General features: G+C 55.9%; 51 protein-coding genes, 1 tRNA gene and 1 pseudogene (2 of these 53 cut by a window edge). 33 read left to right on the top strand and 20 right to left on the bottom strand.

What is annotated here, in order from left to right; genetic code table 11:
* Window positions 1-121 carry the 5' end (the start) of an oligoribonuclease gene (gene orn, locus MKS11_RS19675; protein ID WP_004206435.1) on the bottom strand. The gene continues 425 nt to the left of window position 1, outside the view, so 121 of the gene's 546 nt are visible here — the first part of the coding sequence; it begins with the start codon at window positions 119-121; the stop codon falls past the left edge of the window.
* A gap of 94 nt (window positions 122-215) precedes the next feature.
* Here orn and rsgA point away from each other — a divergent pair, with 94 nt between their 5' ends.
* From rsgA to mscM, 3 genes are all read left to right on the top strand, one after another.
* Window positions 216-1,277 (top strand): small ribosomal subunit biogenesis GTPase RsgA, encoded by a 1,062-nt coding sequence (gene rsgA, locus MKS11_RS19670; RefSeq protein WP_017900927.1) that lies wholly within the window; start codon window positions 216-218, stop codon window positions 1,275-1,277.
* Window positions 1,278-1,438: 161 nt separating this feature from the next.
* Window positions 1,439-2,401, top strand: coding sequence for an archaetidylserine decarboxylase (gene asd / locus MKS11_RS19665; RefSeq protein ID WP_065878190.1), 963 nt, complete (start codon window positions 1,439-1,441; stop codon window positions 2,399-2,401).
* A 23-nt stretch (window positions 2,402-2,424) separates the two neighbouring features.
* Window positions 2,425-5,754: a miniconductance mechanosensitive channel MscM gene (gene mscM / locus MKS11_RS19660; RefSeq protein ID WP_023319553.1), complete on the top strand. Its 3,330-nt coding sequence runs from the start codon at window positions 2,425-2,427 to the stop codon at window positions 5,752-5,754.
* A gap of 37 nt (window positions 5,755-5,791) precedes the next feature.
* On the opposite strand, the pseudogene MKS11_RS19655 reads toward mscM, so the two are convergent.
* A pseudogene (locus tag MKS11_RS19655) lies at window positions 5,792-5,998 on the bottom strand (glutamate/gamma-aminobutyrate family transporter YjeM); the annotation flags it as partial.
* A 149-nt stretch (window positions 5,999-6,147) separates the two neighbouring features.
* A complete protein-coding gene (gene epmA / locus MKS11_RS19650; protein ID WP_004206428.1) occupies window positions 6,148-7,125 on the bottom strand; it encodes an elongation factor P--(R)-beta-lysine ligase in 978 nt (325 codons plus the stop codon).
* Window positions 7,126-7,399: 274 nt separating this feature from the next.
* Between epmA and frdA the strand changes: the two genes are divergently transcribed.
* From frdA to MKS11_RS19625, 5 genes are all read left to right on the top strand, one after another.
* Window positions 7,400-9,190: a fumarate reductase (quinol) flavoprotein subunit gene (gene frdA / locus MKS11_RS19645; RefSeq protein WP_017900930.1), complete on the top strand. Its 1,791-nt coding sequence runs from the start codon at window positions 7,400-7,402 to the stop codon at window positions 9,188-9,190.
* Complete coding sequence (gene frdB / locus MKS11_RS19640) at window positions 9,183-9,917, top strand: fumarate reductase iron-sulfur protein (RefSeq protein ID WP_004177729.1); 735 nt, start codon at window positions 9,183-9,185, stop codon at window positions 9,915-9,917. Before frdA ends, frdB begins: the two co-directional genes overlap by 8 nt.
* A 10-nt stretch (window positions 9,918-9,927) precedes the next feature.
* Window positions 9,928-10,323 (top strand): fumarate reductase subunit FrdC, encoded by a 396-nt coding sequence (gene frdC / locus MKS11_RS19635; RefSeq protein WP_002885530.1) that lies wholly within the window; start codon window positions 9,928-9,930, stop codon window positions 10,321-10,323.
* Between the two features lie 10 nt (window positions 10,324-10,333).
* The gene (frdD, locus tag MKS11_RS19630) at window positions 10,334-10,693 is read left to right on the top strand and encodes a fumarate reductase subunit FrdD (protein WP_002885526.1); all 360 of its coding nucleotides are present in this window, start codon (window positions 10,334-10,336) and stop codon (window positions 10,691-10,693) included.
* A 113-nt stretch (window positions 10,694-10,806) separates the two neighbouring features.
* A complete protein-coding gene (locus tag MKS11_RS19625) occupies window positions 10,807-11,340 on the top strand; it encodes a lipocalin family protein (protein WP_004206426.1) in 534 nt (177 codons plus the stop codon).
* Here MKS11_RS19625 and sugE read toward each other — a convergent pair.
* From sugE to efp, 4 genes are all read right to left on the bottom strand, one after another.
* Complete coding sequence (sugE, locus tag MKS11_RS19620) at window positions 11,337-11,654, bottom strand: quaternary ammonium compound efflux SMR transporter SugE (protein ID WP_004206425.1); 318 nt, start codon at window positions 11,652-11,654, stop codon at window positions 11,337-11,339. The two genes, MKS11_RS19625 and sugE, sit on opposite strands and share 4 nt — an antisense overlap.
* A 143-nt stretch (window positions 11,655-11,797) precedes the next feature.
* On the bottom strand, window positions 11,798-11,944 hold the full coding sequence (gene ecnB / locus MKS11_RS19615) for a lipoprotein toxin entericidin B (protein WP_004206423.1): 147 nt from the start codon (window positions 11,942-11,944) through the stop codon (window positions 11,798-11,800).
* A gap of 157 nt (window positions 11,945-12,101) precedes the next feature.
* Entirely contained in the window at window positions 12,102-12,233 is a 132-nt protein-coding gene (locus MKS11_RS19610) for an entericidin A/B family lipoprotein (protein ID WP_004206422.1), read from the bottom strand.
* Window positions 12,234-12,306: 73 nt separating this feature from the next.
* Window positions 12,307-12,873, bottom strand: coding sequence for an elongation factor P (gene efp, locus MKS11_RS19605; RefSeq protein ID WP_004206421.1), 567 nt, complete (start codon window positions 12,871-12,873; stop codon window positions 12,307-12,309).
* Window positions 12,874-12,914: 41 nt separating this feature from the next.
* Here efp and epmB point away from each other — a divergent pair, with 41 nt between their 5' ends.
* Window positions 12,915-13,943 carry an EF-P beta-lysylation protein EpmB gene (gene epmB, locus MKS11_RS19600; protein ID WP_053810858.1) on the top strand — a complete coding sequence of 343 codons (1,029 nt, stop codon included), beginning with the start codon at window positions 12,915-12,917 and terminating at the stop codon, window positions 13,941-13,943.
* 129 nt (window positions 13,944-14,072) lie between these two features.
* On the opposite strand, the gene MKS11_RS19595 is transcribed toward epmB, so the two are convergent.
* Window positions 14,073-14,717 carry a winged helix-turn-helix domain-containing protein gene (locus MKS11_RS19595; RefSeq protein WP_048295750.1) on the bottom strand — a complete coding sequence of 215 codons (645 nt, stop codon included), beginning with the start codon at window positions 14,715-14,717 and terminating at the stop codon, window positions 14,073-14,075.
* Between the two features lie 476 nt (window positions 14,718-15,193).
* Here MKS11_RS19595 and MKS11_RS19590 point away from each other — a divergent pair, with 476 nt between their 5' ends.
* From MKS11_RS19590 to yjeJ, 8 genes are all read left to right on the top strand, one after another.
* Window positions 15,194-15,754, top strand: a complete 561-nt coding sequence (locus tag MKS11_RS19590; RefSeq protein ID WP_004206418.1) for a fimbrial protein — start codon at window positions 15,194-15,196, stop codon at window positions 15,752-15,754.
* A gap of 58 nt (window positions 15,755-15,812) precedes the next feature.
* Window positions 15,813-16,499 carry a molecular chaperone gene (locus MKS11_RS19585; protein WP_004206417.1) on the top strand — a complete coding sequence of 229 codons (687 nt, stop codon included), beginning with the start codon at window positions 15,813-15,815 and terminating at the stop codon, window positions 16,497-16,499.
* Between the two features lie 35 nt (window positions 16,500-16,534).
* Window positions 16,535-19,078 (top strand): fimbria/pilus outer membrane usher protein, encoded by a 2,544-nt coding sequence (locus MKS11_RS19580; RefSeq protein ID WP_284109658.1) that lies wholly within the window; start codon window positions 16,535-16,537, stop codon window positions 19,076-19,078.
* 22 nt (window positions 19,079-19,100) lie between these two features.
* Window positions 19,101-20,117 (top strand): fimbrial protein, encoded by a 1,017-nt coding sequence (locus MKS11_RS19575; protein ID WP_043519272.1) that lies wholly within the window; start codon window positions 19,101-19,103, stop codon window positions 20,115-20,117.
* A 335-nt stretch (window positions 20,118-20,452) separates the two neighbouring features.
* On the top strand, window positions 20,453-20,803 hold the full coding sequence (locus tag MKS11_RS19570; protein ID WP_043519271.1) for a hypothetical protein: 351 nt from the start codon (window positions 20,453-20,455) through the stop codon (window positions 20,801-20,803).
* A gap of 102 nt (window positions 20,804-20,905) precedes the next feature.
* Window positions 20,906-22,192: an HlyD family secretion protein gene (locus MKS11_RS19565; RefSeq protein ID WP_023291696.1), complete on the top strand. Its 1,287-nt coding sequence runs from the start codon at window positions 20,906-20,908 to the stop codon at window positions 22,190-22,192.
* Window positions 22,185-24,308 (top strand): peptidase domain-containing ABC transporter, encoded by a 2,124-nt coding sequence (locus tag MKS11_RS19560; protein WP_044525176.1) that lies wholly within the window; start codon window positions 22,185-22,187, stop codon window positions 24,306-24,308. Before MKS11_RS19565 ends, MKS11_RS19560 begins: the two co-directional genes overlap by 8 nt.
* Window positions 24,309-24,322: 14 nt before the next feature.
* Entirely contained in the window at window positions 24,323-25,186 is an 864-nt protein-coding gene (gene yjeJ, locus MKS11_RS19555) for a YjeJ family protein (RefSeq protein ID WP_044525175.1), read from the top strand.
* 54 nt (window positions 25,187-25,240) lie between these two features.
* Here yjeJ and MKS11_RS19550 read toward each other — a convergent pair whose 3' ends face one another.
* From MKS11_RS19550 to MKS11_RS19540, 3 genes are all read right to left on the bottom strand, one after another.
* Window positions 25,241-25,594 carry a DUF4156 domain-containing protein gene (locus MKS11_RS19550; RefSeq protein ID WP_004206410.1) on the bottom strand — a complete coding sequence of 118 codons (354 nt, stop codon included), beginning with the start codon at window positions 25,592-25,594 and terminating at the stop codon, window positions 25,241-25,243.
* A 258-nt stretch (window positions 25,595-25,852) separates the two neighbouring features.
* The gene (gene groL / locus MKS11_RS19545) at window positions 25,853-27,499 is read right to left on the bottom strand and encodes a chaperonin GroEL (RefSeq protein WP_002885441.1); all 1,647 of its coding nucleotides are present in this window, start codon (window positions 27,497-27,499) and stop codon (window positions 25,853-25,855) included.
* Between the two features lie 37 nt (window positions 27,500-27,536).
* Window positions 27,537-27,830 carry a co-chaperone GroES gene (locus MKS11_RS19540; RefSeq protein WP_004152420.1) on the bottom strand — a complete coding sequence of 98 codons (294 nt, stop codon included), beginning with the start codon at window positions 27,828-27,830 and terminating at the stop codon, window positions 27,537-27,539.
* Between the two features lie 233 nt (window positions 27,831-28,063).
* On the opposite strand from MKS11_RS19540, the gene yjeH reads away from it, so the two are divergent.
* Window positions 28,064-29,314 (top strand): L-methionine/branched-chain amino acid transporter, encoded by a 1,251-nt coding sequence (gene yjeH / locus MKS11_RS19535; protein WP_004206408.1) that lies wholly within the window; start codon window positions 28,064-28,066, stop codon window positions 29,312-29,314.
* Between the two features lie 50 nt (window positions 29,315-29,364).
* Here yjeH and MKS11_RS19530 read toward each other — a convergent pair whose 3' ends face one another.
* Entirely contained in the window at window positions 29,365-29,841 is a 477-nt protein-coding gene (locus tag MKS11_RS19530) for an FxsA family protein (RefSeq protein ID WP_004206407.1), read from the bottom strand.
* A 337-nt stretch (window positions 29,842-30,178) separates the two neighbouring features.
* Between MKS11_RS19530 and aspA the strand changes: the two genes are divergently transcribed.
* The 7 genes from aspA (at window position 30,179) to MKS11_RS19495 (ending at window position 38,208) form a co-directional block, all read left to right on the top strand.
* Window positions 30,179-31,615 carry an aspartate ammonia-lyase gene (aspA, locus tag MKS11_RS19525; RefSeq protein WP_002885424.1) on the top strand — a complete coding sequence of 479 codons (1,437 nt, stop codon included), beginning with the start codon at window positions 30,179-30,181 and terminating at the stop codon, window positions 31,613-31,615.
* A gap of 114 nt (window positions 31,616-31,729) precedes the next feature.
* Window positions 31,730-33,031 carry an anaerobic C4-dicarboxylate transporter gene (locus MKS11_RS19520; RefSeq protein WP_017900073.1) on the top strand — a complete coding sequence of 434 codons (1,302 nt, stop codon included), beginning with the start codon at window positions 31,730-31,732 and terminating at the stop codon, window positions 33,029-33,031.
* 124 nt (window positions 33,032-33,155) lie between these two features.
* Entirely contained in the window at window positions 33,156-33,479 is a 324-nt protein-coding gene (cutA, locus tag MKS11_RS19515) for a divalent cation tolerance protein CutA (protein ID WP_004206404.1), read from the top strand.
* A complete protein-coding gene (locus tag MKS11_RS19510; protein WP_004206403.1) occupies window positions 33,455-35,251 on the top strand; it encodes a protein-disulfide reductase DsbD in 1,797 nt (598 codons plus the stop codon). The genes cutA and MKS11_RS19510 overlap by 25 nt, the downstream gene beginning before the upstream one ends.
* A gap of 35 nt (window positions 35,252-35,286) precedes the next feature.
* Window positions 35,287-35,862 carry a transcriptional regulator gene (locus tag MKS11_RS19505; protein ID WP_032426201.1) on the top strand — a complete coding sequence of 192 codons (576 nt, stop codon included), beginning with the start codon at window positions 35,287-35,289 and terminating at the stop codon, window positions 35,860-35,862.
* Between the two features lie 67 nt (window positions 35,863-35,929).
* Window positions 35,930-38,017 (top strand): DUF1176 domain-containing protein, encoded by a 2,088-nt coding sequence (locus MKS11_RS19500; RefSeq protein WP_087771135.1) that lies wholly within the window; start codon window positions 35,930-35,932, stop codon window positions 38,015-38,017.
* Between the two features lie 115 nt (window positions 38,018-38,132).
* Window positions 38,133-38,208 (top strand) — tRNA-Phe (locus tag MKS11_RS19495).
* 537 nt (window positions 38,209-38,745) lie between these two features.
* On the opposite strand, the gene MKS11_RS19490 is transcribed toward MKS11_RS19495, so the two are convergent.
* Window positions 38,746-39,036 carry a PerC family transcriptional regulator gene (locus MKS11_RS19490; protein WP_004153693.1) on the bottom strand — a complete coding sequence of 97 codons (291 nt, stop codon included), beginning with the start codon at window positions 39,034-39,036 and terminating at the stop codon, window positions 38,746-38,748.
* A gap of 311 nt (window positions 39,037-39,347) precedes the next feature.
* Window positions 39,348-39,914, bottom strand: a complete 567-nt coding sequence (locus tag MKS11_RS19485; protein ID WP_004206400.1) for a LuxR family transcriptional regulator — start codon at window positions 39,912-39,914, stop codon at window positions 39,348-39,350.
* Between the two features lie 632 nt (window positions 39,915-40,546).
* Between MKS11_RS19485 and pgaA the strand changes: the two genes are divergently transcribed.
* The 4 genes from pgaA to pgaD are packed head-to-tail and all read left to right on the top strand — an operon-like array spanning window position 40,547 to window position 46,788.
* Window positions 40,547-42,994 carry a poly-beta-1,6 N-acetyl-D-glucosamine export porin PgaA gene (gene pgaA, locus MKS11_RS19480; RefSeq protein WP_284109657.1) on the top strand — a complete coding sequence of 816 codons (2,448 nt, stop codon included), beginning with the start codon at window positions 40,547-40,549 and terminating at the stop codon, window positions 42,992-42,994.
* A gap of 8 nt (window positions 42,995-43,002) precedes the next feature.
* The gene (pgaB, locus tag MKS11_RS19475; protein ID WP_087771158.1) at window positions 43,003-45,018 is read left to right on the top strand and encodes a poly-beta-1,6-N-acetyl-D-glucosamine N-deacetylase PgaB; all 2,016 of its coding nucleotides are present in this window, start codon (window positions 43,003-43,005) and stop codon (window positions 45,016-45,018) included.
* Window positions 45,011-46,342 carry a poly-beta-1,6-N-acetyl-D-glucosamine synthase gene (gene pgaC, locus MKS11_RS19470; protein ID WP_284109656.1) on the top strand — a complete coding sequence of 444 codons (1,332 nt, stop codon included), beginning with the start codon at window positions 45,011-45,013 and terminating at the stop codon, window positions 46,340-46,342. Before pgaB ends, pgaC begins: the two co-directional genes overlap by 8 nt.
* Window positions 46,339-46,788 (top strand): poly-beta-1,6-N-acetyl-D-glucosamine biosynthesis protein PgaD, encoded by a 450-nt coding sequence (gene pgaD, locus MKS11_RS19465; protein WP_101865621.1) that lies wholly within the window; start codon window positions 46,339-46,341, stop codon window positions 46,786-46,788. The genes pgaC and pgaD overlap by 4 nt, the downstream gene beginning before the upstream one ends.
* A 47-nt stretch (window positions 46,789-46,835) precedes the next feature.
* Here the strand turns inward: pgaD and MKS11_RS19460 are convergent, their stop codons facing one another.
* A complete protein-coding gene (locus tag MKS11_RS19460) occupies window positions 46,836-47,621 on the bottom strand; it encodes a DsbA family protein (protein ID WP_004206394.1) in 786 nt (261 codons plus the stop codon).
* 225 nt (window positions 47,622-47,846) lie between these two features.
* Between MKS11_RS19460 and MKS11_RS19455 the strand changes: the two genes are divergently transcribed.
* The 3 genes from MKS11_RS19455 to cbpM all read left to right on the top strand — a co-directional run bounded on the left by MKS11_RS19455 (window position 47,847) and on the right by cbpM (window position 49,898).
* Entirely contained in the window at window positions 47,847-48,530 is a 684-nt protein-coding gene (locus MKS11_RS19455; RefSeq protein WP_284109676.1) for a TerC family protein, read from the top strand.
* A gap of 145 nt (window positions 48,531-48,675) precedes the next feature.
* Window positions 48,676-49,593: a curved DNA-binding protein gene (gene cbpA, locus MKS11_RS19450; RefSeq protein ID WP_087771138.1), complete on the top strand. Its 918-nt coding sequence runs from the start codon at window positions 48,676-48,678 to the stop codon at window positions 49,591-49,593.
* Complete coding sequence (gene cbpM, locus MKS11_RS19445) at window positions 49,593-49,898, top strand: chaperone modulator CbpM (RefSeq protein ID WP_087771159.1); 306 nt, start codon at window positions 49,593-49,595, stop codon at window positions 49,896-49,898. The genes cbpA and cbpM overlap by 1 nt, the downstream gene beginning before the upstream one ends.
* 923 nt (window positions 49,899-50,821) lie before the next feature.
* Here the strand turns inward: cbpM and MKS11_RS19440 are convergent.
* The 4 genes from MKS11_RS19440 to MKS11_RS19425 all read right to left on the bottom strand — a co-directional run bounded on the left by MKS11_RS19440 (window position 50,822) and on the right by MKS11_RS19425 (window position 55,295).
* Window positions 50,822-51,193: a plasmid partitioning/stability family protein gene (locus tag MKS11_RS19440; protein ID WP_049117119.1), complete on the bottom strand. Its 372-nt coding sequence runs from the start codon at window positions 51,191-51,193 to the stop codon at window positions 50,822-50,824.
* A 9-nt stretch (window positions 51,194-51,202) separates the two neighbouring features.
* The gene (gene parM, locus MKS11_RS19435) at window positions 51,203-52,159 is read right to left on the bottom strand and encodes a plasmid segregation protein ParM domain-containing protein (protein ID WP_004146678.1); all 957 of its coding nucleotides are present in this window, start codon (window positions 52,157-52,159) and stop codon (window positions 51,203-51,205) included.
* 274 nt (window positions 52,160-52,433) lie between these two features.
* Window positions 52,434-53,849 (bottom strand): melibiose:sodium transporter MelB, encoded by a 1,416-nt coding sequence (gene melB / locus MKS11_RS19430; RefSeq protein WP_032456864.1) that lies wholly within the window; start codon window positions 53,847-53,849, stop codon window positions 52,434-52,436.
* 93 nt (window positions 53,850-53,942) lie between these two features.
* A complete protein-coding gene (locus MKS11_RS19425) occupies window positions 53,943-55,295 on the bottom strand; it encodes an alpha-glucosidase/alpha-galactosidase (protein WP_004206386.1) in 1,353 nt (450 codons plus the stop codon).
* 239 nt (window positions 55,296-55,534) lie between these two features.
* Between MKS11_RS19425 and melR the strand changes: the two genes are divergently transcribed.
* Window positions 55,535-56,473, top strand: a complete 939-nt coding sequence (gene melR / locus MKS11_RS19420) for a transcriptional regulator MelR (RefSeq protein ID WP_004206385.1) — start codon at window positions 55,535-55,537, stop codon at window positions 56,471-56,473.
* Window positions 56,474-56,522: 49 nt separating this feature from the next.
* On the opposite strand, the gene proP is transcribed toward melR, so the two are convergent.
* Window positions 56,523-57,671, bottom strand: partial view of a glycine betaine/L-proline transporter ProP gene (proP, locus tag MKS11_RS19415; protein ID WP_284109655.1) — the 3' portion only. Its footprint extends 354 nt past the window's final position; only the last 1,149 of its 1,503 coding nucleotides appear in the window; its start codon lies off the right edge, out of view; it ends in the stop codon at window positions 56,523-56,525.

Here is a 57,671-nt window from a genome sequence, read left to right as displayed (position 1 = left end):
CCAGAATGTTCAGGTTGGCATCGGTCACCAGGGTGGCGATTTCGATAATGCGATCGCGCTCCGGATCCAGCCCTGTCATCTCAAGATCGATCCAAATGAGGTTGTTTTCATTTGCACTCATGCTATTTTCCACCCTTCTTGCGTGACTATATTCATCTAAAATAGCGTGTATCATAGAGGTTTTGCCCCATCAGGGCGACCAGGAGCCAGTTCGATTGAGTAAAAATAAACTCTCCAAAGGCCAGCAGCGCCGCGTCAAAGCCAACCACCAGCGCCGTCTGAAAACCACTGCGGAGAAGGCCGACTACGATGACAACCTGTTTGGCGACCCGTCGGAAGGCATTGTCATCAGTCGCTTTGGCATGCATGCCGACGTCGAATCCGCTGACGGCAGCGTGCATCGCTGCAATATCCGCCGGACGATCCGTTCGCTGGTCACCGGCGACCGCGTGGTCTGGCGGCCGGGTAAAGACGCTGCCGACGGCGTAAGCGTCAAAGGGATCGTCGAAGCGGTTCACGATCGCGCCTCCGTCCTGACGCGTCCGGATTTTTACGACGGCGTGAAGCCTATCGCCGCTAATATCGACCAGATCGTGGTGGTTTCCGCGATCCTGCCTGAGCTATCGCTGAATATTATCGATCGCTATCTGGTGGCCTGCGAGGCGCAGGATATCGAGCCGTTAATCGTCCTGAACAAAATCGATCTGCTGGATGACGATGGCCTGCGCTTTGTCAATGAACAAATGGACATCTACCGCCACATTGGTTACCGCGTGCTGCTGGTCTCCAGCCGTACTCAGGACGGCCTCAAGCCGCTGGAAGCGGCCCTGACCGACCGCATCAGCATCTTCGCCGGGCAGTCCGGAGTGGGTAAATCGAGCCTGCTGAACGCCCTGCTGGGGCTGAATGAGGATCAGATCCTCACCAATGATGTCTCGGACGTTTCCGGCTTAGGCCAGCACACCACCACCGCGGCGCGCCTCTACCACTTCCCGCACGGCGGTGATGTGATTGATTCACCGGGAGTACGTGAGTTCGGCCTGTGGCATCTGGAAGCGGAACAAATCACCAACGGCTTTGTCGAATTCCATGATTATTTAGGCCGTTGCAAATATCGCGACTGTAAACACGATACCGATCCTGGCTGTGCGCTTCGCGAAGCGGTAGAGAACGGCAAGATCGCCGAGAGCCGTTTCGAGAACTACCACCGCATCCTGGAAAGCATGGCGCAGGTACAGGTAAAAACGCGTAAAAACTTTTCCTCGTCCGATGACTGACCATTAAGCTGAGCGTCACGTCAGGCGCTGCCGGGCAGCGGTGATGACGCAGCTTACGCGGATGCCATTTAGCGAGTTTTACGTATAGAATCGTCCCCCTTTTTTCAGGTCCCCGCCCGCGGGCGGGGTCAGGAACGACATAACATGGCCTGGAGGCTACTTTGTTAAACGATCTTAAACTTTCACTGCAATACATTCTGCCTAAACTGTGGCTCACCCGCCTCGCAGGCTGGGGTGCGAGCAAACGCGCAGGTTGGCTGACGAAGCTGGTCATCGATCTGTTCGTGAAATACTACAAGGTCGATATGAAAGAGGCGCAGAAGCCGGATACCGCGGCCTATCGCACCTTCAACGATTTCTTTGTGCGCCCGCTGCGCGACGACGTTCGCCCGCTGAATACCGATCCTAACGTACTGGTGATGCCGGCCGACGGCGTGATCAGCCAGCTTGGTGCCATTGAGAACGATAAAATTCTGCAGGCCAAGGGCCACGACTACAGCCTGGAAGCCTTACTGGCCGGCAACTACCAGATGGCCGACCTGTTCCGTAACGGCAGCTTCGCCACCACCTATCTGTCGCCGCGCGACTATCACCGCGTGCACATGCCGTGCAACGGTATCCTGCGCGAAATGATCTACGTTCCTGGCGACCTGTTCTCCGTTAACCATCTGACGGCGCAGAACGTGCCAAACCTGTTCGCCCGTAACGAGCGCGTCATCTGCCTGTTTGATACTGAGTTTGGCCCGATGGCGCAAATTCTGGTGGGCGCGACTATCGTCGGCAGCATCGAGACCGTGTGGTCCGGCACCGTAACCCCGCCGCGCGAAGGCATTATTAAACGCTGGACCTGGCCCGCTGGCGACAGCGAAGGCTCCGTCGCCCTGCTGAAAGGCCAGGAGATGGGCCGCTTCAAACTGGGCTCTACCGTGATCAACCTGTTTGCCCCGGGCCAGGTGAAGCTGGTCGACACGCTGCAAAGCCTGTCCGTGACTAAAATCGGCCAACCGCTGGCGACAACGGTGGAAGCAACCGCCGCCGCTGAACCGGCGCCGTTACCGGAAGAAGAGATCCGCGCCGAACATCGCGCCAGCCCGCTGGTTGACGATAAACAAGACCAAGGTTAATTCTTCAGCAAAAGGGTTATGCCGTGCGCCTGATATACACTTTCCTGTTGGCCTTGAGCCTCAGTTTCGGGGCGTACGCTGCGACAGCCCCGGATGCTAAACAGATAACCCAGGAACTGGAACAGGCGAAGGCGGCAAAGCCCGCCCAGCCTGAAACCGTTGAAGTTCTGCAGTCCGCGCTGAACGCGCTTGAGGAACAAAAATCGTCCCTCGAGCGCGCCCGTCAGTATCAGGACGTTATCGACAATTTCCCCAAACTGTTTCAAAGCCTGCGCGCCCAGCTCAACAATCTGAGCGAAGAGCCGCGCCAGGTGCCAGTCGGCCTGACCGCCGATGCGCTGAACCAGGAGATCCTCCAGGTCAGCAGCCAGCTGCTGGAGTCAAGCCGTCAGGCGCAACAGGAGCAGGATCGCGCGCGTGAAATCGCCGACTCCCTGAACCAGCTGCCGCAGCAGCAAACCGACGCCCGGCGTCAGCTCAATGAGGTTGAGCGCCGCATCGGCACGCAAACCGGCAACAATGCTCTCGCCCAGGCGCAAAATCTTGCCCTGCAGGCGGAATCGGCGCGCCTGAAGGCGCTGGTGGATGAACTCGACCTCGCCCAGCTCTCCGCCAATAACCGCCAGGAGCTGTCGCGCGCCCGTTCTGAACTGGCGCAAAAGCAGAGCGAGCAGCTGGATGCCTATCTGCAGGCGCTGCGTAATCTGCAGAATAGCCAGCGCCAGCGGGAGGCGGAAAAAGCGCTGGAAAGTACCGAACTGCTGGCGGAGAACAGTGAAAACCTGCCGCCGGACATCACCGCCCAGTTTAAAGTCAACCGTGAGCTCTCCCAGGCGCTGAACCAACAGGCGCAGCGTATGGATCTGGTGGCGTCCCAGCAGCGGCAGGCGACGAATCAAACGCTGCAGGTGCGCCAGGCATTAAACACCCTGCGCGAGCAGTCGCAGTGGCTGGGCTCCTCCAATCTGCTGGGCGAAGCCCTGCGCGCCCAGGTGGCGCGGCTGCCGGAGCGCCCTCGCCCGCAGCAGCTGGATACGGAAATGGCGCAGCTGCGCGTGCAGCGTCTGCGCTTTGAGGATTTACTCAGTAAGCAGCCGCAGCTGCGGCAGATCCGCCAGGCCGACGGCGAACCGCTGACCAGCGAGCAGAACAAGATCCTGCAGGCGCAGCTGCGCACGCAGAACGAGCTGTTGAACTCGCTGCTGCGCGGCGGCGATACCCTGATGCTGGAGCTCACTAAGCTGAAGGTCGCCAACGGCCAACTGGAAGACGCGCTGAAGGAGATCAACGAAGCCACCCACCGCTATCTGTTCTGGACTTCGGACGTCAGCCCCATCGGCTTCTCCTGGCCGCTGGAAATCGTCCAGGATCTGCGGCGCCTGATCTCCCTGGATACCATCAGCGAACTGGGTAAAGCCAGCGCGATGATGCTCACCAGCAAAGAGACCCTGCTACCGCTGTTTGCCGCCCTGCTGCTGGTTGGCTTCAGCATCAGCTCGCGGCGCCATTTCACCCGCTTCCTTGAGCGCTCCAGCGCTCGGGTGGGGAAAGTCACCCAGGATCACTTCTGGCTGACGCTGCGTACGGTCTTCTGGTCGATACTGGTGGCTTCGCCGCTGCCGGTGCTATGGATGACGCTCGGCTATGGTCTGCAGTCCGCCTGGCCATTCCCGCTGGCGGTGGCGATTGGCGATGGGGTCACCGCGACGGTGCCTCTGTTGTGGGTGGTGATGATCTGCGCCACCTTCGCCCGGCCAAACGGACTGTTTATCGCCCACTTCGGCTGGCCGCGTAGCCGAGTGGCGAAAGCGATGCGCTACTACCTGATGAGCATCGGGCTGATTGTGCCGCTGATTATGGCGCTGATCATGTTCGATAATCTTAACGACCGCGAGTTCTCCGCTTCGCTGGGCCGCCTGTGCTTCCTGCTGATCTGCGGCGCGCTGGCGGTGGTCACTCTGAGTCTTAAGCACGCCGGTATCCCGCTCTATCTGGATAAAGAGGGGAATGGCGACAATATGGTGAACCGCCTGCTGTGGAACCTGATGCTTGGCGCGCCGCTGGTGGCCATGCTGGCGGCGGCCGTCGGTTATCTCGCCACCGCCCAGGCGCTGCTGGCGCGTCTGGAAACTTCCGTAGCCATCTGGTTCCTGCTGCTGGTGGTCTATCACATTATCCGCCGCTGGATGCTGATCCAGCGCCGCCGGCTGGCCTTCGACCGGGCCCGCCATCGTCGCGCGGAAATTCTCGCCCAGCGCGCCCGCGGCGAAGATGAGCCTGTTCACGTCAGCAGCCCGGAAGGGTCGGTGGAGACGGAGGTCAGCGAGGTCGATCTCGATGCCATCAGTACCCAGTCGCTGCGCCTTGTGCGTTCCCTGCTGATGCTGATCGCGCTGCTGTCGGTCATCGTGCTGTGGTCGGAAATTCACTCGGCGTTTGGCTTCCTTGAGAATATCTCGCTGTGGGACGTTACCTCAACGGTACAAGGAGTGGAAAGCCTCGAGCCCATCACCCTTGGCGCGGTGCTGATTGCCATTCTGGTGCTGATCATCACCACTCAGCTGGTGCGCAACCTGCCGGCGCTGCTGGAGCTGGCGATCCTCCAGCACCTCGATTTAACGCCCGGCACCGGCTACGCCATCACCACCATCACCAAGTATCTGCTGATGCTGGTCGGTGGACTGGTGGGCTTCTCGATGATCGGCATTGAGTGGTCGAAGCTGCAGTGGCTGGTCGCCGCGCTGGGTGTGGGTCTCGGGTTTGGCCTGCAGGAGATCTTCGCTAACTTTATCTCCGGCCTGATTATCCTGTTTGAAAAACCGATCCGCATCGGCGATACGGTCACCATCCGCGACCTGACGGGCAGCGTCACCCGCATCAATACCCGCGCCACCACCATCAGCGACTGGGACCGGAAAGAGATTATCGTGCCGAACAAGGCGTTCATCACCGAGCAGTTTATCAACTGGTCGCTGTCGGACTCGGTCACCCGCGTGGTGTTGACGGTGCCGGCTCCGGTGGACGCCGATACCGAAGAGGTGACCAAGATCCTCATCGCCGCGGCGCATCGCTGTTCGCTGGTCATCGATACCCCGGCGCCGGAGGCGTTTCTCGTCGACCTGCAGCAGGGGATCCAGATTTTCGAGCTGCGTATTTTTGCCGCCGAGATGGGGCACCGCATGCCGCTACGCCATGAGATGCATCAGCTGATCCTGGCGGGCTTCCGCGAGCATGGCATTGATATGCCGTTCCCTCCGTTCCAGATGCGGCTGGAAAGTATCGACGGCAGGCAAAGCAGTAAAACCATGACCTCGGCCGGGAAAACCAGCCGACGTACGGCTGGCAGCCTTTAAGCCATAGCCTGCCCGGCGGCACTGCCGGGCAGGTTCTTTAACTCTCCATCACCAGCGCGCCGGACGCCAGGCGCCGACGGTAGCTTTCGTAAATTCCCCACGCCAGCAGCGAGAAGAAGAGCGGCCCGCCGACCATCCACAGCGTGCTACTCCAGTCCCCACTGTCGATGACCGGCTGAATGATGGTGAAGATATTGGCGAAAGTCACCATCAGCAACACCACGCCGGTCGCCAACAGCGACGCCTGGCCTCATAAAACGAGCGCGGATAGTAGCAAGAGCACCGAAGGAGATTGTGGATATTCGGGCGAAAGCCGGGATAGCATGAGGGAGGGGGAATCAGGGCAGACCTGTCACCTCCCTCGCCCGCAGGCGGCGGGAGGTGACAGCGCCATCAGGCGCGGTCGACCGTAAAGGCGATCACTTCGCCGATGCTTTCAGCGCCCAGCGCCAGCATCACCACGCGATCAACGCCCAGTGCCACGCCGGAGCAGTCCGGCAGCCCCGCCTCCAGCGCCGCCAGCAGGTTGTTATCGATGGGCTGCTGCGGGAGACCGCGCGCGGCACGCTTGCGATTGTCCTGCTCAAAGCGCAGGCGCTGCTCATGGGCGTCGGTCAGCTCGTGGAAACCATTCGCCAGCTCAATTCCTTTGTAATAGACCTCGAAGCGCTCAGCGACCCGATGATCTTCCGGGCTGATCTGCGCTAAAGAGGCCTGAGTCGCCGGGAAATGATAAATGAACGTCGGCCGATCTTTGCCGATGTGCGGCTCCACGCCCATGGTGAACAGCAGTTGCAGCAGCGTGTCGCGATCTTCTTCAGTATCGGCGATATTGCTCAGATCCAGCTTCGCCGCGACTTCGCGCAGCTGCGCTTTATCGGCAGAGAGCGGGTCAATATCCAGATGACGCTGGAACGCCTGCTGATAGGAGAGGCTTTCCGCCGGCTGGCACTCCAGCACCTGCTGCAGCAGATCGTCCACCTCGTTGATCAGACGATACATGTCATAGCACGGACGATACCACTCCAGCATGGTGAATTCCGGATTGTGATGCCGCCCCATCTCTTCATTACGGAAGCTGCGGCAAAGCTGGAAAACCGGGCCGCAGCCCGCCGCCAGCAGGCGCTTCATATGGTATTCCGGACTGGTCATCAGGTACAGATTGAGTCCCTGTGAGTGGCCCGGGCCGACGAAACGGGTTTCAAACGGGAACAAATGGATATCCGTTACCGTCGCCTGACTCATGCAAGGCGTCTCCACCTCCAGCACGCCGCGATCGGTAAAGAACCGGCGGATTTCCGCCATCACCGCCGCGCGTTTCAACAGATTGGGAATGGGTGCGCTCGGCTGCCAGGTTGCCGTCTCGCTCATGGTACTTTCTCCGATTGCAAACAAGGGCACGAAGTCTACTCGCAACCGGCGAGTGAAACAAATTTTGTGCAATCCCCGGCAGATTACATGCCATTAATCTATCGTTAACCTAAATGCATAAATATCACTGATAAATAACCGCACATATCGATAAAAAAATCGAACACGTCAATTTTCCATACTGACCCTACGGCTATACTCCTGTACCTATAAAGGAGCAGTGATACTTTTTCGCCAGCCCGGCGGCGAAATACACTAAAACTGGAGGAATGTCGTGCACACTTTTCAAGCCGATCTCGCCGTAATTGGCGCCGGCGGGGCAGGCCTTCGCGCCGCTATCGCCGCCGCCCAGGCCAACCCCAATGCCAAAATCGCCCTGATTTCTAAAGTCTATCCGATGCGCAGCCATACGGTCGCTGCAGAAGGGGGGTCCGCAGCCGTTGCCCAGGATCACGATAGCTTTGAGTACCATTTTCACGACACCGTCGCCGGAGGCGACTGGCTGTGCGAGCAGGATGTCGTCGACTATTTCGTTCACCACTGCCCGACGGAAATGACCCAACTGGAACAGTGGGGATGCCCGTGGAGCCGCCGCCCTGACGGCAGCGTTAACGTCCGGCGCTTCGGTGGCATGAAGATCGAACGTACCTGGTTTGCCGCCGATAAAACCGGCTTCCACATGCTGCATACCCTCTTCCAGACCTCCCTTCAGTTTCCCCAAATTCAACGCTTTGATGAACATTTCGTCCTTGATCTGCTGGTCGATGACGGCCAGGCCCGCGGCCTGGTGGCGATGAATATGATGGAAGGCACGCTGGTGCAGATCCGCGCCAACGCGGTGGTGCTGGCCACCGGCGGCGCCGGACGCGTCTATCGCTACAACACCAACGGCGGCATCGTTACCGGTGACGGGATGGGTATGGCGCTGGGCCACGGCGTGCCGCTGCGCGATATGGAGTTCGTTCAGTATCACCCGACCGGTCTGCCGGGTTCCGGGATCCTGATGACCGAAGGCTGCCGCGGTGAAGGCGGGATTCTGGTCAACAAAAACGGCTATCGCTATCTGCAGGATTACGGCATGGGCCCGGAAACCCCGCTCGGCGAACCGAAGAACAAATATATGGAGCTGGGCCCGCGCGACAAAGTGTCCCAGGCCTTCTGGCACGAATGGCGGAAAGGGAACACCATTCCCACGCCGCGCGGCGACGTGGTCTACCTCGATCTGCGCCACCTCGGCGAGAAAAAGCTGCTGGAGCGCCTGCCGTTTATCTGTGAGCTGGCGAAAGCCTACGTCGGCGTCGACCCGGTGAAAGAACCGATTCCGGTACGCCCGACCGCGCACTACACCATGGGCGGCATCGAAACCGATCAACAGTGCGAAACCCGCATCAAAGGGCTGTTTGCCGTGGGCGAATGCTCGTCCGTTGGTCTGCACGGCGCCAACCGCCTGGGCTCCAACTCGCTGGCCGAGCTGGTGGTCTTCGGCCGCCTGGCCGGGGAACAGGCCATGCGGCGCGCCGCACAAGCGGGCGAAATGAACGGCTCCGCCCTCGATGCGCAAGCTGCCGATGTGGAGCGTCGTCTGAAAGATCTCGTCAACCAGGAGGGTAACGAAAACTGGGCGAAAATCCGCGACGAAATGGGGCTCTCGATGGAGGAAGGCTGCGGCATCTACCGGACGCCAGAGCTGATGCAGAAAACTATCGACAAGCTGGCTGAGCTGCAGGAGCGCTTTAAGCGCGTGCGCATTACCGACAACTCCAGCGTATTCAACACCGATCTGCTTTACACCATTGAGCTGGGACACGGTTTAAACGTTGCCGAATGTATGGCGCACTCGGCCATCGCCCGTAAAGAATCGCGCGGTGCGCACCAGCGTCTGGATGAAGGCTGTACCGAACGCGACGACGTCAACTTCCTCAAACATACGCTCGCCTTCCGCGAGGCTGATGGCACCACCCGCCTGGAATATGGCGATGTGAAGATCACCACGCTGCCGCCGGCGAAACGTGTTTATGGCGCTGAGGCGGAAGCGGCTGAGAAGAAGGAGACCACCCATGGCTGAGATGAAAAACCTGAAAGTCGAAGTGGTGCGTTACAACCCGGAGGTCGACACGGCACCGCACAGCGCGTTCTATGACGTGCCTTACGATGAGCAGACCTCGCTGCTGGACGCGCTGGGCTACATTAAAGACAACCTGGCGCCCGACCTGAGCTACCGCTGGTCCTGCCGGATGGCGATCTGCGGCTCCTGCGGCATGATGGTCAATAAGGTACCGAAGCTGGCCTGTAAAACCTTCCTGCGGGATTACACCAAAGGCATCAAGGTTGAAGCGCTGGCCAACTTCCCGATCGAGCGCGATCTGGTGGTGGATATGACCCACTTTATCGAAAGTCTGGAGGCCATTAAGCCGTACATCATCGGCAATAACCGCACCCCGGACCAGGGACCAAACAAGCAGACGCCGGCCCAGATGGCCAAATACCATCAGTTCTCCGGCTGTATCAACTGCGGACTGTGCTATGCCGCCTGTCCGCAGTTCGGCCTGAATCCGGAGTTTATCGGCCCGGCGGCGATCACCCTCGCCCACCGCTATAACGAAGACAGCCGCGACCACGGCAAAAAGGAACGCATGGCGCAGCTTAACGGCCAGAACGGCGTCTGGACCTGTACTTTCGTGGGCTACTGCTCGGAAGTGTGTCCGAAGCACGTCGACCCGGCGGCCGCGATCCAGCAGGGCAAGGTGGAAAGTTCGAAAGACTTTCTTATCGCCACCCTGAAACCACGCTAAGGAGTGCATTATGACGACGAAACGCAAACCCTACGTGCGGCCGATGACCTCCACCTGGTGGAAAAAGCTGCCGTTTTATCGCTTCTACATGGTGCGGGAAGGCACGGCGGTACCGACGGTCTGGTTTAGCATTGTGCTGATTTACGGGCTGTTTGCCCTCAAGCACGGCGCCGAAAGCTGGGCGGGATATATCGGATTCCTGCAAAATCCAGTGGTGGTGATCCTCAATCTGATCACCCTGGCGGCGGCGCTGCTGCACACCAAAACCTGGTTCGAGCTGGCGCCGAAAGCCGCCAACGTCATCATCAAAGGCGAAAAAATGGGGCCAGAGCCGGTGATTAAAGGTCTCTGGGTGGTGACGGCGGTGGTCACCGTGGTGATCCTGTTTGTCGCCCTGTTCTGGTAAGGAGGCTGAGATGATTAATCCCAATCCGAAACGTTCCGATGAACCCGTTTTCTGGGGGCTGTTTGGCGCTGGCGGCATGTGGGGCGCGATTGTCGCGCCGGTGATGGTGCTGCTGGTGGGCATTTTGCTGCCGCTGGGGCTCGCCCCCGCCGACGCCTTCAGCTATGAACGCGTGCTGGCCTTTGCCCAAAGCTTTATCGGCCGCGCGTTCATCTTTCTGATGATTGTCCTGCCGCTGTGGTGTGGGCTGCATCGTATTCACCACGCCATGCACGACCTGAAAATCCATGTGCCAAACGGCAAATGGGTCTTCTACGGTCTGGCGGCGATCCTCAGCGTCATTACTCTGGTTGGCGTACTGTTTATCTGATCCTGCAAGAGCCCGGCAGCAATTCTGCTACCGGGCTCGCTTCATAGAAAAATCTTGCCGCCTTTGCCCTGCCGGACTCTACACTTAGCTTAAAAGCCAGCAAGGAGCATACCATGCGTATCCTGCCGATAATCACCGCGGTCGCCGTCTCGTTCCTGTCTGTCGCCTGCAGCACCCCTGCCCCGCCGCCAGGCGTCACCGTGGTCACCCCCTTCGACGTTCAGCGCTATCTGGGTACCTGGTACGAAATCGCCCGCTTCGACCATCCTTTTGAAAGCGGGCTTGAAAAGGTCACGATCGCCTGGCAGCCGCGCGATGACGGCGGTCTGGACGTGGTCAATAAAGGCTATAACCCCGACCGCGGCATGTGGCAGAAAACGGACGGGGTGGCGTATTTTACCGGCGAACCCAGCCGCGCCGCGCTGAAGATCTCCTTCTTCGGCCCCTTCTATGGCAGCTATAACGTCATTGCGCTGGATAAGGAGTATCGGTACGCGCTGGTCTGCGGCCCCGACCGCGACTATCTCTGGCTACTGGCGCGAGCCCCCACCATCGCCCCGGAAGTCAGGCAGCAGATGCTGGATATTGCCACCCGGCAGGGTTTTGATATCAGCAAACTGGTCTGGGTCAATCAGCGCTACAACTAGTGCGCGCTGATCTTCAGGCCAATGATGCCGACCACGATGCAGACAAGACTGGCGATACGCATAGCGCTGGCGGATTCACCTAACAGTACGATACCGGTCACAGCGGCGCCCACGGCGCCGATCCCCGTCCAGACGGCGTAAGCGGTACCCACCGGCAGGGTTTTCATCGCCCATGAAAGCAGCGCCATGCTGACGACCATCGCGACGATGGTGATGACGCTGGGAACCAGGCGGCTAAAGCCATGGGTATATTTCAGGCCGACGGCCCACACCACTTCCAGCAGGCCAGCGATAAATAAGACTATCCAGGACATAAGGCTCCTTTGCTGGGGCCGTCCCCGGATGAGAAACGCTTACGGGTCGTCCCGTAAGGTGGATGAAAAGTCGTAGTGAGTATATCCAACAGAATGGGGGAAGTGAAGAACGGTACGGCGCAAAACCGTACCGTCGAAGGCTGTTATTGCTGAGCTTTGGTTGCTGCGCCAGAGATTGCGCTGCCGCCCTCTGAAATATCCTGACCCACACCGCGCGTGGTGTTACAAGCGGTCAGTGCTGAAGAGAGGACCAAAACCGTAAAGAACGCTGCAATCGTTTTTTTCACCATAATGTCATCCTTAGTGTCAGTTTTGTTTTCATGCCCTATAAGCATAGACAAACCGTCCACAGATGAAGGGATCTTTGCGTTTTTTAAGAGAAAAGGAGTATTCGTGGAGGAAGCAGGCGCACCGGAAGGCGATCGCGGCAGGCGAAACGGAAGGAAGTCAGCTTACAGCGCGAGAGATGGCGTGACCCAGGCCCTGAATATCTTCACCGAAACCGCGGGCGGTATTGCAGCCAGACAGCAGTGCGCTGCTCAGAAACAGTAACGCCAGGAGTTTTACGCTGCGCTTCATGTGTCGTGCTCGTCGTGCCAGTACAGAAAGAGCGGCGCAGCACAGAGGCTGCGCCAGTCATCATGACGTGAAATTACTTCACGCGGGATACGTATTCGCCAGAGCGAGTATCCACTTTAATTACTTCGCCAATCTGGACGAACAGCGGCACTTTAACCACAGCGCCAGTAGACAGGGTCGCTGGTTTACCACCGGTACCCGCGGTGTCGCCTTTCAGACCTGGGTCGGTTTCAACGATTTCCAGCTCAACGAAGTTCGGCGGGGTGACCGCGATCGGCTGGCCGTTCCACAGGGTTACGATGCACTCAGCCTGATCCAGCAGCCATTTGGCATTGTCACCGATCGCTTTCGCGTCAGCAGACAGCTGTTCGAAGGTTTCGTTGTTCATGAAGTGCCAGAACTCACCGTCGTTATACAGGTAAGTCAGGTTCATATCGACAACGTCCGCGCCTTCTGCAGAATCAGTAGATTTGAAGGTTTTCTCAACGCGGGTGCCGGTCAGCAGACGGCGCAGCTTAACGCGCGCAAACGCCTGGCCTTTACCTGGTTTAACGAATTCGCTGGCTTCTACCGCATAAGGTTCGCCATCTAACATGATTTTAAGACCAGCACGAAAATCGTTGCTATAGTAAGTCGCCATAAGGCCCTCTGAAATTGTTTAACTGGTAGCTAAGCCACAAAATGGCGCATATTGTAACCCTAAATACCCCATCCAGAGAAGATTGGATAACGCAACTTGCCAATGTTGTGACCAGTCCTGATGAACTGCTGCGTCTTTTAAATGTAGACGCTGATGAAAAACTGCTCGCCGGACGTGAGGCCAGACGCCTGTTCCCGCTGCGCGTCCCGCGCGCGTTTATTGCCAGAATGGAGAAAGGCAACCCTGACGATCCGCTGCTTCGTCAGGTACTTACCGCCGAAGAGGAGTTTATCGTCGCCCCCGGCTACTCCACCGATCCGCTGGAAGAACAGCACAGCGTCGTGCCCGGCCTGTTGCACAAATATCGCAACCGGGCCCTGCTGTTGGTGAAAGGCGGTTGCGCGGTCAATTGCCGTTACTGCTTCCGCCGCCACTTCCCTTATGCCGAAAATCAGGGCACCAGGCGCAACTGGCAGACGGCAATGAACTATATCGCTGAGCATCCGCAGCTTGATGAAATCATCTTCTCCGGCGGCGACCCGTTGATGGCGAAGGACCATGAGCTTGACTGGTTAATGACCCAGCTGGAAGCCATTCCGCACGTTAAGCGTCTGCGTATTCACAGCCGCTTGCCAATCGTTATCCCGGCGCGCATCACCGAGACGCTGGTCAGCCGCTTCCACCGTTCGTCGCTGCAGGTGATCCTGGTTAACCACGTCAATCACGCTAATGAAATTGACGGCGAGTTTCGCGCGGCGATGGCCATGCTGCGTCAGGCGGGCGTCACGCTGCTTAACCAGAGCGTGCTGCTGCGCGGGGTGAACGATAACGCGCAAACCCTGGCCGATCTCAGCAATGCGCTGTTCAATGCCGGGGTAATGCCCTACTACCTGCACGTGCTGGACCGGGTACAAGGGGCGGCACACTTTATGGTCAGCGATGATGAAGCCCGTGAAATCATGCGTGAACTGTTGACCCTCATCTCCGGCTATATGGTGCCGAAGCTGGCGCGAGAGATCGGCGGCGAACCCAGCAAGACGCCGCTGGATTTAGGACTGAAGCAGCGTTAGCCCCCCTCCCTTGTCTGCCAGGTCGTGCTGGCAGACATCTTAATATGAATACACCGCCAGGTTGGGGCTAACATACTCGGCAATCCACTTTACCGTTACCTTCTCGATATAAACCCCAGCGGCGGCGTATTATCGATGTAACACGATCAGTACGATAACATTGATAACTATCATCACGACAATCAGCGCGATTAACCAGGTGGGAACTTTAAAGGTTATATGTAATCGTTCCGATACTTTCTCTGCCACCTTCACGCTATTTTCCCGCCTATCATTCTCCTGGATTGCTAAATTCACTGGTAGTGGAAGACTTAATTTATGGTCAATTTTCCCCGTATCATTGAAAATGACATCAGCAGTTTTACTACTGTGAAAATGCGTTAATCTTTCCCGATTCATATTCTCGCACTCTTCATCCGAGAGCGGGATAACTAAAGTATCCGGGGCGACGCTAAAGCCTTTTTGTCTGACGGTGATAATGATATCCTCAGATAGTCCGGCTTTGAGCAGCGATTTTCTCAACAAAGAGATATTTTGATAAAATGTATTTTGCGAAACTACCACTCCCCGTGTTTCCCATACAGCCGCCAGAAATTCATCCCGAGAAATCACTTTGCCGCAATTCTGCAATAGCAGCAGCAAGCATCTGGCGGTAGGCGCATTGAGGCTGATGCTCTCCCCATCCCCGGCAAGCGGTCGCAGCTCATTCATATTGGCATTAAATATAACCTCCTGATTAATTATACAGCCATTAAATAATGCAATATCATCCATATCCTTGCCCCACGCAACCCTATTATCCATAACAAAAATAAATAATCCCAGCTAAAACATGGCGTGAACATTATCGCTTCAGGCAGAAGCGGGGTCAGTTCACATTGAACTTCAGCTTTGAGGATACCGCATAAAAAATGACAAGCGATAGTTATCTTGTTTAAAAGCCACATTTTCGGATTAAATTTATCTCAACCAAACTCAACATCTCATTAGAAAAGGTCATTATTAAATTCACGTGTGCTTCATCAAGAATTCACAAGCATTTTTTGCACCAGACTTTTAAATTACCCCCGCTTCTCCATGGTTCGCTATGGCAAGTGATATTGTAGCGTCGTTCACAGGAAGGTAGGTTTCAGCACTATATAAGGAATGCTGGCGCTTATTTTCAATATCAATAGGAATGTATACTCCATTCCCATGATAACTGTTATCGATTCTACACAGGACTAAGTATCTATATATGGATTAATTAAATGAAAAAGACAATCGTAGCTGTAATGGTCGCTGCTTCTGCAGTTCTGAGTGCTCAGGTAATGGCAACCAACACCGCTCAGGTAACTGTACTGGGTGAAGTCTCTGATGCAGCTAACTCTTGCGTCGTGACTCCGACGGGTACCCTGAACAACGGTATCGTTCAGCTGATGACCGTGACCACTACCGAAGCGAATGCTGAAGCGGCTGGTGCTCTGTTTAAAACTCAGGACTTCGGTTTTGACGTGAAAGACTGCGCACAGGGTAGCGCCACTCCGGTTACTGCTGTAACCGTCAATGTGACCGGTGCCTCCAGCAACGCTAACATCCTGGACAACACCGCACCTGGCGGCGCTACCGGCATTGGTATCGGTATCCAGCGCGTACGTGATGCTCACCGCGTAGGCTTCGACGGTTCTGACCTCATGACCGAAAGCTACACTGCAGCTGGCGGCACTCAGCTGAAGTACACCACTGGTTATGTGAAAGTGAACTCCGCGACTCCGGTTACCGAAGGTCCGGTTAAAGGTGTTGCGACCTTTACTATCGATTATACCCTCTAATTTTTCCCCGAAGGGCTCCGCTTCACAGCGGGCCCTTTTTCGCATTCAGAGAAAAACCATGTTCAGGAACTTATTAAATATCACCGCATCCTGTGCATTACTCCTCAGTAGTATTGCCCATGCTGGTATTGTGATTGAATCCACACGCTACCTCTATAAAGAAGGTGCGCGTGAAATCACCGCGCAAATCGAAAATAAAGATGACATCCCTTATCTGATTAAATCCTGGGTTGAAGCGCCGGCAGGGAAAACGCCCTCTTTTATGGCTACACCTCCGTTATTCCGCCTTGAGGGTAAGCAGCAGAATACCGTGCGTCTATTTTCTACCGGAAACGTCAATGCCCCGAACGACCGGGAATCCATATACTATTTTAACGTGATGGCCATCCCGCCGGCGGACGATGAGAAAGCCAACGCCAATACTATTCAACTGGCGGTCCGCCACCGCATGCGTCTGGTCTATCGTCCAAAAGCACTTTTCGACCTTTCTCCAAACATTGAAGCCAAAAAACTCGAATGGCGGAAATCAGGCACAAAACTGACGATTAAAAATCCGACACCGTTTTTCTTCTATTTCCATAGTGTTCAGATTGGTAGCAAAGAAGTGAAGCCGGAAGTCAACTCGGTCGCTCCAATGACGACCAAAGAAGTGACATTAAAAGAAAATATCAATGCCTCCAGCGTCAACTGGAAAGTAGTTAATGATTATGGCGGAGCAGGATCGCTCTATTCCTCATCGCTGTAATAAGAATTTTATTTTATCATTATAGGGATGTGTCTATGCCAAATAAGAATAATGGATTATTCAAACTATCCGCGGTCTTCCTCGCAATGCTTCCGGCATTGCTTTCTGGTTTGAATAATAAAGCGCAAGCACGTGACTTTTTCGATCCCTCATTCATTAGCTCATTGAATGGTAGCGATCCATCAACCACTCCCGACTTATCTATTTTCCAGACGCAGAACGCACAGGCGCCAGGGGATTATCGGGTAGATATCATGTTTAATGGTCGCTATCTGGATACCAGGACAATGAAGTTTGTTGCGAATAGCCGTGCCACTGGGAATAATCGAGAGCCCGCCCTGGTGCCCTGTTTGAGCCTGAAAACATTGGCAGAGTATGGCGTACGGGTTAAAGCCTTTCCCGAACTGGTCGAGGATAAAAACGGCTGCGCCAATCTTTCAGTCATCCCGGATACCAAAGCGGATTTCGACTTTACCGTCCAGCGCTTGAATATATCCATTCCGCAGGCGGCACTATCTACCACCGCGCAGGGATATATTCCACCGGATCAGTTTGATGACGGCATCAACGCCCTGCTGGTGAACTATCAGTTCAGCGGCTCAAACGACATGCAGGCCAATGACGAATACTACAGCCTGAACCTGCAGTCTGGCCTCAACGTTGGCCCATGGCGTATCCGTAACCTCAGCACCTGGAATAAAAACAACGGCGATGCGGGTGATTGGGACTCAGCCTATCTCTACATGCAGCGCAGCATTCGTCCCATCAACAGTAATCTGGTGATGGGCGAGAGCTCGTCACTCTCAGGCATCTTTGACAGTGTACCGTTTACCGGTATTCAACTGGCCACCGATACATCAATGTTGCCGGAAAGTATGCGCGGCTATGCGCCGATTATCCGTGGTATCGCCAAAACCAACGCCCGTGTCTTCATTAAACAAAACGGCTACCAGGTATACCAGACCTACGTGGCGCCTGGCGCGTTTGAAATCACCGATATGTACCCGAGCGGCGGTAGCGGCGACCTTTACGTCACCGTGGAAGAGTCCGACGGTTCTAAGCAGGAGTTCGTCGTACCGTTCGCTACGCTGCCGGTGATGGTCCGTGAAGATCAGCTGGAATATGAAATTACGTCTGGTAAATATCGTCCTTACGACGGCGGGGTCGATGAAACGCCCTTTACGCAAGCTACCGCGACCTACGGTGTCTCCAGCAGCCTGACGCTTTATGGCGGGGTGCAGGCCGCATCGCGCTATCAGGCGCTGTCAACAGGCCTCGGCTATAACCTCGGCGAGCTTGGCGCCGCCTCGGCAGACGTCACCCTGGCCTGGTCAAAAATGAAAGACGACGAAAAGACCTCTGGGCAGTCATGGCGTGTCCGTTACGGGAAAAATATTATCGAAACCGGTACAAACGTGACTATCGCTGGCTACCGCTATTCCACCCGCGGATTTAATACCCTCTCTGAAGTGTTAGATAGCTATTCTAATGATGGCAAGTATACTCCTCGCTCGCTGCGCAACCGCACCAATCTGACGCTGAATCAAAGCCTGGGTAAAGGCCTCGGCAGTCTGTCTATCAGTGGATTGATTGAAGATTACTGGGACGATAAGCGCACCAACAAGTCGATCAGCGTGGGGTACAACGGTGGCTTCCGCAATGTAAACTATTACCTCGGGTACAGCTATAACCGCTATACCTGGAGCGGGAATAACTCCGGGAAAGACGCCCAGGACGATCAGCGTATCTCGCTGACCGTCACGCTGCCGCTGAGCAACTGGCTACCGGGCACCTATACCAGTTATCAGTTAACCAACAGTAATCCGGGGTCTACCGATCAGTCCGTTTCCATCGGCGGCGTCGGACTGGATAACGATAGCCTGGAGTGGAGTCTTCAGCAGGGGTACAGCAACCGGGAATATTACAGCGGCGATATGCGCGCGACCTATAACGGCGCCCGCGGCAGCGTCAATGCCGGTTACAGCTACGATCGCGGTAGCGAGCGTATAGACTATGGCGCCAACGGCAGCATTGTCGCTCATGCCGATGGGGTCACGCTTGGTCAGGACATCACCGATGCCGCCGTACTGGTTAAGGCCCCAGGTTTGGATAACGTCAAGCTGGCCAACGATAACACCATCACCACCGACTATCGTGGTTACGCCATCGTACCTTATGTCACGCCTTATCGTCGCACCGATATCACCCTCGATAGTACTTCGCTTGGCGAAGATATGGAGCTTCCGGAAACCACGCAGAGCGTCGTTCCGACACGCGGCGCCATCGTGCGGGCCAATTATGCCGGTAATATCGGCCAGCGCGCATTTGTCCATCTGAAAACGGCCAGCGGCCAGGACGTACCTTATGGTGCGATGGTGTTACTCGCCGGGAGCAGCCAGGCACAGCCAGGCATCGTCAGCGACGCCGGGATGGTCTATATGTCCGGCCTGCAGCAAACCGGAATACTTAACGTGCAATGGGGCAAAAGCGCGGCGCAGCAGTGCAATGCTTCCTTTACTTTACCGGCCAGGGAAGGCAAAGCGGCTGGCATCAGTCAAATCGAAACAATTTGTCGCTAATATTGACCAAGGACAATAAAGAATGAGAAAAACACTGATTTTTCTATCTATATTATTATGTTGTTGTGAAGCAGCTGCCAAATGCGATTATGATGGTTCCGATGGGCAAGCAGTATTTAACTTAAGTCCTAAAATCGCAACGGATCCAACAATACCCGTTGGTACAGTTTTGTATACCAAAAAAGTTGGTACCGGACACTATAAAACCTTTGAATGCAGCAAGATAATGGGTGATCAGTATATCATTACCTCATCCGCACCCGAGGTCTCTGGTGTCACGGGTATAATGGGAAAACCGGTCTATGAAACGGGGATTGATGGTATTGGTTTTCAGTTTTCAGATATTCTGGACAGCAAGCATGGTTCAATTAAACCCGCAGTGGCACAATCTACGATTGTGCCAATTTTAAAGTCGAATGATGACTACAGATTTATGACAGTATGGTTAATAAAAACAAAACCTGTCATTGATACATCCGGCGTCAGTACCAATCCGGTATTTAAATTCTCAGCGGGTAACTTAAGCACCAACCCCAGGGCGTCAGATCGTCTGTTAATGACTGCGTCTCTGAAATTCAAGAGTATTTCTTATAAGGCGACCTCCTGTGATATTTCTGTGTCTGGACCGAGCCAAATCACCTTAAATACAATTGAAAAAAATACATTAATGTCAATCCCTCGGGGTGGCACAACCCCATCACAGAAAACTATCACAATGGACGTTTCATGCCCAGCGGGTTCAATTGGTAATAAACTTTACTATTGGTTTAACCCAGTTAGTGGCACCAGTCCTGCGGGGAATGGCATCATCGATAATCTGCTAACAGGAGGCGGAGCAGCAAGCAACGTTGGCATTATCTTCAAAAAAGACAATAGTCCCGTTATATTTTATGACGCAGAGACCTACAGTATTGCCAGCGCTCAAGCATCGCAAAAAATTAACTTTACCGCCGATTATTACCGAATGAGCGACAACAGCGCTGAAGTCTCGGCCGGGCATGTAAAAGCGATACTTGAGGTAGTAGTTCAGGAAGAATAAAGAGAACCATAATCTCATAAAAGGTGGATAATGATATCCACCTTTTTTATTTTTCCATACATAATCAAAAGCATTATGATATATACGGATGAAAGTAATGCACTACATTTGAGTCACGTCCATAATAATAGCTTAATTTAACTTGCTAAAATTAATATTGCTTTGTGAATCTATAAAATAATTAGATTAGATTAGATTCAGAATGAATCTGAAATTTCATCAACAATTCACATTAAGTTGAGTTGATTCATACTACAGCAACGACTATCTTCTCTGCGGACCAACTTCCGGTCTGGAATGAACATATAATTTTAATTTTAGTTAAAGGACTAATCATGCATCAATTAACTGTATTTGAAATGGAAGAGATTTCTGGCGGCGCGCTGACTGATACTCTTACCGATATTATGACCTGGGCTGCTAAAGAAGTAGGCGCCATCGCTCTGGGCGCCTCTCTGGGGGCGATTTTTGGTACAGGTTACGCTGGACGTTGGGGCGGCGTAAGCGGCGGTATCTTTGGTATCGGCTCGATTGGCCAGGGTGTAGGAATGATTGCCGGGGTTATTCTCGGTGGCGTCTGCTTTGGTATTGCTGCGGGTATCGTTGGCTGGGATATGACGCTGCATTATGCAACAGGTGTAATGGATGCCGTTTATGATGGCACATTAAACTTCTGGAGCAATTAATTTACGCCTCAGCTGTTTGCTCAACGTTTTGTTGACATTCTTTACTAAGTAAATAGGGCCTGAAATATCGGGCCTTTTCATTTCATTATGTAAGTGATAATTATGTTAAGAAAAATCTATCGCAAGGAAGCGATCGAATACAAAAAGCATCACTGGAAAGGAAAGGCGTTGCTGCTAGCAGGGCTTCCGGCATGGCTTATTGCATTACTTTCTTTTGCCTTTTTAGCCATTCTAATAACCACCACAATATTTTGTACCTTTACCCAACGCATTGATGTTCGCGGGGAAGTTATTACTTTACCTCATTCTGTCAATGTTTATGCGCCACAGCAAGGGTTTGTTATTTCCCAATATGCAAAAGTCGGTGACCTTGTCGCCAAAGGACAGTCTTTATATGAAATTGACATCTCCCGAAATACAACAACAGGCAACGTCAGTACGGCGCAAATAGAAGTCATTAATGAAAAGATTGCGAACGCTGAAGATATCATCACCAAACTTTCTCATAATAAAGAAGAAACTCGCTTATCTTTAGATAAACAGCTAAAAACCATCAATGATTCGTTAAAAGAAACTAACCGCATGCTGGTTAATGCGCAGACTGGTTTAAAGAAAATGCATGATAATCTTTCCAGTTACGATAAATATCTTCGTGATGGCCTTATCACCAAAGATCAGTATAACTATCAGCATTCATTATACTTTCAACAACAGAGTACCTATCAGTCTTTGGTCAGTCAGAAAATGCAACTGGAATCCCAGGTAACCCAGTTAAATAGCGATAAAATCACAAAAACGGCAGATTTTGACAACCAAATATCATCTCAGGAAAACCAGATTAATGATTACAAAAACCAGTTGGTTGAATCAAATGCCAATGGTAATGTCATTATTAAAGCAACCACAGAAGGACGCATTGAATCGCTGGCTGTAACAAAAGGACAAATGGTCGACAAAGGCAGCAGTTTAGCGCAAATCAAACCCACTGGTGATATAGAATATTATCTTATTTTATGGTTACCTAATAATAGTATACCTTACGTCAAACCGGGTGATGTCATTAACATCCGCTATGATGCTTTCCCATCCGATAAATTTGGGCAATTCCCGGGGAAAATACTTTCAATATCTTCGGTCCCGACATCCCGACAGGAACTGTCTGAATACACTAATGTTAATAATGGAACGAACCAGCAGGAACTGGCACTCTATAAAACCATTGTCAAAATTGAAAACAAAACCTTTAATTACAATGGTAAAACGCTTTCGCTTTCGAATGGACTGAAGGCTCAAGCCGTTGTATTTCTCGAAGAGCGCCCACTTTATATGTGGATGTTTACCCCTGTGTATAAGATAACTCAAAGCATTACTGGGCCAATCCATGACTAACGAATTGTTCAAAACCATTGTTGCAAAACTAAATTTTTCTCTGGTTAACAAAACGCCTGTTATTCTACAGTCAGAATCATCGGAATGTGGAGTTGCCTGTCTGGCGATGGTCTGTGGTTATTATGGGTTAAATATCGATTTATTTAATTTTCGTCAACGATTCGGTAGCCCCTCACAGGGCTCCTCACTGCTGTCTCTAAGCAAAACAGCCGAGCAGGCTGGTTTAAAAAACCGTGCGCTAGCGCTCGACCTCGATGAAATAAAACAGCTTAAGCTTCCCTGCATCATCCACTGGGGAATGAACCACTATGTAGTCCTTACAAAAGTAAAGAAAAACGGATTTGTGATTCACGATCCCGCGCTGGGTAAACGAATCATTGGCATCAGTGAGATGTCAAATAATTTTACCGGCGTTGCGCTTGAACTCTGGCCTGACCATAACTTCCAACAAGAGGAGGCGAAATCCCGTTTACGACTCCTGGATTTAATGCATAAAATTGTTGGTTTAAAATCGGCGCTGATTAAGATCTTTGCTTTCTCTGTTGTGGTAGAAGCGATTGGCCTCCTGTTGCCTATTGGTACACAGTTAGTAACTGACCATGTCATTATGGCGCACGATGAAAGTTTACTCTCTGTTATTTGTATTGGTTTAATATTTTTTACGCTATTCCGCACGTTTATTAGCATGCTCCGAGCATGGACGTCGTTAACGTTGAATACGTTGACAAACATTCAATGGAAAACAACGCTATTCGATCACTTGGCAAGTTTGCCATTATCTTTTTTCGAGAAAAGACACTTAGGTGATATCCAGTCTCGTTTCTCGTCTCTGGATACCATTCGTTCAATTTTTACCAACAGTATCGTCACTGGCATCATCGATTCGATAATGACGATCGGTTTGTTAGTCATGCTGACATTATATGGCGGCTGGTTAGTCTGGGTCGTCATTGGCTTTACCGTCTGCTATGCGATTATGCGCTTCGCTACCTATAGTTTTTATCGGCGCGTAACGGAAGAGCAGGTCGTTAAAGGGGCGCGTGCTAACTCTCACTTTATGGAATCACTTTATGGCATTTCCACGATCAAAGCATTAAATTTAAAAGAACGTCGCTCGCAGCATTGGCTGAATCTTAACGTTGATGCCAGTAACGCAGGTATTAAGCAAACTCGCTTTGATATGATGTTTGGTGGGATTAATACCTTTATCACCTCTATCGATCAGGTGGTGGTACTGTGGTTGGGTGCCATTATGGTAATTGATAATGAGATGACGCTCGGTATGTTTATGGCATTTAATGCTTATCGAGGCCAGTTTTCTCAACGTGCATCGAATCTCATTGATTTGGTGATGCAGCTTCGTATGCTCTCGCTTCATAATGAACGTCTATCTGAAATCGCCTTTAGCGAACCGGAAAAAGAACTTCCATCCCGACGTGTGTTTACAGCAAACACCGGCGTGAAACTTGAAGTCAGGAACCTGAGTTATCAATACGATCCTTTTTCACAACCCATTTTTACCAATCTGAATATAACGGTTGCCCCAGGCGAGTCTGTCGCGCTAATTGGCCCATCTGGCGTTGGCAAAACCACGCTGTTGAAAGTCATGTGCGGTTTGCTTTCACCTGACTCCGGCGAAATACTGGCGGATAATCTGGAGATTCAAAAAATTGGTTTAAATAACTATCGTCTCGGTATCGCCTGCGTACTTCAGGAGGATCGTCTCTTTTCAGGTTCACTTATCGATAATATCAGTGGTTTTGATGATAACCCCGATTTGGAATTCGTAATGGAATGTGCCAAACATTGCAACATCCATGATGAAATCATGAAGATGGCGATGGGATACGAAACCATTGTCGGCGAACTGGGGCTGGGCATTTCCGGCGGTCAAAAGCAGCGTATCCTGATCGCTCGTGCTTTGTACCGTAAACCGAGTATTCTGTTTATGGATGAGGCAACTAGTCACCTGGATCTCAGAAATGAGTCGGTCATCAATCAGTCGATTTCAGCGTTAAGTATCACCCGAATTATTGTCGCGCACCGGCCATCAACCATTGCATCAGCCGATCGCGTTATTGACCTCTCACAATCGAAGTCGATGGCTACCGCTTAATAAAGGAGAAGATTATGCAAGGAACGTTTATTGGTTTTAATACTGCAGGAATTACTTTTGAAGAGCGTTTCCTGGCGCTGTTACTTAAGGTCAAGAAAGCGAATGATACCTGTGAGATTTTCTATCTTCAGGCACCCGTATTATCCGACCTGCTTCTGATATTGCAAAGTAGAATGGCCTTAATTTTTCAGCGACTTGAAAATAAAGGCGAGGCTTACAAAGATGAGATTATCGCTTATAACGAAACACTCGTAACCCATATCCCCACGGTAGAAATGGCTGAAATACAACAGCCTTCTCCTGAGCGGCGTATAATGTCTATTACGCTTAAACCTGGCGAAACGCAGTCAACGCTGATCCTGGTATTTCAGGATGAGCAAATTAAGACGTTAACTATTGATGACCGACAGGTTGAAGCCCTGATAATCGGTATTCAACAGGCATTAAAAACAGTCGGCGATCAGGAACTTATCCAGTATTTAAGTTCAAATATGGATTTTTTAATGTGCTACAGCGTCGACTTAACTACTCAGCCGAATATTGATTACCAGCAGTATCCCCAGGAAGAATGGAAGCTAAACCTGTTTTCCCATTATCTGGGCGTGCTCTATTGCTGCGAGACGGACGAAGGCAAGAAAATTGTCTCCGGAGCGGTGGTAAAAACCAGTGCGCCACATTTATCTGAAATGGAAAACAGCGTGGTAGTACGCCTTATTGAGAAAAGCCCCAAGCTTAAGGCGATGCACACGGCGCTGGCGCCATGCCAAATCTTCAGTACCATTATTCCTTCCCAGCCAGGAAGAATGCTCAGCCTGGAAGAGTGTCTGCGTCCCCTGCATGCCTTCTATCTGGAGAAGAAAGCGGAGCTTAACGCCTGACCCTCTTCTACCGGTCACGCCTCTCTCTACGCTCGCAGAGAGAGGCATCGCGCATCAGTTCGGGCACTTATATACCTGGCCGTTCATCTCGCTGTCGGTGGGCACAAAGCTCGACAACAGATTTTGCGTCGGGCTGCTGACGCCATAAATCACGTTGCCGCCCATGGCTGCCGCCTGGTTACGCAGGGCGTTAGCCGCACCGCGCATGGAGCCACCCTCATCGCCATTCTGGCCGGAGAGCCAGTTACTCTGTTTACCCGTCGCGGTCCCTAACAGCTGACACTCTGCGCCCGGCTTCTCCTGTACAAAACGCACATTCTGGCCGGCAGAGGTTAATTCATTGCTGGAACTGCAACCTGCTAACAGTAAGGCTGCGCCGGCAATCCCTGCTAAATATTTGACCTGCATGTTATTCCCCATGATCGATGAGCTGGACGCACTGGCCCGGATGTAAACCTGTCATCCTTCAAACTGCGTCGGCATGAGCCGCTTTCATTCCTTACCCGGTCGCGCTTGTCAGTCGCTTCCGATACGAAGGTGCTTGCCGCTCTGATACAGCTTAAATGATTTTATGTATAAGCCTTATACTAAAAAGCGCACCAAAAGAAAAACCCCCAGCCATTGCTGGCCAGGGGTTTCTGCTTTTTTATGCTGTATAGCGCACGATTACATCATGCCGCCCATACCGCCCATGCCGCCCATGCCGCCAGCAGCACCTAAATCAGGCGCGTCGCCTTTCGGCAGGTCGGTCACCATGCACTCGGTGGTGATCATCAGGCCAGCCACGGAAGCCGCGTACTGCAGTGCAGAACGGGTTACTTTGGTTGGGTCCAGGATACCGAAGTCGATCATGTTGCCGTATTCTTCAGTTGCCGCGTTGTAACCGTAGTTACCGTCGCCTGCTTTCACGTTGTTCGCGACAACAGACGGCTCTTCACCGGCGTTGGACACGATCTGACGCAGCGGCGCTTCCATTGCGCGCAGCGCAACTTTGATACCGACGTTCTGATCTTCGTTCTGACCGGTCAGGCCAGCGAGTTTCGCAGCAACGCGAACCAGCGCTACGCCGCCGCCAGCCACCACGCCTTCTTCAACCGCAGCACGGGTTGCGTGCAGGGCGTCGTCGACGCGTGCTTTTTTCTCTTTCATTTCAACTTCGGTAGCTGCACCGACTTTGATTACTGCCACGCCGCCAGCCAGTTTAGCGACACGTTCCTGCAGTTTTTCACGGTCATAGTCGGAGGTTGCTTCTTCGATCTGCTTACGGATCTGAGCAACACGGCCCTGGATTGCGGACTCTTCGCCAACGCCATCGATGATGGTGGTGGTGTCTTTATTGATAACCACGCGTTTCGCCTGGCCCAGGTCTTCCAGAGTTGCTTTTTCCAGCTCCATACCGATCTCTTCAGAGATAACGGTACCTCCGGTCAGAGTAGCGATATCCTGCAGCATGGCTTTACGACGGTCGCCGAAGCCCGGCGCTTTCACCGCAGCCACTTTAACGATGCCGCGCATGGTGTTAACCACCAGGGTCGCCAGCGCTTCGCCTTCAACGTCTTCAGCGATGATAACCAGCGGTTTGCCCGCTTTCGCTACAGCTTCCAGAACCGGCAGCATTTCGCGGATGTTGGAGATTTTTTTGTCAGCCAGCAGGATGAACGGGCTTTCCAGCTCAACGGCGCCGGTGTCCGGCTTGTTGATGAAGTACGGGGACAGGTAGCCACGGTCGAACTGCATACCTTCAACCACGTCCAGTTCGTCTTCCAGGCCAGTACCGTCTTCAACGGTGATCACGCCTTCTTTACCGACTTTGTCCATCGCTTCCGCGATCAGTTTACCTACGGTTTCGTCAGAGTTAGCGGAGATGGTACCTACCTGAGCGATAGCTTTGGAGTCAGAGCACGGAACAGACAGCGCTTTCAGCTCTTCTACTGCAGCCAGTACCGCTTTATCGATACCGCGTTTCAGATCCATCGGGTTCATGCCTGCAGCAACAGCTTTCAGGCCTTCGTTCACAATGGCCTGCGCCAGTACGGTTGCGGTGGTGGTACCGTCGCCTGCCGCGTCGTTCGCTTTAGAGGCAACTTCTTTCACCATCTGCGCGCCCATGTTTTCAAACTTGTCTTCCAGTTCGATTTCACGAGCAACGGAAACGCCATCTTTGGTGATGGTCGGCGCGCCGAAGGATTTGTCCAGAACCACGTTACGGCCTTTCGGGCCCAGGGTCACTTTAACTGCATCTGCCAGTACGTTTACGCCGCGCAGCATTTTTACACGAGCGTCGTTACCGAATTTTACGTCTTTTGCTGCCATTTCTTATATTCCTCAAATTCGTTCAGGGTCGTGCGAATTAAGCTTCAACAATTGCCAGGATGTCGCTTTCGGACATGATCAGTACTTCTTCGTTGTCGATCTTTTCAGTCTTCACGCCGTAGCCATCGTTGAAAATCACGATGTCACCAACTTTAACGTCCAGCGGCTGCACGGTCCCGTTTTCCAGGATGCGGCCTTTACCGACAGCGATGATTTCGCCACGCGTTGACTTAGCTGCTGCAGAACCGGTCAGAACGATGCCGCCCGCAGATTTGGTTTCAACTTCTTTACGTTTGACGATCACACGATCATGTAACGGACGAATACTCATTGATAGCTCTCCTTCGAGAAAGTCATTATCAGTTATGGGTGACGCCGGGCCGAACGCGGTTTACCGGCTAGTGCAGAGAGAGATGGGGATGGCCATTTCCGGCTTCAAGGGCAAAATTAAAAAAAAATTTTTACCTTTGCGCTGGCACGCAAAAAGCGGCGTCACCGGGCAACCGGTCATAAGGAAAAGCGATTGTGATACTCTCTTTCTTTTTACTGGCGCAGGATGGAATCATGAGTGGTTTAAAACAGGAGTTAGGGCTGGGACAGGGAGTCGGGTTGCTTTCCACCTCACTGCTGGGCACTGGCGTTTTCGCCGTCCCGGCGCTTGCGGCGCTGGTCGCTGGCGATAACAGCCTGTGGGCATGGCCGTTGCTCATCCTCCTTGTTTTTCCGATTGCCATCGTCTTTGCCCTGCTGGGCCGCCATTTCCCCAGCGCGGGCGGCGTGGCCCACTTTGTCGATATGGCCTTTGGCCCACGTCTGGCTAGCGTCACCGGCTGGTTATTTTTATCGGTTATCCCGGTCGGGCTCCCCGCCGCACTGCACATCGCCACTGGCTTCGGCCAGGCGCTGTTCGGCTGGCATGATGCGCAGCTGTTGCTGGCGGAGCTAGGTACCCTGGCCATCGTCTGGTGGGTCGGTTCACGCGGCGCCAGCTCCAGCGCCAACCTGCAGACCCTGGTTGCCGTGCTGATTGTCGCGCTGATCGTCGCCGTCTGGTGGCGCGGCGGAATAAGCCCGGCGCAAATCCCCTTCCCCGCCCCGGCGGCGATCGACCGCGGCCAGCTCTTCTCCGCGCTGTCGGTGATGTTCTGGTGCTTTGTCGGGCTGGAAGCCTTTGCCCATCTCGCCTCGGAGTTTAAACATCCCGAGCGCGATTTTCCCCGCGCGCTGATGATAGGCCTGCTGCTTGCCGGCTCGGTCTACTGGGCCTGTACCGTGCTGGTGTTGCACTTCCACGCGTTTGGCGAGGAGATGGCGGCGGCCGCGTCTTTACCGAATATCGTGGTCCGCCTGTTCGGCGTCGAAGCGCTGTGGGTGGCCTGCGTCATCGGCTATCTCGCCTGTTTCGCCAGCCTTAACATCTATATTCAGAGCTTCGCCCGCCTGGTCTGGTCGCAGGCGCAGCATAAGCCGCAGAGCTACCTCGCGAGGCTGTCGCCGCGGCAGATCCCGCGCAACGCCCTCAACGCCGTGCTGGGCTCCTGCGTGGTCAGCACCTTGTGTATCTATTTTCTCGATATCAATCTGGACGCGCTGATCGTCTATGCCAACGGCATTTTCATCATGATCTATCTGCTGTGCATGCTGGCGGGCTGTCGTTTGCTGCGCGGGCGCTATCGGCTGCTGGCGGCGGTGGGCAGCATTCTCTGTCTGCTGCTGCTGGCGATGGTCGGCTGGAAGAGTTTGTACGCGCTGGTGATGCTGGCGGCGCTGTGGTTGTTTTTACCGAGACGCAAGCTGGCGACAGGCAGCGTATAGGCGCAATAAGAAAGCGGCCCGGTCGCGTCTGCTGACCGGGCCGATAAAAGTTAATCGCGGCGATCGTCCTTATGGTCCAGACGGTCGCGCTGTTCGTCCTTGCGCTGGAATTCCCCTTCGAAGGTCTCTCCACCGCCAGTCCCGGCGCTGAAGCCGCCGCCCGGCATCCGGCTGAAGCGCAAATGCGGCATCAGCTTCATCGTCAGGTGCTTCTGCACCGGGGGCAAAAGCAGCAGCAGGCCGAGGAAATCGGTAAAGAACCCCGGGATCAACAGTAGCAGGCCAGCGATAATGAGCGAGACGCTTTTGATCATCTCCGCCGCCGGGCTCTCGCCCGCGGCCATCTTCTGCTGCATCAGCAGAAAATTTTTGAAGCCCTGGTTACGCACCAGCGACATCCCCACCACCGAGCTAAAGATCACCAGGATCAGCGTCATAAAGACGCCCAGCACGTGCGCGACCTGGATAAAGATCGATATCTCAATGTACACGTAAAGAAAAAAGGCAATAAACGGAATCCAACGCACCGGCGTCTCCTTCATCGACAGGCACCGAGTTCGGCCCCCGTAGTTATCAATTTGCTGATCGCATCCCACTAAGATGGGGATGCTGAGCGGCTTTTCAATCAGCGGAAATGCTTATTTTTTCCAGGAATAGGAAAGCGGTGACCCATTTCACAGATTAATAAATCTTCTCACACCCGCGATGTAATAAGTGATCAAGCTTACTGATATTCGCTATCATCAGCATATGATCTTGGGCACCGGGCCGGTTAAGGAAATAATCGTCGGCCAGAAAATATACTGAATACTGGATATTCTGTGTATTTGGTGAATTCATTGGCAGCTTGAAAAGAAGGTTCACATGTTAAACAACATTCGTATCGAAGAAGATCTGTTGGGCACCAGGGAAGTTCCCGCGGACGCTTACTACGGCGTTCATACTCTGCGAGCGATTGAAAACTTCTACATTAGCAACAGCAAAATCAGCGACATACCAGAATTCGTGCGCGGCATGGTAATGGTGAAGAAAGCCGCGGCGCTGGCGAACAAGGAGCTGCAGACCATTCCCAAAAGCGCGGCAAATGCGATTATCGCCGCCTGTGACGAAGTCCTGAATAACGGCAAATGCATGGACCAGTTCCCGGTCGATGTCTTCCAGGGCGGGGCCGGCACTTCCGTAAACATGAACACCAACGAAGTCCTGGCGAACATCGGCCTCGAGCTGATGGGTCACCAGAAAGGTGAATACCAGTATCTGAACCCAAACGATCACGTTAACAAATGTCAGTCCACCAACGATGCCTACCCGACCGGGTTCCGCATCGCGGTGTATGCCTCCATCCTCAAACTAATCGATGCGATTAAGCAACTGGGCGAAGGTTTCCAGGCGAAAGCCGTAGAATTCCAGGACATCCTCAAGATGGGCCGCACTCAGCTGCAGGACGCGGTGCCGATGACCCTCGGCCAGGAGTTCCATGCCTTCAATGTGCTGCTCAATGAAGAGACCAAAAGCATTCTGCGCACCGCGGAGCTGCTGCTGGAGGTGAACCTTGGCGCAACCGCCATCGGCACACGTCTCAACACCCCGGACGGTTATCAACAGCTGGCGGTACAGAAGCTGGCGGAAGTGAGCAACCTCCCGGTCGTTCCGGCGGAAGACTTGATTGAAGCCACCTCGGACTGCGGGGCGTACGTCATGGTCCACAGCTCGCTGAAACGCCTGGCGGTGAAACTGTCCAAGATCTGTAACGACCTGCGCCTGCTCTCTTCCGGACCGCGCGCGGGCCTCAACGAAATCAACCTGCCTGAACTGCAGGCTGGTTCTTCTATTATGCCGGCGAAGGTTAACCCTGTGGTGCCGGAGGTGGTCAACCAGGTCTGCTTTAAAGTGATCGGCAACGACACCACAGTAACCATGGCCTCCGAAGCCGGGCAGCTGCAGCTGAACGTAATGGAGCCAGTGATCGGCCAGGCGATGTTCGAATCTATCCATATTCTGACCAACGCCTGCTACAACCTGTTGGAGAAATGCGTCAACGGCATTACCGCCAACAAAGCGGTGTGCGAAGGTTACGTCTATAACTCCATCGGTATCGTTACTTACCTCAACCCGTTTATCGGCCACCACAATGGCGATATCGTCGGCAAGATCTGCGCCGAAACCGGGAAGAGCGTGCGGGAAGTGGTGCTGGAGCGTGGGCTGCTGACGGCGGCGGAGCTGGATGACATTTTCTCCGCGCAAAACCTGATGCATCCTGCTTATAAAGCGAAGCGTTATACCGATGAAAGCGAACAGTAATCTTTCCGGATAGTCATTCAAAGGCATGTCAGCGATGACATGCCTTTTTGCTTTTTAGTTTTACTAAAATACAACAATCCAATATCAACTTGTTAAAAAACAAGGAAGGCATATATGTTTGGTGCAGAACTGGTTATTGTCCTGCTGGCGATTTATCTCGGCGCCCGGCTCGGCGGCATCGGTATCGGCTTTGCCGGTGGCCTTGGCGTCCTTGTCCTGACGCTTATTTTTCAAATTAAACCGGGTGCGATCCCCTTCGACGTTATTGAAATCATTATGGCGGTGATTGCCGCTATCGCCGCCATGCAGGTCGCAGGCGGGATGGATTACCTCGTCAGCCTCGCCGAACGGATGCTGCGTCGCCACCCGAAATATATTACCTTCCTTGCCCCGCTGGTGACCTGGTTTATGACCGTGCTCGCCGGCACTGGCCATACCGCCTTCTCCACGCTGCCGGTGATCACCGAAGTGGCCAAAGAGCAAGGCATCCGTCCGTCCCGTCCGCTGTCGATTGCGGTGGTGGCCTCCCAGATAGCGATCACCGCTTCGCCTATCTCCGCCGCGGTGGTGTTCTTTGCCGGGATCCTGGAGCCGCTGGGCGTTAGCTACCTGATGCTGTTGGCCATCTGTATTCCGGTCACCCTGCTGGCGGTAATGCTCACCGCTATCGTCTGCAACTTCCTCGGCTGCGAGCTGAAAGACGATCCTGTTTACCAGGAGCGGCTGGCCAAGGGTGAAGTCAGTCTACGCGGCAGCCAGGTATTTGAACTGAAGCCGCACGCCAAACGTTCCGTTCTGCTGTTTCTGATCGGCATCGTGGCGGTGATGTTCTACGCTACGGCCATCAGCGATACCGTCGGCCTGATCAAAAACCCTGTACTCCCGCGTAACGAGGCGATCGTGGTGTTTATGCTGACCATCGCCACCCTGATCAGCATCACCTGCAAAATCGACACCGGCGAAGTGCTCAATGCCAGTACCTTTAAGTCCGGGATGAGCGCTTGCGTCTGCGTGCTCGGCGTCGCCTGGCTGGGGGATACCTTCGTTAAAGCGCATATCAGCGACATCCAGGCCGTGGCCGGCGACTTGCTGCAAAACTACCCGTGGCTGCTGGCGGTGGTGCTGTTCTTCGCCGCCACGCTGCTCTACTCGCAGGCGGCCACCACCAAAGCGCTGATGCCCGCCGCGCTGCTGCTGGGCGTCAGCCCGCTGACGGCGATTGCCTCCTTTGCCGCGGTCTCGGCGCTGTTCGTCCTGCCCACCTACCCGACCCTGCTGGCGGCGGTGGAGATGGACGACACCGGCTCAACCCGCATTGGTAAATATGTCTTTAACCACGCCTTCCTGATCCCCGGCGTTATCGCTATCACCCTGTGCGTGATCCTGGGTTTCATCTTCGGCGGGATTATGCTGTAAATGCCGTCGGCAGCGGGCCCCGCGCGGGCCCGCTGCCCGTTTCCCTCCCATTCCCCGCTCGTGACGCTAATATCCCCGCATCTTGCATGCTATAGTGCCTCTTTTCGCTGATACGAGGTTCATGATGACTACGCCTGATGCTGTTGTTGTGCTCTGTACCGCGCCGGATGAAGCAACCGCCCAGGATCTGGCGGCGAAAGCGCTGGCGGAAAAGCTGGCCGCCTGCGCCACGCTCCTGCCGGGGGCCACCTCGCTCTATTACTGGGAAGGGAAGCTGGAGCAGGAGTATGAAGTTCAGATGCTGCTCAAAACCGATCTTGCCCATCAGCAGGCGCTGCTGGACTGCCTGAAGTCTCACCACCCGTATCAAACCCCTGAACTGCTGGTTCTGCCCGTCACGTATGGAGACAACGATTACCTCTCATGGCTTACCGCATCATTACGCTGATCCTGCTGCTGTGCAGCGCGTCAGCCACCGCCGGGTTATTCGACGCACCGGGGCGCTCGAACTTCGTGCCTGCTGACCAGGCCTTCGCCTTTGACTTTCAGCAGCAACAGCATGACCTCAACCTGAGCTGGCAAATCAAGGATGGTTATTATCTTTATCGTCAACAGTTTACCTTCCGCGCCGCCGGGGCGACTCTCGACGAACCGGCACTGCCGGCGGGCGAGTGGCACGAGGATGAGTTTTACGGCAAAAGCGAGATCTTTCGCCAGCGCCTGACCGTTCCGGTCACGGTGAAGCAGGCGGACAAAGACGCCACTCTCACCGTCACCTGGCAGGGCTGCGCCGATGCCGGATTCTGTTATCCGCCGGAGACCAAAGTGATCCCGCTGAGCGCCGTGCTGGCGGCTTCGGCAGATGGCCAGGCGTCCACCATTGACCCTGCGCCGCCGACGAGCAGTCGTCCGGTGTTCAACCCGCCGCTGCCGGTTGAGCCGCGTCCGTCCCCGGAGATCGCCACTTCACCTGCGCCTGCCTCTGCGCCGCCAGCTGACGCCCCCGCCCGCCTGCCTTTCACCGCCCTGTGGGCGCTGCTGATAGGCATTGGTATCGCCTTCACCCCCTGCGTGCTGCCGATGTACCCGCTGATTTCCGGCATCGTGCTGGGCGGCAAACAGCGGCTTTCCACCGCGCGCGCCCTGCTGCTGGCCTTTATTTATGTCCAGGGGATGGCCTTAACCTACACCGCGCTGGGGCTGGTGGTGGCCGCCGCCGGGCTGCAGTTCCAGGCGGCCCTGCAGCACCCGTATGTGCTGGTGGGTCTGTCGGCGGTGTTTATACTGTTGGCCCTCTCCATGTTCGGCCTGTTTACGCTGCAGCTGCCCTCCTCGCTGCAGACGCGGCTGGCGCTGCTCAGCAATAAACGCCAGGGCGGATCGCCCGGCGGAGTCTTTGCGATGGGCGCTATTGCCGGGCTGATCTGCTCCCCCTGCACCACCGCGCCGCTGAGCGCCATCCTGTTATATATCGCCCAGAGCGGTAATCTGTGGCTGGGCGGCGGCACGTTGTACCTCTACGCGCTGGGCATGGGCCTGCCGTTGATCCTCGTCACCGTGTTTGGCAACCGTCTGCTGCCGAAGAGCGGGCCATGGATGGGCCATGTGAAGACCGCCTTCGGGTTCGTGATCCTGGCTCTGCCCGTTTTCCTGCTGGAGCGCATACTCGGCGACCAGTGGGGATTACGTCTGTGGTCAATGCTCGGTATCGCCTTCTTCAGCTGGGCGTTTATCACCTCGCTGGGCGCCACCCGGCCGTGGATGCGGCTGGTGCAAATCATTCTTCTTGCCGCCGCGCTGGTCAGCGCCCGTCCCCTGCAGGACTGGGCGTTTGGCGCCCCGGCGCTCGAGCAGCAGGCGCACCTGGCCTTCACCCGCGTCAGCTCGGTGGCCGAGCTTGACCGGGCGCTGGCGCAGGCAAAAGGTCAGCCGGTGATGCTCGATCTCTACGCCGACTGGTGCGTGGCCTGCAAAGAGTTTGAAAAATACACCTTTAGCTCACCTGACGTGCAGCAGGCGCTGAAAGGCGTCGTGTTATTACAGGTTGATGTGACGAAGAACAGTCCGCAAGACGCCGCGCTGCTGAAGCGCCTGCAGGTGCTCGGTCTGCCGACGATCCTGTTCTTCAACGCGCAGGGTCAGGAACAGCCCGACCGGCGAGTCACCGGCTTTATGGATGCTGCGGCATTCAGCGCCCATTTGCGCGATTGGCAAGCGTGAGCGACACTTTAGGAGGAAAGATGGAGGAGAACACCGTGCTGCGTGAAGACGTCCTGGCAGAAGCCATTAAAATTCTTGAAATTGAAGGTATCGCCAACACGTCGCTGGAGATGGTCGCTGAGCGCGTGTCCTGTCCGACGAGCGACCTGAAACGCTTCTGGCCCGATCGTGAAGCGCTGCTGTATGACGCGCTTCGCTATCTGAGCCAACAGGTGGATGCCTGGCGCCGTCAGCTGCTGCTGGACGACACCTTAAGCGCAGAGCAAAAGCTGCTAGCACGCTATAGCGCACTCACCACCTGCGTCAGCAATCAGCGTTACCCCGGCTGTTTGTTTATCGCCGCCTGCACCTTCTATCCGGATGCCCAACACCCGATTCACCAGCTGGCGGAACAGCAGAAGCAGGCTTCGCTGGCCTACACCCATGAGCTGCTGACCCAGCTGGAGGTGGATGATCCGGAAATGGTCGCCAAGCAGATGGAGCTGATTGTCGAGGGCTGTCTGAGCCGTCTGCTGATCAAACGTAGCCAGACGGATGTCGATACGGCGCGGCGGCTGGCAGAAGATATTCTGCGCTTCGCCCAGTGCCGTATGGGCGGGGCATTAACCTGATTCTGATATCCTAACCGCCATGTCGCGCCTATAATTTCCCCCTCACTGATTGCTGACAGGGATTGATATGCGCGCGTTCTTCTGGGCTGTCTGGCTGGGGCTGTGTTCTACGCCCCTGCTGGCGGCTCCCCTGCAAGGTTTTTCCTTTGCGCAAAAAGACTGGGAGCTCGCCTGCGATAACACCGGCACCTGCCGGGCGGCGGGTTACGGCGACCGCATGGGCGAGGTTAGCGTGCTGTTGACCCGCAACGCGGGCAGCGAACAGCATCCCACCGCCACGGTCACCTTCGCGCAGATCGAACACGATATCCCCGCCGACTCCACCGCCAGCCTGCTGATCGACGACCGGGACCTCGGCTCGCTGGATGCCGTGGATGACAGCCACTTCCGTCTGGACAGCGATCAGACATCCGCCGTGCTGCAGGCCCTGGCGAACCAGCGTAAAATCGAATTCGCCCTTAACGGCCAGCACATACTGCTTTCCAGCGCTGGCAGCCGCGAAGTGCTGCGTAAAATGGATGCGTTTCAGCGACGAACCGGCACCGCCGATGCGCTGCTGGATAAAGGCGATGCGGGCGACGACGCCATTTTGCCCACCGCCCCCGCCCCGGAAATCATCGCCGCGCCGGTGATCCACAACGCGCAGCCTGTACCGCTAAACATGCTCCAGCGCCAGAAGCTATTGCCCTCCCTGACGCCGCTGCTGAATCAGCGCTGTGAAGACTGGCAGAACCCGGCCATTCCGGCGGCAGAGCGCCAGATTACCCTTACCGCGCTGGATAAAACCCATTCGCTGGCGCAGGCGCTCTGCTGGCGAGCGCCCTATAACGACGGCTATGCCCTGTGGCTGGTCGATAACGCCCAGTTGAGCAAACCGCGGCTGCTCACTACCGAGGCCTCCAGCTACGCCAACGGCACGCTGGTCTTCCTGCATAAAGAGCGGGGCATGGCCGACTGCGTAACCGGCGAGACGCGGGTCTGGGAGGGTAAGACCTTCGTTCCCAGCCTGAAGTACAGCACCGGTATGTGCCGGGAAATCACCCCGGGCGGTACCTGGATGCTGCCGACCTTTGTCAGCCAGGTGATCCCGAAGCAGCAGAAAGAGGCGGATAACCTGGCCCTGCGAACGCTGTATAACGCGGTGCTGAAGGCGCAAAAAAGCGATCCCGAACTGGCGCTGAACCGGGTCGCCGAGCAGTTTCCGTTAACCGGCCATATTACCGACTTCACCCTCACTTACGCCGATGACAGCCTGGTGACGACCAGCAAACCGTCCCCGGATATCAGCGATGACGAGTGGCAGGCGTTTCTGCGCTCCGCAATTAGCGCAGATTCAGAAAACGGCAAAGTCAGCTTTACGCTTATCGACCTCGACGGCGACGGCAAACGCGATCTGATCATCGACAGCTACGTGGGCGGCACCGGGCTCTTCAGCTACACCGGGGTGCTCCGGCGCGGCGAGGATGATTTTGCCGCCGTCAACGATAGCGACAGTGATAACGGCGATGATTTCGATGCCGGGGTGCCCGGCGCCCTCTTTTCGATCAATGGCCGCGGAGCTAACCAATGGAACCACTGGGTCAAAATCAACGGCCAGGTGTATGCCCTGTGGTACAACGGCCAGTTTGGCGAAGATAATCTCTACCTGCTGCGCCCGTTCAGCACCGCCAGCCAGACGCCCGCGGTGACGGTTCGCTATCGCTATACGCTGAACAGCATCCGCTCCCCGGAGAAAGACCAACCGCTGACCCCCAGACTGAGCGACGGCGATAAAGCGGATCTGCTGCGCTCGCTGGAGGTTATGCAGGGCAACCTGCTGAAAGATAAGCCCGCCAGCGACAACGATGCACCGATCTGCCCCATTCCGCCCGGCACCTCCGCCGACGAGGCGGACAACTACTACAGCGGCGTTGCCGTCAACTATATCTATGAGACGGTGGCCTATATTCCGGTGTGGCTGAACGGAAAATGTTATATCGGCACCATTTTCAGCCATCATGGCGCCTATCGTCACGGCGTGGATGCGGAAATCACGCTGAGCTCGCCGCGGGAAGATGAAGAGGTGATTGGTGATTACCTGATTTCCGGGTTGCGTCACGTTATCTCCGTCACCAGCGGCTGGAAAAGCCGTCAAGGCGATAACGGCATGCAGTGATATTGAGTCAAAATGCGCCTTTGAGCGCGGAATTGCCGCAAAGATAAGCAATCGACAAGTAATTTAAGAAATTTGGTTGACGGGGTGGGCGGATTACGGTTTAATGCGCCCCGTTGCCCGGATAGCTCAGTCGGTAGAGCAGGGGATTGAAAATCCCCGTGTCCTTGGTTCGATTCCGAGTCCGGGCACCACTTATTCAGAGAACCCAGCCTATGGCTGGGTTTTTGCTTTTCTGCAGCCGGACTCTCCATCGAACTCCACTCTATGATCCCTGCCAAGCGGCGCTGCGCTTGCGCGGGCCTACGCTGTTTGAGCCTGCGGGAGGACCCGTAGGCCGGATAAGGCATTTATGCCGCCATCCGGCATAACCGCGGGTACGGAGTCTGATGCATATCGCCCGGCGGCGCTGCGCTTGCGCGGGCCTACGCTGTTTGAGCCTGCGGGAGGATCCGTAGGCCGGATAAGGCATTTATGCCGCCATCCGGCACAACCGCGGGTAAGGCGTCTGATGCATATCGCCAGGCGGCGCTGCGCTTGCGTGGGCCTACGCTGTTTGAGCCTGCGGGAGGACCCGTAGGCCGGATAATGCATTTATGCCGCCATCCGGCACAACCGCGGGTACGGCGTCTGATGCATATCGCCAGGCGGCGCTGCGCTTGCGTGGGCCTACGGACAATGAAACGCCTGCGCAAACGCAGGCCGTCAGGCAAACGCAATAAAGAAAGGTATTATTCGGCGGCGGTTTTCCCTTTGCCGGGTAGTCTGAACGCTTCGCCATAAGGCTTAGCAATGCCCATGCGATATTGCGTCTCTTTAGCCGCCTGGTGGAGATCGGCAAACTCCTCTTTCGGCGCCGGCGGACGTTGCGCCTTTTTCAGACACTGATTGCGATGGTGACGGATCCACTCTCGGTCCTCATCGTCCAGACAACGCTGCATCACCTCAATCCATCTGGATGCCGCCCGACGGTAGAGCCCGCAGGCTTCTAACCGCTCCGCAATACTGTCCCTTATTCTCATCCACCTCGCTCCTCTGATGCTTTCACGATATCTCATGGTATTCCGACACGTGAGCCGGAATACCATGGTAAAGTTAATTTATGACAAAACTATTCCTCTGCGGCGCAAGGAATATATTCATTATAATAATCGCTGTGCATAGCAAACCGCCATGGCGGTAATTACTTCCAAAGAGCTCCGGAATTATATGCCGGGCGCCACCCTGGATACCGACCGGTATCGACGGTTGTACCTATCAATATCTATTTAATTTATTACATTTCCATCATTACATACCTTGCGATATCACCCATTTCCTGTACAACCAGCCCTCATGGCGATCGACCGGACTGGTCCAGCAGTTTATTTTTGAAGATAAATAAGCAGGCTTCATTAAAATTATCTAACCCCAGTCGTTCATAAAGTGCGGTCCGCTTGCGGTAAAGGCTTTTTAGCGAAGTATTAAGATTCAACGCCACCTCCTCCATTGTCATCCCCGCCCCAAGAAAACGCAGCATCAGCTGCTCTGTCATACTTAAGCGCAGATTGTCGAACCACTCTTTGGTCAGCCGATTACTCTTCATCTCCAGGAAAAGCCCAAATAAGGTCGCCATATCGGCGGGTGATAATGACATGTTTAAAAACGATTTCAGGCTGAGTAAATGCTCTTCCCGATGGCGCATATCGAGGACAATACAGCATATTCGCTTTCTGGATTGTGCCGCCTCCATCACCAGATAATCGTAATGACAAAGCGGCGAACGGCTATCAACCAGCAGAGAGAGTTCATCAACCTCATTATCTAAAATCGCTTTTCCGCTAGAATCTAACTGAATGATATCAGGGAAGAAATTCTTAACACCTTGAAAAAGATAGTGATCCTGGGTAACTAATATCATTGAATTTGCCACAAGTCGTCCCTTTAACATTTAATCAACAAATTCTCGTCAACCAGACATTATCCTTGCCCCTGTGGATCGCTCCGCATGGCGGTAAAAATAACGAGATCTGTGATTTATCATTAGCGCGGCATCTGAATCTGGCTGTGAAAAACCTCCCAGGGTTCGGACAGAAAATAAACGGATTAATTATAAATAAAAAAATCCCACAGAAAAGATGCTTTTTTTGCTATTAAGAATTTTTGTCAGAAATCATCTTAAATATCTATATAAAATCTTTCCCCTCACAGCAATATAAGCCACCAGGAAAATTTGAAACAAAATTCCAGCCAGCTCATTTTTTATTTATTTCAGTAAGTTAAAGACATTGACTTCAACATGGCGATTCGAATTAAACCATTTTTACAGATTTATCTTAAAACTCAGCTCGTCATTTAACCATATTTATCCGCCGCGGTATCGGGTATAAATTATCCATTCAATTATCCACAGGAGATAGGTTTATTAGTTTGCAATAAGTCATTCACCCGCAGTGCCAGTCAGCTAAATGGGACCATCCTCATCCTTTCACTCACCGTCAAAGGACGGTCGTGTTGTGCAATGGATTCTTGATGAACATATGGCAAATAGAAATGGAAAGATCACCTTATTCAAATACGTTATTGTTTAATCGCAACACGAAACTCTCGCTATCAATCGGCGTGCTTTTGCTCTTCCCGACGCTGGTTCAGGGAGCGGACTCGCTCTATGACCAGCAGATCCTGCAAGCGCGTCAGGGCCAGTACGCCCCCTTTCTCTCATATCTTCAGCAGTACCAGCTACGGCATGCGTTAACCCCTTCTCAGGTAGCCGACTGGCTGCAGGTAGCCCTCTGGGCCGGCCAGGACGATGAGGTCGTGAAAATCTGGCGACGCTATCAGGTCTATATGCCGCTTCCCGCACGGGGCACCGCCGCCGCCGCGCAGGCTTTGCGCAACCAGAAACAGTGGCAAGCCTCGCTCCTCCTCTGGCAGCAGGCTCTCAGCCAGTCCCCTGACAGTGACGACTATCGTATCGGCTATATCAAGACGCTGGCCGATGCCCGCAAGGACGGCGAGGCGCTCAGCGAAGCGCGTCGCCTGGTGGCGGAGCAGGCGAGCGTGGCTCACCTGCAGACCCTCTCTTATGTCTACCTGCGGCTTGGCAAAAGCTGGGACCAGCTGCTGGTGGACACGCAGATCCTCGATCGCGAACCGCAGAACAAAGCCGCGCTGGCCAGCCTGATGGCGACCCTGACCCGCAACCGGATCGACTCACCCGCCTTCGGCCTCGCGAATAGCGTCGAACTGACGCCCGCGGAAAAGCGCAACCTGCAGCTGAACGCCGCCGCCGAGCTGGTGCGCCTTGCCGATACGCCTTCCCGTGAAGAAAATGCGCGTTACGCGCTGGCCCGCACGGCACTGGCGCAATACGACGCGATGATCGCCGCCTGGCGTCCCGATCCGCAGGCCGCCCCGGACATCACCCGGGCGCGCATTGACCGTCTGGGCGCGCTGTACGCCAACGCAGACTACGCGCAGATCATCCGCGAATACCAAAGCCTGCTCGCGCAGCAGCAGGTGGTTCCCGACTGGGCCATCGGCTGGGTCATCTCCTCTTATATCGCCCTTAAGCAGATTGAGCCTGCGTTGACGCTCATTCATCAGTATCCCTCGTGGTTGACGAGCCAACAGAATGAAGAACATGAGCTTTTCTACGCCCTGCTGGACACAGGTCAGTATCCGGCAGCGCAACGGTATGTCGCCCGCCTCACCCGGAATGCGCCCTACATCCGTCATCTCTACGGCTCGCCGACGCCCCAGCCGAACGACGACTGGCTCACCGCGCAGACGCTTAACGTGCACTATCTTTCCGCCACCAACGCCCTGCCGCAGGCCGAAGCCCGCATGCAGCGCCTGGCGGCGACGGCCCCCGGCAACCAGGGGCTGCAGATCGACTATGCCGCCGTGCTGCAGGACAGAGGGCTGCCGCGGGCTGCCGAACGCCAGTTGAAAGCGGCGGAAGCCCTGGAGCCCGCCAGCCTGCAGCTGGAGCGCCAGCAGGCCTGGGTCGCTCTCGATCTGCAGGAGTGGCGGCAGATGGATCTGCTGACCGACGACGTTATCGCCCGCTCGCCACGGGATCTAAATACCCAACGCCTGGCCAAAGCCCGCGAAATCCATCATTTCTCCGAGCTGCGCCTGAGCGTCGGCAAAGGGCTGCATTCCGACAACCCGGTGAGCGGTACCCACGACCTCAGTTTTGAGACGGCGATCTACAGCCCGCCGATAGCCGACAGCTGGCGGTTGTTTGGCGGCCACCGCTTTGCCAAAGGCAATTTTGAAGAGGGGAAAGGCAGCCGTCGCCAGCTGTTCGCCGGTATTGAATGGCGCCCGCGCGACGCCTGGGGAGAACTTGAACTCTCCAGCGTCAATTTTCACGGCGAGAATAAGCCCGGCGTCCGCCTTTCCGCCGCGCACGACGTCAACGATCGCTGGCAGCTGGGCGGCGAACTGGAGCGGATTTCGCAGCAGACGCCGCTGCGCGCGTTACGCAACGGCGTCAGCGCCAACCGCGGCGAAGGCTGGCTGCGATGGTATCAAAACGAGCGCCGGGGGTACCGCGTCAGCGTGGCCGCCAGCCGCTTTACCGACCACAACCGTCGTCAGGAGTACACCCTCTCTGGTAAAGAGCGCCTCTGGCAGACGCCGTGGTTAACGCTGGATCTGCAGCCCGGTCTGGCGGCCAGCGCCAATAGCCGCACTGACACCGCGTATTACAGTCCGGCCCGCGACCTCGCGGCCACCGCAGCGCTGACCGTCGATCACACGCTTTACCAGCGGTATGACACCGTCTGGAGTCAGCAGCTGCTCGCCGGCGGCGGCAGCTACTGGCAAAAAAATCACGCCGCCGGCGCGATAACGACGCTGGGCTACGGCCAGCGTCTGCGCTGGAACAACCTCGTCGATGCCGGGGTGATGCTGAACTGGGACAAACGCCCCTACGACGGTAAACGTGAAAACAACCTCGCCATCACTGTTGATGCAAACATACGGTTTTAAGGATGACCATGCTGAACACGACCCTGCGCAACGGCCTGATGCTTCTCGGCTGGCTGTGCCTTATCTTCAGCGTGCGTGCTGAGGAGGTCCCCTTCCTCGCCCCGCAGCAACGACCCCAGCTGGAGGCCAATAAACCCTGGCCGGCGGATCGCTTTCTGGTGCTGGCCTATCATGACGTCGAAGACGACGCCGCCGACCAGCGTTATCTTTCGGTGCGGACCAGCGCGCTTAATGAGCAGATCGCCTGGCTGCTGCATCATGGCTACCATGCCGTGAGCGTTCAGGACATTCTGGACGCGCATCATGGCCTTAAGTCGCTTCCGCCTAAGGCTTTTCTTCTCAGCTTCGACGATGGCTATAGCAGTTTTTATACCCGCGTCTGGCCGCTGCTTAAAGCCTGGAACGTTCCGGCGCTGTGGGCGCCGGTGGGCAGCTGGGTGGACACCCCCGCCAACCAGCCCGTTAATTTTGGCGGCCTGATGACGCCGCGCGATCGCTTCGCCACCTGGGAGATGGTGCGCGAGCTCAGCCGCTCGCCGCTGGTGGAGATCGGCGCGCACACCTGGGCCTCGCATTACGGCCTGCCGGCCAATCCGCAAGGCAGCCGCGAGCCCGCCGCCGCCAACCGAGGCTGGGATAAAACCACCGGCCGCTATGAAAGCGACGCGCAGTTTACCCGGCGAATGACCGATGACGTGCAGAAAGTAACGGCGAAAATCCACGACGTCGCCGGGAAAGCGCCGCGCGCCTGGGTGTGGCCCTACGGCGCCGCCAGCGGCAGCACTCTGGCCATCGCCAAACAGCAGGGGTATCAGCTGGCGTTTACGCTGAACGACGGCCTGGGCAACGTGAAGGATCTGGACAATATTCCGCGCATGCTGATCGCCGGTAACCCGTCGATCAAGGCCTTTGCCAACGCAGTGACGCAGATTCAGGAAGCCGATCCTGTTCGGGTGATGCATGTCGATCTGGACTATGTCTATGACCCCAATCCCGTCCAGCAGGCAAAGAATATCGATAAGCTGATACAGCGCGTCTATGACATGAAAATCAGCCACGTCTTTCTGCAGGCCTTCTCCGACCCGCAGGGCGACGGCACGGTCAAGTCGCTCTATTTCCCCAACCGCTGGCTGCCGATGCGCGCCGACCTGTTTAACTTCGTCTCCTGGCAGCTGCAGACCCGCGGCGGGGTGAAGGTTTATGCCTGGATGCCGGTGCTGGCCTTCGATCTCTCGTCCGATCTGCCGCGCGTTCAGCGCTGGGATCCGCAAACCGGGAAGGCGTTGCTTGCCCGTCAGCCCTATGTTCGCCTGTCGCCCTGGGATCCGCGGGTTCGCCAGCAGATCACCGACATCTATGAGGATCTGGCCCGACACGCCAGCTTCAGCGGGATTCTGTTCCACGACGACGCCGTGCTGACCGATTTTGAAGACGTGAGCCCGGAGGCGGTCGCCGCCTGGCGGCAGAGTGGCCTGGCGCACGATGCCGGCCCGGTGCCCCATCGTCCGCAGGAGCGTGAAGCATGGATGCGTTTCAAAAGCCAAACCCTGACCCGCTTCACTCTGCAGCTGCGCCAGGCGGTGCAGGCCATCCGCGGCCCGCAGGTAAAAACGGCGCGTAATCTCTTCGCCCTGCCGATCCTGGAGCCGCAGAGCGAAGCCTGGTTTGCGCAAAATCTGGATGACTTCCTTGCCGCCTATGACTGGACGGTGCCCATGGCGATGCCGCTGATGGAGTCCGTGCCGATCGACGCCAGCCAGGCCTGGCTGACGCGGCTGGTGCAGACCGTCGCCCGCCACCCGGGCGCGCTGAAGAAAACCATCTTTGAGCTACAGGCCAGAGACTGGAGCCGACGCCAGCACAACGCCATTCCTGACCAACAGCTGGCGGACTGGATGCGTTTGCTGCGGCTAAACGGCGTCAAAAACTACGGCTACTACCCAGACGATTTCATTAACAATCAGCCTGATATCTCCCGTATCAGACCGCAATTCTCTTCCTGGTGGTACCCTGACCATGACTGATCGCATTATCGCATTGTGCATTTTATGCCTCGTATTCGGGCTACCGTTAGGCGTCGCAGCGGTATTTACCGGCGAGCTTATCCTCGACTTTGTCTTTTTCTGGCCGCTGTTTATGTCGGTGCTATGGATCACCGGGGGTCTGTACTTCTGGTTTCAGCTGGAGCGCCACTGGCCGTGGGGCGAGGATACCCCGCCGCCGACGCTGCCGGGCAATCCGCTGATCTCGATACTGATCCCCTGCTTTAACGAGGAGAAAAACGCCCGGGAGACCATCAGCGCAGCGCTGGCCCAGCGTTACGCCAATCTCGAAGTGATCGCGATTAACGACGGCTCTTCCGACAACACTGCCCAGGTGCTGCAGCAGCTGGCGCAGGAGGAGCCGAGGCTGCGGGTGATACACCTGGCCGCCAATCAGGGAAAAGCGGTGGCGCTCAAAGCGGGCGCCGCCGCCGCCCGCGGCGATTTGCTGGTCTGCATCAATGGCGACGCCCTGCTGGACCGGGATACCGCGGCCTGGCTGGTCGCCCCGCTGATCCACTACCCGCACGTCGGGGCGGTCACCGGCAACCCGCGGATCCGCACCCGATCCACGCTGATCGGCCGCATTCAGGTCGGGGAGTTCTCGTCAATCATTGGGCTTATCAAGCGGACGCAGCGGATCTATGGCCGGGTCTTTACCGTCTCTGGCGTGATCGCCGCCTTCCGGCGCCAGGCGCTGGCGGACGTCGGCTACTGGAGCCCGGATATGATCACTGAAGATATTGATATCAGCTGGAAGCTTCAGCTCCGCCACTGGGACATCTTTTTCGAGCCGCGGGCGCTGTGCTGGATCCTGATGCCAGAGACCCTCAAAGGGTTATGGAAGCAGCGTCTGCGCTGGGCCCAGGGCGGGGCCGAAGTCTTTCTGGTCAACCTGCGCCGTCTGTTTCACTGGCAGCATCATCGGATGTGGCCGCTGTTTCTGGAGTATGCCTGCTCCACGCTGTGGGCCTTTGCCTACGCGGTCACCATCCTGCTGTTTATCCTCAGCCGCCTGATGCCATTGCCGGACAACCTGACCGTGCACAGTCTGTTTCCGCCTGAGTTCACCGGCATGCTGCTCGGCCTGATGTGCCTGCTGCAGTTCGTCGCCAGCCTGTATATCGAACGGCGCTATGAGAAAAAGGTGGCCAAATCCCTGTTCTGGGTGATCTGGTTCCCGATGGTTTACTGGATGATCGGCCTGCTGACCACGCTGGTCGCTTTTCCGAAAGTCATGTTGAAACGTCAACGTTCCCGCGCGCGCTGGGTGAGCCCGGACCGGGGAAAAGGAAGCCTGCGATGAATGAAAACACGCTCATCTTAACCGAACACCGCGTGCTGCCCCGGCTGGTGGACGCCGGTTTAACGCTGCTGGCCTGGCTCGGTTTTCTGTTCTTTCTTTACGCCAATTTGCTGATGCAGTTCATCGCGCCGCCCTCCCCGCGCTGGTCGTCGCTGATGGACTCCCTGAATACGGCGCTGGTGTATTTATTGCTTGCCGCGCTGAACGGCTGGCTGTTGATCCTCTGGTATCACTATAACCGACGCCGCGCCCACACCCGGCGTCACACCGCGGTGCTTACCCTGCGGGATGAGGAGCTGGCCAGCAGCTTTAACGTCGCCCCGCAGATCATCTTCGAGATGAGTCGCTATAATTTGCTGACCGTTTACCACGATCACATTGGCCAGATTATTGATTTAAAAAGCCACGCGCTGCCGCCGCCGAACGAGGAAAGGGATCAGGAATGATAGCAGAGCCGCCCTCGGCGGCCCTGACCGGGTAACGACGCCGCCGATCAGCCGCCGGCTTTTTTAATCGCGGCTTCGAGCGAGGCTTTATCCGCCAGTCCCGGGAAGACGGTGATGCTGGCTTCCGTGGCGCCGGTGGTCGGCATCACGATCACGCCCGGCGTGCCGCTAAGACCAATCTCCTGCGCCAGGTCGTTAATGCTCTGCAGTACCGGTTCGACGTCGCTGGCCTTCTTCGCATCAAAGCCGGCTTTCTTCGCCTGCTGCTGGATATCCGCCGTCGTCAGCTTGCCTTCGTTATGTCCGGTGGCGTAGATCCCGTTATGGTAGGTCAGATAGGCATCCGCCCCTTTCTGCTGATAGATCTGCAGGCCGGTTTTCGCTGCTTCCAGCGAGCTTTCCCAGCGCCCGCCGAAGATAGGCCACTCTTTAAAAGCGAAGCGGGTCTGCGGATGCGCTTTAATCACCTGCTCCATCACCGGCGCCAGCCGGCTGCAGTAGACGCACTGGTAGTCAAAGAACTCAATCACCGTGACTTTGCCGTTGGCCGGGCCGTAAGTCGGGGTATTTTTATCCTGGGTCAGCAAGGCGGCATTCTTCAGCACCGCCTGGGTGGCCGCGCTGGCCTGTTGCTCAGCCTGAATTTGCTGCAGTTTCTGGCTTGCCTGCAGGAGAACTTCCGGGTGGGCGACCAGGTAATCGGCGGCGATTTTGCCGATTTGCGCCTCCTGTTCCGGGGTGAAGGTCGCCGGCGCGTCAGCGGCAGAGGCCATCGCCGGCAGTAAAACAGCGCTCAGCAGGGCGACAGAGAGGTATTTCTTGTGGCCAGACATAGTGGGGATCCTTGCGATAAGTGAACGGCAGGTGTGTCTGTATGACAAAATATCACCCTTTTTCGCCGAAGCCTTGCCCGACGGCGCGTTGATTCGTAACTTTATTTTTCAGGCTCAGGTTCCACGCGCGTCGGCGCGGGCCGGCGCCAGCGGTCAACGCTCACCGGGCGGAGTCCCCTGCGCAGCGGCTTTTCGTGGTATTTATTTCAGGTGGTTTCTCTCAATATCTATGCGTTTCTTCAACAATGGGACATGGCGGTGATTATGCTGCAGATTGTCGCCATCGACTTACTGCTGGGCGGCGATAACGCCGTGGTGATCGCCATAGCCTGTCGCAAACTGCCGCCGCAAAAACGCACCAAAGCGATCGTCATCGGCACCGTAGGCGCTATCCTGGCGCGCATCCTGCTGCTGGCGATCGCCCTGTATCTCCTGTCGCTGCCGTGGCTGAAAATAGTCGGCGCGCTGCTCCTGATGTGGATTGGCATCAGGCTGGTCAGTGATGAGGAGGACGAGAGCGAGGTTGCCAGCTCAGGCAGCCTGTGGCGCACCGCAGTCACCATCACCGTCGCCGATGTGATCATGTCGCTGGATAACGTGCTGGCGGTGGCTGCCGCAGGCAAAGGACACATTGCGCTGGTCGCCCTCGGCGTGGCGATCAGCATCCCGGTTATCGTCGCCGGCAGCAAACTGGTGCTGGCCCTGCTCATCCGCTTTCCCGCGGTGGTGCTGCTGGGCGGGATGCTCATCGGCTGGATTGCCGGCTCAATGCTGGTCAGCGACCCTACCCTCCGCCAGCTGTTTCCCACTGCCGGCGAGGGCATGGCGCGCCTGGCCGGCGCCATCGGCGCGCTGTTGGTGCTGTTCGCAGGCTGGCGCCGTCGTCAGCGGCCGCAGGCGAAAGACTAGCCTTGCCCAAGACGCCGTTGATCCCGACGGCGTCAAGTTTCCGCCACTTTTCTTCCCCTTCAGGGCGCATTTGCCCTACGCTTTATACAGACGCCTGATCCAGGGAATATGTAACCACCGCACTGAGCATAGATGAGATAACAGCATGGAATTGAAGGATTATTATGCCATTCTCGGGGTGCAACCAACCGACGATCTGAAAACCATCAAGACCGCCTACCGCCGCCTGGCGCGCAAGTACCACCCCGACGTCAGTAAAGAAAACGATGCCGAAGCCAAATTTAAGGATCTCGCCGAAGCCTGGGAAGTCCTGAAAGATGAGCAACGGCGCGCGGAATACGATCAGCTCTGGCAGCATCGCAACGATCCCGGGTTCGGTCGCCAGCAGCAGACCCACGAGCAGAGCTACAGCCAGCAGGATTTCGACGACATCTTCTCCTCCATGTTTGGCCAGCAGGCGCATCAGCGTCGCCGTCAGCACGCGTCGCGCGGCCACGACCTGGAGATCGAGGTCGCGGTGTTCCTTGAAGAGACGCTGGCTGAGCAGACCCGCACCATCAGCTATAACCTGCCGGTGTATAACGTGTTCGGCATGATCGAAAGCGAAACGCCGAAGACGCTAAATGTGAAGATCCCCGCCGGGGTAGTCGATGGTCAGCGTATCCGCCTGAAAGGCCAGGGGACGCCGGGCGAAAACGGCGGCCCGAACGGCGATCTGTGGCTGGTGATCCACATCGCCCCGCACCCGCTGTTCGACATCGTGGGACATAACCTGGAGATCGTCCTGCCGCTGGCGCCGTGGGAGGCCGCGCTGGGCGCCAAAGTCACGGTGCCCACCCTGAAAGAGAGCATTCTGCTGACGGTGCCGCCGGGTAGCCAGGCAGGGCAGCGCCTGCGCATCAAGGGCAAAGGGCTGGTGAGCAAAACCCACACCGGCGATTTGTTCGCCGTTATTAAAATTGTGATGCCACCAAAACCAGATGAAAAAGCGCGTGAGATCTGGCAACAGCTGGCGACCGCCGAAGCCAGCTTCGATCCGCGTAAGACATGGGGGAAAGCCTGATGGCTACAGTAACAGTGACGTTTACCATTACCGAATTGTGCCTGCGTACCGGGGTGTCGGAAGAGGAGCTGACGGAGATTGTCGGCTTAGGCATGATTGAACCGCACCAGCCGCAGGCGGACGCCTGGCTGTTCGACGACAGCGCGGTGACGATTGTCCATCGCGCGGTGCGCCTGCGTAACGAGCTGGAGCTGGACTGGCCGGGGATTGCGGTGGCGCTGACGCTGCTGGATGAGAACGCGCGGCTGACCCGCGAAAATCGCCTGCTGCAGCAGCGCCTGGCCCGCTTTTTAACCCACAGCTAAGCGGAATTTCCCGGGTCGCGGCGTTCCGCCTTACCCGGGCTACCTATGGCACTGGGCCACCCATTGCACTGGATTTGTAGGCCCGCGCAAGCGCAGCGCCGCCGGGCATGGCCACAGGCAGGGAACCGTCTTCGTGCCGGGTGGCGGCTACGCCTGACCCGGCCTACAAATGACATCGGGCCCACCCTTTGCACTGGATTTGTAGGCCCGCGCAAGCGCAGCGCCGCCGGGCATGGTCACAGGCAGGGAACCGTCTTCGTGCCGGGTGGCGGCTACGCCTTACCCGCCCTACAAATGACATCGGGCCCACCCATTGCACTGGATCTGTAGGCCCGCGCAAGCGCAGCGCCGCCGGGCATGGCCACAGGCAGGGAACCGTCTTCGCGCCGGGTGGCGGCTACGCCTTACCCGGCCTACAAATGACATCGGGCCCACCCATTGCACTGGATCTGTAGGCCCGCGCAAGCGCAGCGCCGCCGGGCATCGTCACCGAGATGGCACCGTCTTCGTGCCGGGTGGCGGCTACGCCTTACCCGGCCTACAAATGACATCGGGCCCACCCATTGCACTGGATTTGTAGGCCCGCGCAAGCGCAGCGCCGCCGGGCATGGTCACAGGCAGGGAACCGTCTTCGCGCCGGGTGGCGGCTACGCCTTATCCGGCCTACAAACTAAGCACAGCGCAAACCGGGGAATTTCCCGGGTCGCGGCGTTCCGCCTTACCCGGGCTACCGGACTGGGCCCACCATTGCACTGGATTTGTAGGCCCGCGCAAGCGCAGCGCCGCCGGGCATGGTCACCGAGATGGCACCGTCTTCGCGCCGGGTGGCGGCTACGCCTGACCCGGCCTACAAATGACATCGGGCCCACCCTTTGCACTGGATTTGTAGGCCCGCGCAAGCGCAGCGCCGCCGCGAATAGCGCTTAGTCCGGCAGCGAACCGGCGAGGTTGCGCGCCGAAACGCTCTCGCTGACCGGCGCGGGCGGCTCCGGCGCCTTAGCCGGGGCGGCCGCTGGCGCGGCTGTCGGGGCGGAAGAGGCCGGCTGGATCTCAAGGAACGAGGCCAGCATCTTGCGCAGCGTTTCCGGTTTCGTGTCTTCCGCCAGCAGCGCCGCCAGCATCGACGGCAAGCGGCTATCGACTTCCCCTAACGCCAGCCCCGCCAGCAGCGCCGTGCGCGACATATCGCCACGGTCGCCGCGGTGGTGGGCCTCAATTTTTGCGTCCGCGAAGCGCTCGCTGGCGCTGATATCCGGGCGCAGGTAAATCAGCACTTTTCTGCGATCCAGAGTCATAGACGCTCCTTAGCCAATAATTTTCAGACCACGCACCAGGGCGAACTGCGGCTCTTCAGCCACCACGAAACGGTCCTCACGCAGGCCCATACGTTCACGAATGGCATCGGCCACCAGCGGCGCGCCGCCGCCAATCACGATGGCATGCGAGTAGCCTTTAAAGCTATCGATAGCCGTCAGGACGCGGGTGGTCAGACGTTCGATGCTGTTATTGATCACCTTCTTCACCTCAGAAACCGCATCCGGATCGTTAATGTTATCGGTCAGATACTCTTCGTCGTGGCGATTGATAATGATCTGGTCGACGTTATAGCTTGAGGTATCGGTGTTAGCCCGCGCCAGCGCCAGCTTAACGGCGTCGGTCACCAGCGATACGCCCAGCTTCGGATCGCCGTAAATGCGCGAAACCGAGGTCATCTGCCCGGCTACCATCGAGATATCGAGCGTGGTGCCGCCGAGGTCGATAATCAACACCGAATGGGAGGGCTTGAGTTCATCACACAGGCTAATGCCCGCTGGAATCGATTCCGGGCGCACGGTGACTTTGGTGATGTTGAAGACCACGCCTTTATTCAGCTTAACGTCGCGCAGCAAGCTCTTTTTCTTGCGCTCAATGTTGTCGAGGCGATATTGCGCATCCTCGTCATAAAATTCAGTCAGCGGCAGCGTCACGACGATTTCGACGTCCTGCGGCTCAAGACCGCTGGTCAGCAGCGCGTGATGGACAGCGATGGAGTTCAACGGGCTGTACTGCCAGTCAATATTATTGGTCGGGAGCGCATCGGGGGTGATCAGGTCGAATGAGTACTTTTCATCATCCACGGTGTAGTTAAAAGGCTTCCCGGAACCGAAGGTGGCAGACCAGCCGCGTTTAAAACTGTTGGGGCTGATATGGGTGAAAGTTTCGCCATCTTGCTCCCACAGCATTTTGATATTGGTTGAACCATCATCGATAAAAATGCGCATCGCATTGCTCCATCACTGAGACAAATAAGAGAAAAATGTAACACCCAACAAGCGTAGCAAGAGTTAAAAAGCAGCGCAAGAGCACGAAAAAGAGACAATTCTGAGTTTTATTTGAGAACAAATGGAGCCAATAGCAACTCCGTGCGCATAAAAAGAGACCATTTTGAGATAAATTAGAGAAATACGTTTTTCTCTTTTTGCCGTTTTCGACGCTCATTTTTGTCCAAAAAGAGAGCATCCCTCCCCTCTTTCGTCAGCGGTTTTTGAACGCTTTTTACACCTGGTTGGGTACCACAATGGGCCGTTCCGGCTCAGCCACATTTTCCGGTACCCGGCGATATTTATCCAGCAGGTGAATCTGAATGCGACGCAGCATATCGCCGTTGAGCTTGTAATAGCGGAAATAGAGCAACAGCGTCAGGGCAAAAAAGAGCGTCGGCAGCGCAATCATAATCGCCTGCATCCCCAGCAGCGTCTGGGACGACTGGGCCACATTCGGCACGTAACCGATGATACCGAGCACAATGGCGATAAACCAGGCCGCGAACGCCGAGCCCGCTTTCACCACCAGCGTCTGCACCGAATAGGCGATACTTTCGCAGCGGATGTTCATCGTATATTCGCCGTAGTCGACGGTATCGGCCACCATAATAACCTGCAGTACCCAGAACAGCGCGGTACCGATATTCAACAGCACCCCAGCCAGCGAAATAAGCGCGATGTTATAGACCCCGCTCAGCGCCATCAGCAACAGCACGCCGCAGCCCAGCACCGGCATGATCGAGGCTCCCGCCCACAGAATACGTCGCGACAGCCCTTTCACCAGCCGCGGAAACAGCACTAAGGTCAGCAGGTTCGCCGCGCCGGCGTAGGACATGTAATACGGGAACATCTCTGCGCTGCCAATCACGTAGGTAAAGTAGTAAATCGCAAAGCCCGCGATAATATTTGCCGCCGTGTTATAAGCCAGCGCCATGCCCAACAGGCAGGCCAGCTGATCGTTTTTATAGATCAGCGCCACCATCTGGCGCAGTGAGAGATGGCTGGCATCCTCGCTCACGCCGCTATCCGAGGAGTAAACCTCGTGGACGTTGCGCAGAGTGACGAGGGTGGAAACCACGAAGAAGGCGATCAACACCAGGGTGAACATCTGGAAACCGAAACCGCGGTCGGCGCCGCCCACGGCGCTGACAAACGGCAGCGTGACGCCGGCAGTGACGAATCCCGCCAGGCTGGCGAAAAAGCGTGGATACGGCACCAGCTGTTCACGTTCGCGCTTATCGAGGGTAATAGTCGGCACCAGCGACCAGAACGGCACATCCATGATGGTGTAGGTGAACCCCCACAGCAGGTAGGTTAGCCACACCCATGCCAGTAACGCCCCGCCGGAGAAGTGATGGGCGCTGAACAGCATATACAGCACCACCGAGTTGGTTATCGTGCCGATCAGGATCCACGGTTTGAATTTTCCCCATCGCGATCGCGTACAATTCACGATCCACCCCATGATCGGATCGGCTATCGCATCGAGGATCCGCGCCACCAGAAACAGGGTGCCGACCACCCCAACCGACAGTCCAACAATATCGGTGTAGTAATACATCAGGTACATGTAGACGATACCGATAGCGAAATCTTTACCAAAGGCACCAAATCCGTAGCTGAGCTTTGTTGTCATTGAAATACTCATAGGGTACAGGTCGCTGTCGCCAGCGCCTCCTTCAGTGTTTGATAGAGCATGCAGGGCGCCGCCGGGATCGTTGCCCCCGGCGGCATGAGAAGATTAACGATGCAGCCAGGCCGGCAGCCAGTCGCCGTGGCTGGCGATCAGATCGTCCACCAGCGCGTAGATCTCTTCGATCCCCAACACCGCGGCGGTGTGCGGATCCATCATCGTGGCGTAATAGACGTAATCGCGATTTTCGGTGAGGATCGCCTCCGTGAGCAGCGTCTGCACGTTGATGTTGGTCTGCATCAGCGCCGCCAGATGCGCCGGCAGCGCACCCATTTTGGTCGGCTGAATGCCGTTGGCGTCCACCAGGCAAGCCACTTCCACGCAGCAGCCCTGCGGCAGGTTGTCGATAAGGCCGTCATTGCGTACGTTGCCATACACCACGCTTGGCTCGCCGGTCCAGATGGCGTTCATGATGGTGCTGGCATACTCGCGGGATGGCTTCACCTCGATGCGCTCGCCGCGCTGATAGCTCTCCAGCTCCTGATGCCAGTTGGCCAGTTGCTCGACGCAGCGTTTCGGGTATTCATCCAGCGGCACTTTATAGCGGGCGATAAGGTCCTCGCGGCCCGGCTTGATAAACCATGGCGTGTATTCGGCAAAATGCTCCGACGACTCGGTCACAAAGTAGCCGAGCTTTTTGAACATCTCATAGCGGACGATGTTTTCGCAGCGCGGGTTGCCGTGCAGGTTAGGCTTCGGCGCGCGCCCGTCAGCGTAGGCCTGCAGCAGGTCGGGATAAAGGTTGACATAGCTGCCGTCGGCGAGCTTTTTCTCCAGCGAGAGATAGAACGCCATATGGTTAATCCCGGCGCAGCGGTAGCGTAAATCCGCCGGGTTGAGGTCAAGATCGCGCGCCAGTTCTTCCGCCGTTCCCTGCACCGAGTGGCACAGGCCAACCTGTTTAATATGCGGGTAGCGGGCGTAGATGGCCCAGGTGTTCATCGCCATTGGGTTGACGTAGTTAAGCAGGGTGGCGTCCGGGCAGACCTCGGTCATGTCGTCGCAGATAGCCCATAGATGAGGTATGGTGCGCAGGGCGCGCATAATGCCCCCCGGACCCAGCGTATCGGCGATGGTCTGCTCCAGGCCATGGCGTTTACAGACCTCAAAATCAGTGACGGTACAGGGCTCATAGCCGCCAATCTGGAAGGCGACCACAACGAAATCAGCGCCCTGCAGGGCGGTTTTGCGATCGCGATGGCAGCTGATTTCGCCCTTCGCGCCGACGGAATCCATCAGCTTGCGCACCACGGTATGCGACTCTTCCAGCCGGGTGTCATCGATATCCATCAGCGCGACATGCGCCGATTTCAGCGCCGGGCGCTGGAAAACATCACCGAGAATATTTTTAACGAACACCGTCGAACCGGCGCCGATAAAGGTAATTTTTGGGGCGGTCATTACGCTCTCTCCATCAGGTCATTGAACCCTAGCAGAGTGGCACGCCGTTCAGCGTTGCGCTGCCCTGTTCCAACCGGAGCATTCCCGAAAGCTCAGATCGGCCATTAAGCGCCACAAAATCTGAGTTTTCGGGAACAGATTGCGCAAAAAGGAGAGAAAATGGGCCGATTCTTCCGCTAAGCTGTCGTCAGTTCTGGCGAAAAATGCAGCCACTCTGACAATTCAGGAATACGCTAACGATGGAATACCGCTTCACCTCCCTGCCCCCCGATCCCTTTATGTGCAGCAGCGATGAAAAGCAGAGCCGCAGCCCGCTGGCGCTCTACTCTGAGTATCAGCGTATGGATATCGAGCTGCGCCCGCCGCACGCCATGCCTACCAGCCACTGGCATGGCCAGGTGGAGGTCAACGTGCCGTTCGATGGCGACGTGGAATATTTGATTAATAACGAAGTGGTGCGCATAGAGAAAGGCTATATCACTCTGTTCTGGGCCTGTACGCCGCATCAGTTGACCCGCCCGGGGGATTGCCAGCAGATGGCGATCTTTAACCTGCCGATGCATCTGTTTCTCTCATGGCCGCTGGACCGGGAGCTGATCAACCACGTCACTCACGGGATGGTGATTAAATCCCTCGCCGCCCAGCAGCTGAGCGCCTTCGAGGTGCGCCGCTGGCAGCAGGAGCTGAACCACGACAATGAACAGATTCGCCAGCTGGCGATCGATGAAATCGCCCTGATGCTGAAGCGGCTGAGCCTCGCCGGCTGGCAGCCGATTCTGGTCAACAAAACCTCGCGCACCCATAAGAACAGCGTCTCGCGCCATGCGCAGTTTTATGTCAGCCAGATGCTGGAATTTATCGCCGCCCACTACGACCAGGCGCTGACCGTCAATGCCGTCGCCGAGCACGTTAAGCTCAACCCGAACTATGCGATGGGGGTATTCCAGAGAGTGATGCAGCAAACCATGAAGCAGTACATTACCGCCATGCGTATCAATCACGTGCGGGCGCTGCTGAGCGATACCGACAAGACCATCCTGGATATCGCCCTCACCGCCGGTTTCCGCTCCAGCAGCCGTTTCTACAGCACCTTTACCCGTTACGTGGGGATGCCGCCGCAGCAGTACCGTAAACTTAGCCAACAGCGTCGTCACGGTCTGGCCTTGCCGGAGGCATAAAAAATGCCGCCGGGGTTTCCCCTGGCGGCATGATTAGCAGTGAAAACAGTTAGTCGTTGATACGCGGATGCTGCTGCACCAGACGCGACCGTTTTGCCTGCAGATCGGCGATCTCCTGATCGATATCTTCGATTTTTTGTTCGATGTTATCGTAGTGCTCGCCAAGGATTTCTTTCGCTTCCTGAATATCCGACGCCGCCGGGGTCGCCCCTTTCAGCGGACGGTTAGCCGTCTCTTTCATCGACAGGCCCGTCGCCATACCCACCACCGCGATCACCATCAGGTAGTATGCCGGCATCATCAGGTTCTGGGTGGTCTCCACCAGCCACGCCGCCAGGGTTGGCGTCAGACCGGCAATCAGCACCGAGATGTTAAAGGCGCTGGCCAGAGCGCTGAAGCGGATGTGGGTCGGGAACATCGCCGGCAGCGATGAGGCCATCACGCCGATAAAGCAGTTCAGCACCACCGCCAGCAGCAGCAGACCGGCGAAGATCAGGCTCGTCACGTTGCTGTTGATCATAATGAAGGCCGGGATCGACAGGGCAAACAGCGCCACGCTACCAATCAGGATAAACGGACGGCGGCCGAAGCGGTCGCTGAGCATGCCGATAACCGGCTGCACAAACAGCATCCCGACCATGATGGCGATGATGATCAGCACCCCATGGTCTTCCGAGTAGTGCAGGTTATGCGACAGGTAGCTCGGCATGTAGGTCAGCAGCATGTAATAGGTCACGTTAGTGGAAATCACCAGACCGATACAGGTCAGCAGGCTGCGCCAGTGCTTAGTGACAATCTCTTTAAAGGAGACCTTCGGCCCGTCCTGCAGACCTTCACGGTCGCCCTGCTCCATGGTGTCCACATGCTGCTGGAACGCCGGGGTTTCTTCCAGCGCATGGCGCAGATAGAGCCCGATGATGCCTAACGGCAGCGCCAGGAAGAACGGGATACGCCAACCCCACTCAAGGAAGTTCTGTTCCCCCACTACGCTGGAGATCAGGACCACCACGCCAGCCCCCATCACAAACCCGGCGATGGAGCCAAAGTCCAGCCAGCTGCCCATAAACCCGCGTTTACGGTCAGGGGAGTATTCCGCGACGAAGATCGATGCCCCGGTATATTCACCACCGACCGAGAAGCCCTGCGCCATTTTACACAGCAGCAGCAGGATCGGCGCCCAGATACCTATCGTGGCATA

This window comes from Klebsiella sp. K5-45 (assembly GCF_030128605.1).
GTDB classification, from domain to species: Bacteria; Pseudomonadota; Gammaproteobacteria; order Enterobacterales; family Enterobacteriaceae; genus Klebsiella; species Klebsiella quasipneumoniae.
Note: the sequence above shows the minus strand (reverse complement) of the source record. Positions and strands in the feature narration are given on the sequence as shown.

What these genes read in the sequence shown, in the direction of transcription:
- epmA (WP_004206428.1), bottom strand. Translation starts at nt 7,125, where the DNA reads ATGAGCGAGACGGCAACCTGGCAGCCGAGCGCACCCATTCCCAATCTG.
- frdB (WP_004177729.1), top strand. Translation starts at nt 9,183, where the DNA reads ATGGCTGAGATGAAAAACCTGAAAGTCGAAGTGGTGCGTTACAACCCG.
- frdC (WP_002885530.1), top strand. Translation starts at nt 9,928, where the DNA reads ATGACGACGAAACGCAAACCCTACGTGCGGCCGATGACCTCCACCTGG.
- frdD (WP_002885526.1), top strand. Translation starts at nt 10,334, where the DNA reads ATGATTAATCCCAATCCGAAACGTTCCGATGAACCCGTTTTCTGGGGG.
- MKS11_RS19625 (WP_004206426.1), top strand. Translation starts at nt 10,807, where the DNA reads ATGCGTATCCTGCCGATAATCACCGCGGTCGCCGTCTCGTTCCTGTCT.
- sugE (WP_004206425.1), bottom strand. Translation starts at nt 11,654, where the DNA reads ATGTCCTGGATAGTCTTATTTATCGCTGGCCTGCTGGAAGTGGTGTGG.
- ecnB (WP_004206423.1), bottom strand. Translation starts at nt 11,944, where the DNA reads ATGGTGAAAAAAACGATTGCAGCGTTCTTTACGGTTTTGGTCCTCTCT.
- MKS11_RS19610 (WP_004206422.1), bottom strand. Translation starts at nt 12,233, where the DNA reads ATGAAGCGCAGCGTAAAACTCCTGGCGTTACTGTTTCTGAGCAGCGCA.
- efp (WP_004206421.1), bottom strand. Translation starts at nt 12,873, where the DNA reads ATGGCGACTTACTATAGCAACGATTTTCGTGCTGGTCTTAAAATCATG.
- epmB (WP_053810858.1), top strand. Translation starts at nt 12,915, where the DNA reads ATGGCGCATATTGTAACCCTAAATACCCCATCCAGAGAAGATTGGATA.
- MKS11_RS19595 (WP_048295750.1), bottom strand. Translation starts at nt 14,717, where the DNA reads ATGGATGATATTGCATTATTTAATGGCTGTATAATTAATCAGGAGGTT.
- MKS11_RS19590 (WP_004206418.1), top strand. Translation starts at nt 15,194, where the DNA reads ATGAAAAAGACAATCGTAGCTGTAATGGTCGCTGCTTCTGCAGTTCTG.
- MKS11_RS19585 (WP_004206417.1), top strand. Translation starts at nt 15,813, where the DNA reads ATGTTCAGGAACTTATTAAATATCACCGCATCCTGTGCATTACTCCTC.
- MKS11_RS19580 (WP_284109658.1), top strand. Translation starts at nt 16,535, where the DNA reads ATGCCAAATAAGAATAATGGATTATTCAAACTATCCGCGGTCTTCCTC.
- MKS11_RS19575 (WP_043519272.1), top strand. Translation starts at nt 19,101, where the DNA reads ATGAGAAAAACACTGATTTTTCTATCTATATTATTATGTTGTTGTGAA.
- MKS11_RS19570 (WP_043519271.1), top strand. Translation starts at nt 20,453, where the DNA reads ATGCATCAATTAACTGTATTTGAAATGGAAGAGATTTCTGGCGGCGCG.
- MKS11_RS19565 (WP_023291696.1), top strand. Translation starts at nt 20,906, where the DNA reads ATGTTAAGAAAAATCTATCGCAAGGAAGCGATCGAATACAAAAAGCAT.
- MKS11_RS19560 (WP_044525176.1), top strand. Translation starts at nt 22,185, where the DNA reads ATGACTAACGAATTGTTCAAAACCATTGTTGCAAAACTAAATTTTTCT.
- yjeJ (WP_044525175.1), top strand. Translation starts at nt 24,323, where the DNA reads ATGCAAGGAACGTTTATTGGTTTTAATACTGCAGGAATTACTTTTGAA.
- MKS11_RS19550 (WP_004206410.1), bottom strand. Translation starts at nt 25,594, where the DNA reads ATGCAGGTCAAATATTTAGCAGGGATTGCCGGCGCAGCCTTACTGTTA.
- groL (WP_002885441.1), bottom strand. Translation starts at nt 27,499, where the DNA reads ATGGCAGCAAAAGACGTAAAATTCGGTAACGACGCTCGTGTAAAAATG.
- MKS11_RS19540 (WP_004152420.1), bottom strand. Translation starts at nt 27,830, where the DNA reads ATGAGTATTCGTCCGTTACATGATCGTGTGATCGTCAAACGTAAAGAA.
- yjeH (WP_004206408.1), top strand. Translation starts at nt 28,064, where the DNA reads ATGAGTGGTTTAAAACAGGAGTTAGGGCTGGGACAGGGAGTCGGGTTG.
- aspA (WP_002885424.1), top strand. Translation starts at nt 30,179, where the DNA reads ATGTTAAACAACATTCGTATCGAAGAAGATCTGTTGGGCACCAGGGAA.
- MKS11_RS19520 (WP_017900073.1), top strand. Translation starts at nt 31,730, where the DNA reads ATGTTTGGTGCAGAACTGGTTATTGTCCTGCTGGCGATTTATCTCGGC.
- cutA (WP_004206404.1), top strand. Translation starts at nt 33,156, where the DNA reads ATGACTACGCCTGATGCTGTTGTTGTGCTCTGTACCGCGCCGGATGAA.
- MKS11_RS19510 (WP_004206403.1), top strand. Translation starts at nt 33,455, where the DNA reads ATGGCTTACCGCATCATTACGCTGATCCTGCTGCTGTGCAGCGCGTCA.
- MKS11_RS19500 (WP_087771135.1), top strand. Translation starts at nt 35,930, where the DNA reads ATGCGCGCGTTCTTCTGGGCTGTCTGGCTGGGGCTGTGTTCTACGCCC.
- MKS11_RS19490 (WP_004153693.1), bottom strand. Translation starts at nt 39,036, where the DNA reads ATGAGAATAAGGGACAGTATTGCGGAGCGGTTAGAAGCCTGCGGGCTC.
- MKS11_RS19485 (WP_004206400.1), bottom strand. Translation starts at nt 39,914, where the DNA reads ATGATATTAGTTACCCAGGATCACTATCTTTTTCAAGGTGTTAAGAAT.
- pgaA (WP_284109657.1), top strand. Translation starts at nt 40,547, where the DNA reads ATGGAAAGATCACCTTATTCAAATACGTTATTGTTTAATCGCAACACG.
- pgaB (WP_087771158.1), top strand. Translation starts at nt 43,003, where the DNA reads ATGCTGAACACGACCCTGCGCAACGGCCTGATGCTTCTCGGCTGGCTG.
- pgaC (WP_284109656.1), top strand. Translation starts at nt 45,011, where the DNA reads ATGACTGATCGCATTATCGCATTGTGCATTTTATGCCTCGTATTCGGG.
- pgaD (WP_101865621.1), top strand. Translation starts at nt 46,339, where the DNA reads ATGAATGAAAACACGCTCATCTTAACCGAACACCGCGTGCTGCCCCGG.
- MKS11_RS19460 (WP_004206394.1), bottom strand. Translation starts at nt 47,621, where the DNA reads ATGTCTGGCCACAAGAAATACCTCTCTGTCGCCCTGCTGAGCGCTGTT.
- cbpA (WP_087771138.1), top strand. Translation starts at nt 48,676, where the DNA reads ATGGAATTGAAGGATTATTATGCCATTCTCGGGGTGCAACCAACCGAC.
- cbpM (WP_087771159.1), top strand. Translation starts at nt 49,593, where the DNA reads ATGGCTACAGTAACAGTGACGTTTACCATTACCGAATTGTGCCTGCGT.
- MKS11_RS19440 (WP_049117119.1), bottom strand. Translation starts at nt 51,193, where the DNA reads ATGACTCTGGATCGCAGAAAAGTGCTGATTTACCTGCGCCCGGATATC.
- parM (WP_004146678.1), bottom strand. Translation starts at nt 52,159, where the DNA reads ATGCGCATTTTTATCGATGATGGTTCAACCAATATCAAAATGCTGTGG.
- melB (WP_032456864.1), bottom strand. Translation starts at nt 53,849, where the DNA reads ATGAGTATTTCAATGACAACAAAGCTCAGCTACGGATTTGGTGCCTTT.
- MKS11_RS19425 (WP_004206386.1), bottom strand. Translation starts at nt 55,295, where the DNA reads ATGACCGCCCCAAAAATTACCTTTATCGGCGCCGGTTCGACGGTGTTC.
- melR (WP_004206385.1), top strand. Translation starts at nt 55,535, where the DNA reads ATGGAATACCGCTTCACCTCCCTGCCCCCCGATCCCTTTATGTGCAGC.